Origin of the sequence: Solitalea agri (assembly GCF_023914155.1) — a bacterium.
GTDB lineage: Bacteria > Bacteroidota > Bacteroidia > Sphingobacteriales > Sphingobacteriaceae > Solitalea > Solitalea agri.
In genome coordinates, this window is record NZ_JAMWYS010000032.1 from 1 (window position 1) to 57,671 (window position 57,671).

Annotated in this window: 52 protein-coding genes (1 of these 52 running past the window's edge); 44 read left to right on the forward strand and 8 right to left on the reverse strand. The window is 36.2% G+C overall.

The genetic code is table 11. The features are described from left to right. From NF867_RS09400 to NF867_RS09415, 4 genes are all read right to left on the reverse strand, one after another. The coding region (locus NF867_RS09400; protein WP_252587572.1) for a hypothetical protein at positions 1–294 on the reverse strand (294 nt) is incomplete at its 3' end. A 1,779-nt stretch (positions 295–2,073) separates the two neighbouring features. Further along, positions 2,074–2,955 (reverse strand): ACP S-malonyltransferase, encoded by an 882-nt coding sequence (gene fabD / locus NF867_RS09405; RefSeq protein WP_252587573.1) that lies wholly within the window; start codon positions 2,953–2,955, stop codon positions 2,074–2,076. 79 nt (positions 2,956–3,034) lie between these two features. Next, positions 3,035–3,685: a GTP cyclohydrolase I FolE gene (gene folE / locus NF867_RS09410; protein ID WP_252587574.1), complete on the reverse strand. Its 651-nt coding sequence runs from the start codon at positions 3,683–3,685 to the stop codon at positions 3,035–3,037. A 15-nt stretch (positions 3,686–3,700) separates the two neighbouring features. Continuing rightward, positions 3,701–4,114 (reverse strand): 6-pyruvoyl trahydropterin synthase family protein, encoded by a 414-nt coding sequence (locus tag NF867_RS09415; protein ID WP_252587575.1) that lies wholly within the window; start codon positions 4,112–4,114, stop codon positions 3,701–3,703. Between the two features lie 203 nt (positions 4,115–4,317). On the opposite strand from NF867_RS09415, the gene mqnB reads away from it, so the two are divergent. From mqnB to NF867_RS09435, 4 genes are read left to right on the forward strand one after another with little or no spacing between them, the layout of a single operon-like run. After that, positions 4,318–4,932 carry a futalosine hydrolase gene (mqnB, locus tag NF867_RS09420; protein ID WP_252587576.1) on the forward strand — a complete coding sequence of 205 codons (615 nt, stop codon included), beginning with the start codon at positions 4,318–4,320 and terminating at the stop codon, positions 4,930–4,932. Between the two features lie 60 nt (positions 4,933–4,992). Further along, positions 4,993–5,901, forward strand: a complete 909-nt coding sequence (locus NF867_RS09425) for a menaquinone biosynthesis family protein (RefSeq protein WP_252587577.1) — start codon at positions 4,993–4,995, stop codon at positions 5,899–5,901. Next, positions 5,898–6,368, forward strand: a complete 471-nt coding sequence (locus NF867_RS09430; RefSeq protein WP_252587578.1) for a Rossmann-fold NAD(P)-binding domain-containing protein — start codon at positions 5,898–5,900, stop codon at positions 6,366–6,368. Before NF867_RS09425 ends, NF867_RS09430 begins: the two co-directional genes overlap by 4 nt. Further along, positions 6,365–7,048: a peptidoglycan DD-metalloendopeptidase family protein gene (locus NF867_RS09435; protein ID WP_252587579.1), complete on the forward strand. Its 684-nt coding sequence runs from the start codon at positions 6,365–6,367 to the stop codon at positions 7,046–7,048. Before NF867_RS09430 ends, NF867_RS09435 begins: the two co-directional genes overlap by 4 nt. A gap of 111 nt (positions 7,049–7,159) precedes the next feature. Here NF867_RS09435 and NF867_RS09440 read toward each other — a convergent pair whose 3' ends face one another. Together NF867_RS09440 and uvrB are read right to left on the reverse strand one after the other, a co-directional pair. Continuing rightward, entirely contained in the window at positions 7,160–8,242 is a 1,083-nt protein-coding gene (locus NF867_RS09440; protein ID WP_252587580.1) for a polysaccharide deacetylase family protein, read from the reverse strand. Positions 8,243–8,320: 78 nt separating this feature from the next. Next, positions 8,321–10,351: an excinuclease ABC subunit UvrB gene (gene uvrB / locus NF867_RS09445; RefSeq protein ID WP_252587582.1), complete on the reverse strand. Its 2,031-nt coding sequence runs from the start codon at positions 10,349–10,351 to the stop codon at positions 8,321–8,323. A 166-nt stretch (positions 10,352–10,517) separates the two neighbouring features. On the opposite strand from uvrB, the gene upp reads away from it, so the two are divergent. The 35 genes from upp to NF867_RS09620 all read left to right on the forward strand — a co-directional run bounded on the left by upp (position 10,518) and on the right by NF867_RS09620 (position 48,258). Beyond that, positions 10,518–11,162 carry a uracil phosphoribosyltransferase gene (upp, locus tag NF867_RS09450; protein WP_252587583.1) on the forward strand — a complete coding sequence of 215 codons (645 nt, stop codon included), beginning with the start codon at positions 10,518–10,520 and terminating at the stop codon, positions 11,160–11,162. A 50-nt stretch (positions 11,163–11,212) separates the two neighbouring features. Continuing rightward, positions 11,213–11,602 carry a four helix bundle protein gene (locus NF867_RS09455; RefSeq protein WP_252587584.1) on the forward strand — a complete coding sequence of 130 codons (390 nt, stop codon included), beginning with the start codon at positions 11,213–11,215 and terminating at the stop codon, positions 11,600–11,602. A 120-nt stretch (positions 11,603–11,722) separates the two neighbouring features. Next, on the forward strand, positions 11,723–12,418 hold the full coding sequence (locus tag NF867_RS09460) for a YjjG family noncanonical pyrimidine nucleotidase (RefSeq protein WP_252587585.1): 696 nt from the start codon (positions 11,723–11,725) through the stop codon (positions 12,416–12,418). A gap of 8 nt (positions 12,419–12,426) precedes the next feature. Further along, positions 12,427–12,954 (forward strand): DinB family protein, encoded by a 528-nt coding sequence (locus NF867_RS09465; protein ID WP_252587586.1) that lies wholly within the window; start codon positions 12,427–12,429, stop codon positions 12,952–12,954. A 273-nt stretch (positions 12,955–13,227) separates the two neighbouring features. Further along, entirely contained in the window at positions 13,228–14,073 is an 846-nt protein-coding gene (locus tag NF867_RS09470; protein ID WP_252587587.1) for a UDP-2,3-diacylglucosamine diphosphatase, read from the forward strand. A 38-nt stretch (positions 14,074–14,111) separates the two neighbouring features. After that, complete coding sequence (locus NF867_RS09475) at positions 14,112–15,116, forward strand: glycosyltransferase family protein (RefSeq protein WP_252587588.1); 1,005 nt, start codon at positions 14,112–14,114, stop codon at positions 15,114–15,116. A gap of 76 nt (positions 15,117–15,192) precedes the next feature. Then, entirely contained in the window at positions 15,193–16,176 is a 984-nt protein-coding gene (locus NF867_RS09480; RefSeq protein WP_252587590.1) for a DUF6427 family protein, read from the forward strand. Between the two features lie 151 nt (positions 16,177–16,327). Beyond that, positions 16,328–17,017 carry a phosphoribosylformylglycinamidine synthase I gene (gene purQ / locus NF867_RS09485; RefSeq protein WP_252587591.1) on the forward strand — a complete coding sequence of 230 codons (690 nt, stop codon included), beginning with the start codon at positions 16,328–16,330 and terminating at the stop codon, positions 17,015–17,017. Positions 17,018–17,109: 92 nt separating this feature from the next. After that, positions 17,110–17,850, forward strand: a complete 741-nt coding sequence (locus NF867_RS09490) for a type III pantothenate kinase (protein WP_252587592.1) — start codon at positions 17,110–17,112, stop codon at positions 17,848–17,850. Next, positions 17,843–19,144: a BamG family beta-barrel-assembly machinery protein gene (gene bamG / locus NF867_RS09495; protein WP_252587593.1), complete on the forward strand. Its 1,302-nt coding sequence runs from the start codon at positions 17,843–17,845 to the stop codon at positions 19,142–19,144. Before NF867_RS09490 ends, bamG begins: the two co-directional genes overlap by 8 nt. A 104-nt stretch (positions 19,145–19,248) precedes the next feature. Further along, positions 19,249–19,809, forward strand: coding sequence for an LPS export ABC transporter periplasmic protein LptC (gene lptC, locus NF867_RS09500; RefSeq protein WP_252587595.1), 561 nt, complete (start codon positions 19,249–19,251; stop codon positions 19,807–19,809). A gap of 182 nt (positions 19,810–19,991) precedes the next feature. Further along, positions 19,992–22,094 (forward strand): peptidylprolyl isomerase, encoded by a 2,103-nt coding sequence (locus NF867_RS09505; RefSeq protein ID WP_252587596.1) that lies wholly within the window; start codon positions 19,992–19,994, stop codon positions 22,092–22,094. A gap of 156 nt (positions 22,095–22,250) precedes the next feature. Next, complete coding sequence (locus tag NF867_RS09510) at positions 22,251–22,766, forward strand: DUF2480 family protein (RefSeq protein WP_252587598.1); 516 nt, start codon at positions 22,251–22,253, stop codon at positions 22,764–22,766. 98 nt (positions 22,767–22,864) lie between these two features. Continuing rightward, positions 22,865–23,674: a DUF3108 domain-containing protein gene (locus NF867_RS09515; RefSeq protein ID WP_252587599.1), complete on the forward strand. Its 810-nt coding sequence runs from the start codon at positions 22,865–22,867 to the stop codon at positions 23,672–23,674. A gap of 104 nt (positions 23,675–23,778) precedes the next feature. Continuing rightward, positions 23,779–24,342 (forward strand): DUF3109 family protein, encoded by a 564-nt coding sequence (locus NF867_RS09520; RefSeq protein WP_252587601.1) that lies wholly within the window; start codon positions 23,779–23,781, stop codon positions 24,340–24,342. A 98-nt stretch (positions 24,343–24,440) separates the two neighbouring features. After that, entirely contained in the window at positions 24,441–25,319 is an 879-nt protein-coding gene (gene rfbA, locus NF867_RS09525) for a glucose-1-phosphate thymidylyltransferase RfbA (RefSeq protein ID WP_252587602.1), read from the forward strand. Positions 25,320–25,383: 64 nt separating this feature from the next. After that, positions 25,384–26,361: an SIS domain-containing protein gene (locus tag NF867_RS09530; protein WP_252587603.1), complete on the forward strand. Its 978-nt coding sequence runs from the start codon at positions 25,384–25,386 to the stop codon at positions 26,359–26,361. Positions 26,362–26,426: 65 nt separating this feature from the next. Continuing rightward, the gene (gene gmd / locus NF867_RS09535) at positions 26,427–27,563 is read left to right on the forward strand and encodes a GDP-mannose 4,6-dehydratase (protein ID WP_252587605.1); all 1,137 of its coding nucleotides are present in this window, start codon (positions 26,427–26,429) and stop codon (positions 27,561–27,563) included. Between the two features lie 19 nt (positions 27,564–27,582). Then, positions 27,583–30,045 carry an SLBB domain-containing protein gene (locus NF867_RS09540; protein WP_417765070.1) on the forward strand — a complete coding sequence of 821 codons (2,463 nt, stop codon included), beginning with the start codon at positions 27,583–27,585 and terminating at the stop codon, positions 30,043–30,045. Between the two features lie 248 nt (positions 30,046–30,293). Continuing rightward, on the forward strand, positions 30,294–31,292 hold the full coding sequence (locus NF867_RS09545) for an NAD-dependent 4,6-dehydratase LegB (protein ID WP_252587608.1): 999 nt from the start codon (positions 30,294–30,296) through the stop codon (positions 31,290–31,292). Then, positions 31,285–32,427: a LegC family aminotransferase gene (locus NF867_RS09550; protein WP_252587610.1), complete on the forward strand. Its 1,143-nt coding sequence runs from the start codon at positions 31,285–31,287 to the stop codon at positions 32,425–32,427. Before NF867_RS09545 ends, NF867_RS09550 begins: the two co-directional genes overlap by 8 nt. Before the next feature lie 5 nt (positions 32,428–32,432). Continuing rightward, positions 32,433–33,059 (forward strand): acetyltransferase, encoded by a 627-nt coding sequence (locus NF867_RS09555; protein ID WP_252587611.1) that lies wholly within the window; start codon positions 32,433–32,435, stop codon positions 33,057–33,059. A gap of 9 nt (positions 33,060–33,068) precedes the next feature. Next, positions 33,069–34,109 (forward strand): N-acetylneuraminate synthase, encoded by a 1,041-nt coding sequence (gene neuB, locus NF867_RS09560; RefSeq protein WP_252587612.1) that lies wholly within the window; start codon positions 33,069–33,071, stop codon positions 34,107–34,109. After that, the gene (gene neuC, locus NF867_RS09565; RefSeq protein WP_252587613.1) at positions 34,088–35,242 is read left to right on the forward strand and encodes a UDP-N-acetylglucosamine 2-epimerase; all 1,155 of its coding nucleotides are present in this window, start codon (positions 34,088–34,090) and stop codon (positions 35,240–35,242) included. The genes neuB and neuC overlap by 22 nt, the downstream gene beginning before the upstream one ends. Positions 35,243–35,247: 5 nt before the next feature. Further along, on the forward strand, positions 35,248–35,940 hold the full coding sequence (locus tag NF867_RS09570; RefSeq protein ID WP_252587615.1) for an acylneuraminate cytidylyltransferase family protein: 693 nt from the start codon (positions 35,248–35,250) through the stop codon (positions 35,938–35,940). Positions 35,941–36,009: 69 nt separating this feature from the next. Beyond that, a complete protein-coding gene (locus tag NF867_RS09575) occupies positions 36,010–37,089 on the forward strand; it encodes a Wzz/FepE/Etk N-terminal domain-containing protein (RefSeq protein ID WP_252587616.1) in 1,080 nt (359 codons plus the stop codon). Positions 37,090–37,142: 53 nt separating this feature from the next. Beyond that, on the forward strand, positions 37,143–38,186 hold the full coding sequence (locus NF867_RS09580) for a nucleotidyltransferase family protein (RefSeq protein WP_252587617.1): 1,044 nt from the start codon (positions 37,143–37,145) through the stop codon (positions 38,184–38,186). A gap of 10 nt (positions 38,187–38,196) precedes the next feature. Continuing rightward, positions 38,197–39,180 carry a Gfo/Idh/MocA family oxidoreductase gene (locus NF867_RS09585; RefSeq protein ID WP_252587618.1) on the forward strand — a complete coding sequence of 328 codons (984 nt, stop codon included), beginning with the start codon at positions 38,197–38,199 and terminating at the stop codon, positions 39,178–39,180. A 2-nt stretch (positions 39,181–39,182) separates the two neighbouring features. Continuing rightward, positions 39,183–40,145 (forward strand): Gfo/Idh/MocA family oxidoreductase, encoded by a 963-nt coding sequence (locus NF867_RS09590; RefSeq protein ID WP_252587619.1) that lies wholly within the window; start codon positions 39,183–39,185, stop codon positions 40,143–40,145. A 21-nt stretch (positions 40,146–40,166) separates the two neighbouring features. Then, the gene (locus tag NF867_RS09595) at positions 40,167–40,856 is read left to right on the forward strand and encodes a hypothetical protein (protein ID WP_252587620.1); all 690 of its coding nucleotides are present in this window, start codon (positions 40,167–40,169) and stop codon (positions 40,854–40,856) included. Next, a complete protein-coding gene (locus NF867_RS09600; RefSeq protein ID WP_252587621.1) occupies positions 40,856–42,163 on the forward strand; it encodes an oligosaccharide flippase family protein in 1,308 nt (435 codons plus the stop codon). Before NF867_RS09595 ends, NF867_RS09600 begins: the two co-directional genes overlap by 1 nt. A gap of 3 nt (positions 42,164–42,166) precedes the next feature. Next, entirely contained in the window at positions 42,167–43,126 is a 960-nt protein-coding gene (locus tag NF867_RS09605; RefSeq protein WP_252587622.1) for a hypothetical protein, read from the forward strand. Between the two features lie 4 nt (positions 43,127–43,130). Beyond that, positions 43,131–44,516, forward strand: coding sequence for an O-antigen polymerase (locus tag NF867_RS09610; RefSeq protein ID WP_252587623.1), 1,386 nt, complete (start codon positions 43,131–43,133; stop codon positions 44,514–44,516). A gap of 11 nt (positions 44,517–44,527) precedes the next feature. Then, positions 44,528–45,700 (forward strand): sialidase family protein, encoded by a 1,173-nt coding sequence (locus tag NF867_RS09615; RefSeq protein WP_252587624.1) that lies wholly within the window; start codon positions 44,528–44,530, stop codon positions 45,698–45,700. A 491-nt stretch (positions 45,701–46,191) separates the two neighbouring features. Then, on the forward strand, positions 46,192–48,258 hold the full coding sequence (locus tag NF867_RS09620; protein ID WP_252587625.1) for a right-handed parallel beta-helix repeat-containing protein: 2,067 nt from the start codon (positions 46,192–46,194) through the stop codon (positions 48,256–48,258). 278 nt (positions 48,259–48,536) lie between these two features. Here NF867_RS09620 and NF867_RS09630 read toward each other — a convergent pair whose 3' ends face one another. Next, complete coding sequence (locus NF867_RS09630) at positions 48,537–49,778, reverse strand: sialidase family protein (RefSeq protein WP_252587626.1); 1,242 nt, start codon at positions 49,776–49,778, stop codon at positions 48,537–48,539. A 547-nt stretch (positions 49,779–50,325) separates the two neighbouring features. On the opposite strand from NF867_RS09630, the gene NF867_RS09635 reads away from it, so the two are divergent. From NF867_RS09635 to NF867_RS09655, 5 genes are all read left to right on the forward strand, one after another. Continuing rightward, positions 50,326–51,459 (forward strand): glycosyltransferase, encoded by a 1,134-nt coding sequence (locus tag NF867_RS09635; RefSeq protein WP_252587627.1) that lies wholly within the window; start codon positions 50,326–50,328, stop codon positions 51,457–51,459. An 8-nt stretch (positions 51,460–51,467) separates the two neighbouring features. Continuing rightward, on the forward strand, positions 51,468–52,019 hold the full coding sequence (locus NF867_RS09640; RefSeq protein ID WP_252587628.1) for a WcaF family extracellular polysaccharide biosynthesis acetyltransferase: 552 nt from the start codon (positions 51,468–51,470) through the stop codon (positions 52,017–52,019). Further along, positions 52,019–52,762, forward strand: a complete 744-nt coding sequence (locus NF867_RS09645; protein ID WP_252587629.1) for a glycosyltransferase family 2 protein — start codon at positions 52,019–52,021, stop codon at positions 52,760–52,762. The genes NF867_RS09640 and NF867_RS09645 overlap by 1 nt, the downstream gene beginning before the upstream one ends. Positions 52,763–52,995: 233 nt before the next feature. Then, positions 52,996–54,156, forward strand: coding sequence for an MraY family glycosyltransferase (locus NF867_RS09650; protein WP_252587630.1), 1,161 nt, complete (start codon positions 52,996–52,998; stop codon positions 54,154–54,156). 36 nt (positions 54,157–54,192) lie between these two features. Beyond that, positions 54,193–55,815 carry a hypothetical protein gene (locus NF867_RS09655; protein ID WP_252587631.1) on the forward strand — a complete coding sequence of 541 codons (1,623 nt, stop codon included), beginning with the start codon at positions 54,193–54,195 and terminating at the stop codon, positions 55,813–55,815. Between the two features lie 65 nt (positions 55,816–55,880). Here the strand turns inward: NF867_RS09655 and dxs are convergent, their stop codons facing one another. Beyond that, positions 55,881–57,671, reverse strand: partial view of a 1-deoxy-D-xylulose-5-phosphate synthase gene (dxs, locus tag NF867_RS09660; RefSeq protein WP_252587632.1) — the 3' portion only. It continues 138 nt past the right edge of the window; 1,791 of the gene's 1,929 nt are visible here — the last part of the coding sequence; its start codon lies beyond the right edge, outside the window; it ends in the stop codon at positions 55,881–55,883.

Genomic DNA, 57,671 nt, shown 5'->3' on the forward strand with positions numbered 1-57,671 from the left:
TGTCACCAGATTTTTTGCTTTAAGGTCTTCAATTCCTTTTAATTCTCTGTCAAAAGGCAACTTACTGTCAAAGTAAGTCCAAAGTCCAATTGCAATGAAGATTAAAACAGTAACGACTAACAAGATCAAAAGTCCGCGGTCGACATAAAAACTTGCAACTATCCCAACGACTAGAGAGGTAAGAGTCCAGAAGATGAGAAATTTCATCAATCGAAATTTTCTTTTCCCAATGTCCTTTACTCTTTTCTCAAGAGTTTTAATTTCTTGTCCGCTTAATTGTCTCTCTATTTTCAACGGTATTTTTTTTAGGGCAATTGCACACAACGAGTGGCGCTTGACGCAGGTGCGAAGAAAGTACCGTTCCATTGTCCAGCTTGACGAAAATAATTTAACGTATTGGGTTTTGCAAGTTGCACATCGCCCGCCCTTGCGTTCAAGCGTTTGTTATAAGCCGCTTTTACTCTATCCATCGGCACTTGTGGCCATATTTGTTGTCGTCAGATATTATTTTGTATTTGATTTTCGGCCTATTGTCAACGAGGTAATATTGGATTAAATCCGAATCCTGTTGGTTAGAATAGAATACCAATTCGTTGTCTTTAGTCCAAGTACCAAATAAAATATAGTCAGACATTAGATCTGCAATGTAAACCTAAAGTCTGATGATTTTCCTTATTAATAAAACCCAACCTAAATTTGCTACAAGTTTGATACTGCAAAATCATTCAATATTTCCGTAAGGAACCTTGGCCAGTTTCGGCTTTGTGCGGTAAGGTTTGAAGGCAAACTGGACGCAGTTCCGTCGGAAATATTCGGTTCGCTCCCGGTTCAACCGGGATGGAGGGCAACAATAGCAGAAGAACTTTGTGAGAACAACTACTCGTGAAAAGTAATCGATCGAAAGTCTTAGATTGGAACGAACCTCCCTTACCCAAAGTATTTCACACAGCATTACTTCCAGAAATAAATAAAACCATAGAATTTTCTGTTCAGTAGTTGTAATTGTTAACCCGATCTCCAACAGGATTTATTCACTAACCTGTGAGTTATTTCAGGACGAGGCCCAATTCTGATGATTTTCCTTATTAATAAAACCCAACCTAATTTGCTACAAGTTTGATACTGCAAAATCATTCAATATTTCCGTAAGGAACCTTGGCCAGTTTCGGCTTTGTGCGGTAAGGTTTGAAGGCAAACTGGACGCAGTTCCGTCGGGAATATTCGGTCCGCCCGACCGTGGAGGGCAACAATAGCAGAAGAACTTTGTGAGAACAACTACTCGTGAAAAGTAATCGATCGAAAGTCTTAGATTGGAACGAACCTCCCTTACCCAAAGTATTTTACACAGCATCACTTCCAGAAATAAATAAAGCCAAAGACTTTTCTGTTAAGTAGTTGTAATTGTTAACCCGATCTCCAACAAGATTTATTCACTAACCTGTGAGTTATTTCAGGACGAGGCCCAATTCTGATGATTTTCCTTGTTTATAAAACCCAACCTAATTCGCCACAAGTTTGATATCTAAAAACATTCAATATTCACCTAAGGAACCTTGGCCAATTCCGGCCTTGCGGTAAGGCTTGAAGGCGAATTGACCTAAAAGCGTCGAGCGTAGGGTTGACAAAACGGCGGGCCACGCGTAGGCCCTGAGCGGGGTCCCGGTTTAACCGGGATGTCTTGATCTTTTGGAAACTTTTCTGTCAAGGGAAAAGTTTCTAGGCGTTCGGCCGGCTATGAGGCCGACCATCAGAACCAATCTTTCACCTCATACTCATAAAAGGACTCCAATTCAGTGTCCATATTAGGAACCTCAGCCTATCCAGGCCCGTGCGGTATGACTGCAGACGGTTAGGGTGCAATTCCGATGTGGACCTGTAAGTTATTTCACGCCGTATCAACTCCGAGTATACGCCGAGTATACGCCGAGTATACGTCTAGTATACGTCTAGTATACGTCGAGTCAAAGCTGTATCAATGCGTATCTTATCAAACGAAGCATTCAGACGCATTACTCCTAACAAAAAAAGAGCATCAACTTATAGTCAATGCTCTTTCATAAAAGTTTTATAGGCTTAAACAGTAGCACTCTCAGTGGCTACGTCTTTGCTTACTTTTTTCACCAATCCTTGCAGTACGTTGCCTGGGCCTACTTCAGTAAATGAGGTGGCGCCATCGGCTAACATTGCTTGTACAGTTTGGGTCCATCTTACAGCTCCGGTTAACTGTGCAATTAGATTTTTCTTAATCACTTCCGGATCGCTGGTTGGTTGCGCGTTTACGTTTTGGTAAACCGGGCAAATAGGTGTATTAAAGGCAGTGCTGTTAATAGCTGCTTCCAACTCAACACGAGCAGGCTCCATCAACGGAGAGTGGAATGCTCCGCCTACATTTAACACCAATGCACGCTTAGCTCCCGCTTCTTTTAATTTCTCGCAGGCTTTGTTAACACCTTCAATACTTCCCGAAATCACCAATTGGCCAGGGCAGTTATAGTTGGCTGCAACTACTACTTCGTCAATTGATGCACAAACTTCTTCTACAACCTTGTCATCTAATCCTAAAATCGCTGCCATGGTAGATGGTTGCAATTCGCAGGCTTTTTGCATAGCGTTGGCACGGGCAATCACCAGTTTAAAAGCATCTTCAAATGCTAATGCTCCGTTAGCAACCAAGGCTGAAAACTCACCTAATGAGTGGCCTGCAACCATTTCAGGTTTAAAGCTATCGCCCAAAGTTTTAGCTAAAATTACCGAGTGAAGGAAAATTGCCGGCTGGGTAACTTTCGTTTGTTTCAAATCTTCGTCAGTTCCGCTGAACATTACATCGGTAATGCGGAAACCGATAATTTCGTTTGCTTTCTCAAATAATTCTTTGGCTAAAGTTGATGTTTCATACAACTCTTTGCCCATTCCTACAAATTGAGCTCCCTGTCCCGGGAAAACGTAAGCTTTCATATTTAATTTTTGGTTTGATTTTACTTAAAAATTTCAAGCTGACTAAAATCTAAAATCGTGAATCCACAATCTTAAATTTTTAGCTTAGGTGTGCCGCAATCAGCTGCATGAACTCGTAACGGGTTTTCTCGTTGTTAATAAACTCACCGGTAAAGGCCGAAGTGGTGGTCACCGAGTTTTGTTTTTGAATGCCGCGCATGCTCATGCACATGTGCTTACATTCAATAACCACCGCAACTCCCAGCGGACTTAAAGTGTCTTGAATACAATCACGTATCTCGTTGGTTAAACGCTCCTGTACTTGTAAACGGCGCGAGAATGCATCCACCACTCGAGGAATTTTGCTCAACCCTACTACTTTTCCATTAGGGATATAGGCCACATGTGCCTTGCCGAAAAACGGCAGCATATGGTGCTCACACATTGAGTACACCTCAATGTCTTTCACCAATACCATTTGGCTGTATTCTTCCGTAAACATGGCCGATTTTAAGATCTCGCTTGGGTTTAGGTCATATCCGTGCGTTAAAAACTGCAAGGCCTTTGCCACACGTTCAGGCGTTTTCAGCAAGCCCTCGCGGTTGGGATCTTCGCCAATATCTTTTAAAATGTCGTAGTATTTCTCAGAAATGTCCCTGATCTTTTCTTCGTTGTAACGGTCAATTTTTTGGTAACCGTCCATTTCGTTCTCTTCCATCATGCTGGAAGTTAATTTTTTCAAGTCGTCCATAAGAGTTTTGAGCGTTTATTCTCCGAAATATTCAACAAAGTTGTTTTCGGTTTCATATAATTTAATAGCGTGCAGTATAGCGCCGCGCTCTTTAATTGGTTCACAAAGTTGATTGAAAATCTCAATGGCCAGCACTTCTGTCGATGCCATTTTACCTTTCATGAAATCTACATCCAGATTTACGTTTTTGTGATCGAGTTTATTAATTACGCGACTATTAACAATATCCCTAAGTTCTTTTAAGTCAATTACAAACCCCGTTTCAGGGTTTACATTGCCTTTAACAGTTACAAAAAGCTCATAATTGTGTCCGTGCCAGTTGGGGTTCGAACATTTGCCAAAAACCTCCGAATTCTTATCCTGGCTCCATTCTTCACGAAATAATTTATGTGCGGCGTTAAAACGCTCCCTGCGTGTAATGTAGATCATTGGGCAAATATCGAAAAATTTTAATTGCCAGTTAAAGTGATAAATGGTTGAATTGTTAAAGGGCTAAATTGTAATATTGTTAAGTGATTAAATTGATAAATGGATAAATTGTTAAGGATGGATCAATAAGACCACTCAAGAATAAAACAGTTAAACAATTCATCAATTTTCATTAAACCAACAAAGCCTTATTTTTGTTTTCAATGAAAATACTTGTAGTCGCTGCTACCCAAGCCGAAATTCAGCCATTTATTGATTCAAACCCATCTTACGACATGTTGATCACTGGCGTAGGTATGGTGGCTACAGCCTATCAATTAACTCGTAAGTTGTTGACCTCATCGTATGACTTGGTGATCAACGCTGGTATTGCGGGTAGTTTCGATCTATCTATTGAACTGGGAACGGTTGTTCAGGTGACTTCCGACCAGTTTTCGGAATTGGGGGCTGAAGATGGTGAAGAGTTTATCGACTTGTTCTCAATGGGATTTGTGAACGGAAATGACCAGCCTTTTACAAACAAAGAACTATTAAATCCTTTTGTTATAGATAGACTCCCTTCCGTATCAGGTATCACCGTAAACAAGGTTCATGGTAATGATGCAAGTATTGAAAAGGTATTGAGGCAATTTCCTGTACAAACAGAGAGTATGGAAGGCGCAGCTTTTATGTATGTTTGTTTGAGCGAAGGTGTGAAATGTCTGCAAATTCGGAGCATCTCCAATTATGTGGAGCGTCGCAACCGGGCAGCCTGGAATATTCCACTTGCGGTGGAAAGATTGAATAAAGAATTGATAAAATTAGTAAATAGATCATAGTTAATGGTTCATAGTTAAAAAACAGCTATGAACCATTAGCCATTAACAATGAGCCATAAAATGAAATTAACCATAGGTTTTTCCCCATGTCCAAACGATACCTTCATCTTCGATGCCTTAGTGAACAAGAAAATTGATACAGAAGGTTTAGACTTTGAAGTTTTTTTTGATGATGTGGAGACGCTGAATCAAAAGGCTTTCAGAGGCGAACTCGATATTACCAAACTCAGCTACCATGCCTTTGCTTACGCTGCAGATAAGTATGCTTTGCTGGACGCCGGAAGTGCGCTTGGTTTTGGAGTTGGCCCGCTATTGATTTCAAAGACCGATGTTTCTGAAGAAACCATGACCGATAAAGACCGGATTGCGGCATGTTCTGGTCGTGAGCCGGTTACCAAACTGGCTGCACGTGTGGCTGCAAAAGTAAATGAGCTTAAAATTGGCATCCCCGGAAAATTCACGACTGCTAATTTTTTATTGAGCCTTGCCTTTCCACAGGCTGTTAACAAAGAAGAACTGGTGTTTTCGGCCATCGAACCTAAACTGTTGAATGATGAAATTGATCTGGGTCTCATCATTCATGAAAACCGGTTTACCTACGAACAAAAAGGCTTGAAAAAAGTAATTGACTTAGGCGAATATTGGGAGCAGTTAACGGGTGCGCCTATTCCTTTAGGCGGTATTTGTGTGAAACGCGACTTGCCTCAGGAGATTCAGCTGAAAGTGAACCGTGTAGTAAAAGCCAGCGTGGAGTTTGCAGCCAAAAATCCGAAGGAACCTTTAGCATTTGTGAAGGCGCACGCCCAGGAAATGGATGAGGAGGTGATGTATAAGCATATCACCACCTATGTAAATAAGTTTTCTATTGATTTAGGCACTGATGGGCGAAAAGCTATACAAACCATGTTTGCCATTGCCGCCGAAAAAGGTATTATTGACTCACCAAAACAAAATCTTTTTGTAGCATGATAGTTTTAGTTGGTGGCGCTGAACAGCCCGGAGCGGCAATTGTTGAGTACCTGAATAAGGCTAATTTTAACGATCTGGTTATTGTTCATGATCATAAGGATGAATCGGTTCTTAACAGTTTGTCGGGTAACCGATTCACCAAAAAGATTCGGTATAAAGAGATCAGTCGCTTTTTAGAGGCCAATCAGCTTCATGTACAGTTTATGGTGGTTGTCAGCGAAAGCGGATTAGTTGATACGAATGAAATTTGGGATGCTTGTATAAAATGGGGTATTCCTTTAATTGTAGTTTCAAAAGAACAAACCGGGTTTAATAAACTGGTTAAAATAAATGCCAAGCAACCATTTTACTGGTCGATTCTTCATTATAGGAATGAAAGTGAGGAGCAGGTGCCCAAAATGGTGCTTCATTTGATGGAGCACAGAAAAGAATCAGCTGTTCACTATTTAACGAATTTGGCGGTATGAGGAATAAAAAAAATATGTCATTGCTGGAAGTGCTAAGTAAAATTAAAAAAGCACCCATTGTAAATTTCAACCCTACTAATGAGCGGATGCTTAATGTACATTTTGATGAAATTGGGTTGGAGCTAAATGACAATGTAATTTCCAATACGAAGGTTTTTTCTGCTTGGGTAGAAGCGAAACGTGTTAATGCCGGAGCAAAATTTGGTATTGGGGGGTATGATGAATATCGGGAAATCTACAGCAGGAGTGATCACTTTAATGGTACCGAACCTCGTCGGTTGCATTTAGGGGTGGATATTTGGGGGCCTGCCGGCACACCGGTTTATGCACCTGTTGAAGGATCTGTTCACAGCTTTAAAAACAATATTGGTTTCGGTGATTATGGTCCTACTATCATTCTAAAACATACCATTGAAGGACTTGTGTTTCATTCATTATATGGACATCTTTCTGTAGCCAGTCTGGAGAACCTTAGTGTTGGACAAACAATTGAAAAGGGTCAGCAAATCGCCACTTTCGGTAATGAAGCAGAGAATGGGGGCTGGCCACCTCACCTGCATTTTCAACTGATCAAAAATATGGGTGACTATGTAGGTGATTATCCTGGGGTTTGTAAACTATCTGAAAGAGGAATATATCTTGATAACTGTCCCGACCCGGGAATGTTGATCGAATTTTAAAGGAAAAAAGCTTTATTTTATTCCTTTAAAATTCGGGTGCTTGTATAGTTGTAATTCAAATAAAACCTTATCCTTCTTAGTTCAGTTTAACAGTAAAACAATTTAATTCACTTACCTTCTCTTCCTTCTTTTTTCTCTTGCTTTAGTTATTCGGATGATCCCTCCGTCTGGAACTGCATTAAATGAAATGGTGTTTTCGCGGTCGTGAAAACTAAAGGCAAGTGCTGCACCTCCTTGGCTAACCGCAAGGTAATGTTGTCCGTTAGGTACTTTTATAGTAATAGTCAGTGGTTGGTTGTAAAGCTTATTGTTGCTAAGCGTATCTGTTAAACTCATTGTCCATTCAATGGCATTGTTATTAATGGTAGTGAGCTTGGTGCAATGTGCTTCTTTATGATATTTTACCGCATTAGCCATGGTGGTTGTCCAGGTTTCGTTTTTATAGGTATTAAGGGTGTCTAAAAACTGATTCAGGCGTTGTTCTGTAATGGCTGCATACGACTGATCATCAACTTTATTATTATAAACACTGTGGAATATAAGGGTAAGCATGCCGCCTTCATTATTCGCTTTTCTTAGGGTTGCACCAAACTTCTCTGGTGTAAATTCCTCATTCACACCAACTGTGTTTAGCTTAAAGTAATCTTGTTCGCTTTGGGCAAACTCATATGGAAAATGATTAATGTCTATTACGCCTCTGGCTGCTATATGGTGTTTCCTAACCTCTTCAATTACCTGGTCGTTATACGGGCCGTATGGATAGGCCAGCGTTGAAATCTCAGCATTTGTTTCTTTTGATAAGGATGCTTGCGTGTCAGATACTTCTTTATGAAGGTCATTAGCGTTCAGCTTGGTTAAGTCCGGATGTGATTGGGTATGATTGCCGATCTCCATTCCATTTTGAGCAGCTTTCTGCATTTGAGCATATCCTCCACCCAATCCATTGTTGTTTTGGGTGACAAAAAAAGTGGCTGGGCATCCTCTTTCTATTAAGGTGTTAACAACGATGGCCCCATGTCCTGCCGACCAGTCATCAAAGGTTAAACAAGTGGCCGATTTTTTTCCATTAAACCACTTCTCTACGGTGTATTCTGGGGCTTTGGTTTTCTTTTTTTTATGATGGGTAGCATGTTGGGCAAATGAACAACAGCAAATAAATACCAAAAGGAATGTAGTGTAAATGCGCTTTTTCATAACTAAGGGCTAAATATAAAAGAAGAGACTGTCTTTTTTTGACAGTCTCCCGGAATATTTTAAAAAAGAGAATTTTATCTAAGAATTAAAGCGGTCATTCATAACGGTTTCTAATGCAAACATTTCATCCCGAAGTTTGGCTGCTAGCAAGAAATCCATTTCTTTAGAAGCTTTCAGCATTTCTTTACGGGTGGTTTCAATAACTTTTTGTAGCTCTGGTTTGCTCATGTATTCCACAATTGGATCCGCAGCTATTGAAGGGGTCTCATTCTCTACATAGGCTTGTTGAACACCTCCTCTAAAATCAATTACCGAAGTTTGTTCTATGATGGCTGATTTTTCTTTTCGTACAGTTGTCGGAGTTATACCATGTTCTTCATTATATTTTATCTGTTTTTCACGTCGACGATTGGTTTCGTTAATGGTCCGGTCCATTGAATCGGTAATGGAATCGGCATACATAATAACACGACCATCGGAATTACGGGCAGCCCGGCCAATTGTTTGGATCAATGCCCGGTCAGAACGTAGAAAGCCTTCTTTATCAGCATCTAAAATGGCTACTAATGAAACCTCTGGCAAATCAAGCCCTTCGCGTAAAAGGTTAATGCCGATCAGTACATCGAATTCACCCAATCGCAATCCACGTAAAATCTCAACCCTATCCAGTGTCTTAACTTCTGAATGGATATATCGGCATTTGATGCCCAGTTTGGTCATGTATTTGGTTAACTCTTCGGCCATCCGTTTGGTTAAAGTGGTAACTAAAACCCGGTCACCTTTTTTAACAGTAATATCTACTTCATCCAGTAAATCGTCCACTTGGTTTTGAACCGGTCGTACTTCAATGATTGGATCCAGTAGCCCGGTTGGACGAATCACCTGTTCAATCACCACTCCTTCAGTCTTCTCCAGTTCATAATTACCCGGAGTGGCACTCACGTAAATGGTCTGCTCGGTTAAACTTTCAAATTCATTAAAATTGAGTGGGCGGTTATCCAGCGCTGCAGGTAGCCGGAACCCATATTCTACCAATGAGATTTTACGCGATCGATCGCCGCCATACATAGCCCTGATTTGAGGAATTGTAACGTGACTCTCATCAACAACCAATAAAAAGTCATCAGGAAAATAGTCAATCAAACAGAAAGGGCGCATTCCCGGTTGACGACCATCAAAGAAGCGAGAGTAATTCTCAATACCTGAACAGTAACCCAGCTCACGCATCATTTCCAAATCGTAATTCACTCGTTCTTCCAAACGTTTTGCTTCCAGGTGTCGCTTATCTTCGGTTAGCTGTGCCTTGCGGATTTCCAGTTCTTCCTGAATAGCCCAAATAGCATGCAGCATTTTTTCCTTAGGCGTAACGAATAAATTGGCCGGAAAAATGGCCAAATGCTCCATTTTTTCCAGCGTTTTTGCTGTGATTGGATCAATGATACTTAGTTCTTCGATATCATCTCCGAAAAACGAAATGCGATAGGCAAAATCAGCGTAGGCTGGGTAAACATCTACCGTATCTCCTTTCACCCTGAATGTTCCCCTGCGAAAATCAGCAGTAGTCCTTGAATAAAGTATTTCAACCAAACGATGTAGAAATGCATTTCGACTAATTCGGGTACCAACAGCAATACGGAAAATTGAACTGGCAAAGTCATCCGGATTACCCATACCGTAGATGCATGAAACCGAAGAAACCACAATTACATCCCTACGTCCCGACATAAGCGCAGAGGTCGTACGAAGTCGAAGTTTTTCTATCTCCTCATTAATTTGCAGATCTTTTTCGATATAGGTATTGGTGGTAGGCATGTAAGCCTCCGGCTGATAATAATCGTAATACGATACAAAGTAGTTGACCGCATTGTCAGGAAAAAACTGCTTGAATTCGCCATAAAGCTGTGCAGCTAATGTCTTATTATGACTTAAAATTAATGTAGGCCTTTGGGTTTGTGCAATTACATTGGCGATGGTAAATGTTTTACCAGAGCCGGTAACACCCAAAAGTGTTTGAAACTGTTCACTGGCATTTACTCCTTGTACCAGTTGGCGAATGGCTTCCGGCTGATCGCCGGTGGGTTTATATTCCGAGGTGAGTTGAAACTTCATGCAATCCAAATATAATTATTCATATCGGTTTTAAATTTTTAGAGGGGTAGTTCCATTGTCCTGCCTATGATTCTTTGTACAACTTCCGCCGGTTTTAGTTTTAAAAAAAGACGTAAATTTAAGAGCAAATCGTTTTTTCATTAACTTATGCTAAACATGCTTCAGTATGATCACAGTCTTCAGTAAAACCAATTCACTCGCCAACCATTTCCTTGCTGAATTACGTCATATCGATATTCAAAATGATCGGATGCGCTTCAGGAGGAATCTTGAGCGATTAGGAGAAGTGTTTGCTTTGGAAATAAGTAAGAAAATGAATTATGAGGAACAGGAAGTGGTTACACCTTTGGGGGTTGCCACCGTGTCACTATTGAGTGAGCAGCCTGTTTTAGTAACGATACTTAGGGCTGGTTTACCCATGCACCAGGGCCTGATGAATTACTTTGACAAAGCTGACTCCGCTTATATTTCGGCTTATCGCAAAGCCAAAAAAAATAATGAGTTCGAAATAAAAATGGAGTATTTTTCTACACCAGATTTGACTGATCGGGTGATTATTGTGTCCGATCCTATGCTCGCCACCGGACAATCAATGGTGATTGTTTGTAAAGAATTAATGGCCCGGTTTGAAATTAAGGAGCTTCATATTGCCAGCGTTATTGCAAGTGCCGAAGGAGTTGCACATGTACGCTCTCATTTACCTAAAGCGTGCTTATGGCTTGGTGCAGTTGATGAAGAACTTACCTCTAAAGCTTACATAGTTCCGGGTTTGGGAGATGCCGGAGATCTGTGCTTTGGCGAAAAACTGTAAGAGAGAGGTTTAAGGTGTGAGGTTTGAGGAACAGGATTTCGCAGTAATTAATGAAACAGTCTTTACCTATGTATAATTATAAGAATTTAAGAGCCTATCAGAAAGCTTATGATCTTTCTATGAAGATTTTCTATTTGTCAAAATCATTTCCAAAAGAAGAAAAATATAGCCTGACTGATCAAATTAGGCGTTCTTCGCGGGCTGTATGTTCTTGCATCGGTGAGTCCTATGGGAAATTTAGATATCCTGCCCACTTTGTAAGTAAATTAACCGATTCAGAAATGGAAAATCTGGAGACACAAGTTTGGTTGGATTTTGCATTCTCGTGCGAGTATATCAACTATGAGGATCATAAAATATTAAGTATAGAGAATAAGGAAGTTAACTTATTGCTCAATTATATGATTAAAAATCCAGAGAAGTTTATTTTTAAGGATTAAGGTTCAATAACTTAAGTTTAAGGTTTGGGTTCTTAGAATTTCCCTCCTTAAACCTCTAGCCTCTAGCCTAAAACCTCTAGCCTAGAACCTCTAACCTAAAACCTTATCTTTGCTTTTGCAATGAAAACCTATCACCACCTCTTTTTTGACCTCGACCATACTATTTGGGATTTTGATAAAAATGCGGAGGAAACCCTTCGGGAGCTTTTCGATACTTATAAACTTTCCGTGTTGGGTTTAAAATCGGTAGATCTGTTTATCGATGTTTATACAGAGAATAATCATGCTTTATGGGCGCAATATCATAAAGGTGTCATTAGCAAGGCACAGTTAAGGCACGAACGATTCCGTAAAACCTTTCGTGATCTGAATGTTGATGATCACCTGGTTCCCGCAAGTTTTGAGACCGATTATGTGCGAATTTGTCCAACCAAGACCAATCTTTTCCCGCATGCCCACGAAACACTTGCTTACTTGCAATCGAAATATAAATTGCACCTGATCTCTAACGGATTTTACGAAAGCACACTTATTAAAGTTGAGACAACTGGTATAGGTAAATACTTCGATCATATTAATATCTCAGAGAAAATTGGGGTAAACAAACCTGATCCTGAAATATTTCACCATGCAATGAGCCTTGCTCAAGCTTCGGTATACGAAAGTATAATGATTGGTGATAGTTTAGAAGCGGACATTGCAGGAGCTCAAGCAGTTGATATGGATTGCATATTTTTTAATCCGAGGAATATTGTCCACAACATAAAGGTGGATCATGAAATAAAATCTCTTGACGAACTGCAGCAAATTTTGTAAATAGGGGTATGAATGTCACCCAATTACTTAATGATTTGCAATTGGCCTTAGAAGAGTATCTAAGTCGCTTAGATCACTATTCCGATCAGGTTTTTATGCTTCAACCCGAAGTTGATTCATGGTCGATGGCCCAGGTGTATAGTCATGTATTGGGAACCTGTCTAATGCAACATAAAGCCCTTGAAATATGTATGCAGGGACAAGGATTAACGGATACCCCCGGCTTAAATGAAATGGGGGAGAAATTGTTTGCCCTGGGTCATTTTCCGCCAGGAAAGTATCAGGCGCCTGAAATTGTAAAGTCGCGGGTGCAAAATATTCACAAGGAAGACGCCAAGGCATTAGCAGCAAAGCTGCTTTCAAGAATCAAGGCGATTCAAAGTGCGGAGGTTCTAACAGCCGATGAAAATCAACGCCTCGAGCATCCTCGCCTAGGTTTTTTAAATGCTACACAATGGATACATTTTATGCTGATCCATTCCAATCATCACCTTCAACAACTCGATCGTATTGAGCGAAAATTTTCAATGTGTTAATTCACAATTTATTAACACAAAATCAATGTTTGCGTAATCAGACGGAATGATATTTGCATGAAATATTGAATCATCAGAATATCAAATGGAGATCAATTATTTTATAGTTATCGGGTTAGCGCTTTCAGCAATTGGTGCTTATTACTTTAGTCCCTTTGATTTAAATATTGAGGATGAGGAAGATTAAGGACGAGCGACCTGTTTTTTGTTGTTTTAGTGCCCGCTCTCGCTTTAATTATTCAGCGTCATTAATTTTTTTTGCTATTACCTCTGATGCCCAAACGCGAAGTAGAAATTGTTGTAATTTCTGATGTCCATCTCGGAACTTTCGGCTGTCATGCCAAAGACCTTTTAAAGTATCTCAAAAGTATAAAGCCCAAAACCTTAATCTTAAACGGCGATATCATCGATATCTGGCAGTTTAGTAAATCTTATTGGCCCGAAGCGCATATGAAAGTACTGCGTAAGGTAATGAAAATGGTGAGCCAGGGCGTCGATGTTTATTATTTGACAGGCAATCACGATGAAATGCTGCGCAAGTTTGCTGATTTTGAAATGGGCAGCTTTAAACTGATGAATAAGGTAGTGCTTCCGGTAGGAAATAAACGGGCATGGATATTCCATGGAGATGTTTTTGATATTACCATGCAGCATTCAAAATGGCTTGCAAAACTGGGTGCTATCGGCTATGACTCACTGATTTTGTTAAACACCTTCGTTAATTTTCTATTGAAACTTGTAGGAAAAGAGAAAATGAGTTTTTCGAAGAAGATTAAAAACTCCGTAAAAAATGCCGTTAAGTTTATGAATGATTTTGAAATGACGGTTTCGGAGATCGCCATTGAAAAAGGTTATGATTACGTTATCTGCGGACATATTCATCACCCCGAAATAAAAACCATTACGACTGAAAAAGGTAAAGTGGAGTATTTAAATTCAGGCGATTGGATCGAAAATCTGACTTCTCTCGAATATCAAAATGGGAAATGGGAATTGTTTCATTACAATACAGAAGAGTTTGATGGTGTTGATGTTGACACAATAAATGAAGATGATGAAGATTTGAATGCTAAAATTGATATAAATTTGCTGTACAATTCGTTGATTGTAAAAGACTGATTGATGGATTTAGATTCATTTATATTATCCGGCATAAATTGAAAATACTTTACGCAATACAAGGAACCGGCAACGGGCACATAAGTCGGGCAAGAGATATTATACCTCACTTGCAGAATTATGGTGAACTCGATTTGTTGATAAGTGGTACGCAGGCTGATGTTTCACTTACACAGTCGGTTGGCTATAAGTTGCATGGTTTCAGTTTTGTATTTGGTAAGAAAGGAGGAGTTGATCATTGGAAAACATTTAAAATAATGAACCTAAAGCAGCTTTATACTGATATAAAGCGCCTGCCTTTAGAACAATATGATTTGATCATCAATGATTTTGAACCAGTAACGGCTTGGGCGTGTAAGTTGCGAAAACTTCCAATCGTTGGACTTAGCCATCAGTCGGCGTTTTTATCCGAAAAATCACCTCGTCCTGAACATGTTTTACCCCAATGGGAAGAACTGGTGTTAAAGCATTATGCTCCAGTAAAAGAATCAATTGCTTTTCACTTTGAACGATACGACAGTTTTATTAATACTCCGGTAATTCGAAAAGAGATTAGGGAACTCGAGCCGACAAATAATGGTCATTATACAGTTTATCTTCCTGCTCATGATGATGTTACTTTAGTAGAGCATTTGAAACAGGTAAAAGGAGTTAAGTGGGAAGTTTTCTCGAAGCACAGCAGTCAAAATTATACGGTAGAAAATGTGGAGGTGCTCTCAATTAACAATCAGTTGTTTAATAAAAGTTTAGCCAGTTGTGAAGGCTTTTTAACCGGTGGTGGTTTTGAAGGCCCTGCCGAAGCATTATTTCTGGGTAAAAAAATATTATCGATACCAATGCTGAATCAATGGGAACAGCAATGTAATGCTGAGGCCCTTCGTCTGATGGGGGTTCCGGTGATTCGAAAAATTGATGATTTATTTGCCGCAAAGGTGAAGCATTGGGTGGAAGAAGGCCATGTAATCAAGGTTAACTATCCTGATGAAACCGAAAAGGTTATCGAGTCATTGATGAAAAAATACATGCCTGTAATTTCATGCTGAAAATAAACAACCATCATGAGTTTTATTTTTGAGGCAAAATACTGATTATTGCGCCTGCTAGTTTTCTGTACTGTACATGATCATTAATACCTTTCGTAAGGCTCAAGCCTATAACTATATTTTATTAGCGGCATTTATACTTCTGTTGCGTCTTGCTGTATTGCTGAACCCAAGTTTGTACAACACTTTAATTGTGTATCAGCCATTTGTGAAGTTGTTAGTGTTCTTTCAGTTTAACTTTTTAAGCAATCCAGTTTATAATATTCTAACGACCGGAGCCGTAGTGTTTATTCAGTCGGCAATATTCGGGCGAATTATTGTTAAACATAATTTTTTCAATAAAACTACTTTTCTTCCAGAACTGATGTACGCTGTTCTATGCAGTATGTTCACGGAGTTTCTGACATTTTCACCAATAATTTTCTGTAATTTTTTCCTGCTGTGGATTCTTGATAAGATCTTTTCATTTTATCGATCGCAGTCAACATTGAAGAGCGTTTTTGACATGGGCTTTATTATCTCATTAGGCTCATTGCTATATTTTCCCTTTATTTTCATCTTTCCAATCATCTGGCACAGTTCTCTGGTTTTTAAGTCATTTTCCATACGTGATTGGTTTACTGGGCTTATTGGACTCATTGTTCCATATATTGTTTTAGGGACCTGGTATTTTTGGAACGATGATTTTAACGATTTCTATCACCTTTGGTTGCCGTTTAAGTTTGTATTGCCTCAAGCCTTAGCCATTGAACAAGATGATTATTTTGCTTTAATTCCTATTATCATTGTACTTCTTTTATCATTGAACCAGGTAAGGGTAATGTTTTTTAAAAATGTGGTGCAGGTTCGCAAATCGTTACAGTGTTTGACATTTTTGGTGGTGCTAATTGTTGCAAGTTATTTTATAATGCCTGATCAACATATTAACCACTTAATGCTGGCCGCTGCTCCAACTGCAACCTTTATGACGTTTTATTTTAGCTCAGCAAGGGTTAGATGGTTTTACGAGAGTGTTTTTGCTTTATTGCTCGTTTCTATATTCTACTTTCAGTTATTTTAATCAGAAGTGTACGTTTGTGTTGTCGGCTGATATTAGTTTCGGTAAATTGTAGTCTTATTTCCAGCTTAATGTCTTGCAATGAGTTCTTCTGAAATTCTCTTTTCTTACTACATAAGTTTTTCTAACTTTGCACTTTGAAAATTAATACAAAATGAAATTTGGAGTTGTAGTTTTCCCTGGCTCGAATTGTGATCAGGATGCCATTAATCTTTTTGGGAATGTTTTAGGTCAAAAAGTAGTACCCCTTTGGCATAAAGATCATGATTTACAAGGTTGCGATTTTATCGTTTTACCAGGTGGCTTTTCTTATGGCGATTACTTGCGTTCTGGAGCAATTGCGCGTTTTTCGCCAATTATGAAAGAAGTGATCGAGTTTGCAAATAAAGGAGGATACCTAATGGGTATTTGCAACGGTTTTCAAGTGCTTGGCGAGGCAGGTTTAATTCCGGGAGCCCTTTTACATAATGATAACCGTAAGTTTATTTGTAAAAATGTTTACCTGAAAACACAAACGCAAAATTCATTGATTACGGCACAAGTTGACATGGATAAAGCCTTAAAAATTCCAATTGCTCACGGAGAAGGTAAATATTATGCGAATGCTGATACCTTGAAAATGCTGAATGATAACGATCAGGTATTGTTCCGTTACTGCGATGAAAATGGCAATATTACTGCCGAAGCTAATCCAAATGGTTCATTAGAGAACATTGCAGGTATCTGTAATAAAAACCGTAATGTATTTGGTATGATGCCACATCCAGAACGTGCTGCTGATCCAATTCTTTCGAATCTTGATGGTTTAGCATTATTCGAATCTGTTCTTCAGGCTGTTTTGTAATTGTACTTGTCAAAATATAGTAAAGAGGCAGAATGTAGATTAACTTCGGTTATTTACTTTCTGCTTTTTTCGTTTATAACGGTTTTTTATTCATGGATCTGATAATTGATATTGGAAATTATAAAACCAAAATAGCTGTTTTTAAAGACGACGAATTAGTTGAACTGACTGCTATTGAGGATGCTCCTATTGATCATATTCAGCAATTTATTCTTAAACATAAGCCTGAAAACGCTATCCTTTCATCAGTAGTTGTTGATGATGAAGGAATTGTTCGTTTGTTAAAGCAAAACACCAGGTTTACCTTGTTAAAAGCTGATACTGCGCTTCCTATAAAAAATAATTATAGTACGCCAAGAACTCTTGGTACCGACCGGCTAGCGGCTGTTAATGGTGCTTTTAAGTTGTTCAGAAATCGCAATGTGCTGATTATCAATGGGGGAACTTGTGTGACCTTTGATTTGCTTACAGCAGAGGGTGTTTATTTGGGTGGAGCAATATCCCCTGGACTTACCATGCGTTTTTCGGCGCTCAATACTTTTACGGATAAACTTCCGTTAATTAATTTCGAAAATGATTTCAACCACCTGATTGGAACCTCTACCCGGGAGTCAATACTTTCTGGCGTTCAAAATGGTTTGATTGCAGAGCTTGAAGGCATAATTTCGAGATACGAAAAGCAATTTGAAAATCTGGCCGTTGTGCTTTGTGGAGGCGACTCAAATTTTTTTGACAGTCGTTTGAAAAATAGCATCTTTGCGCCCGTGGTCAATTGGCAACCTAATCTGGTACTAATCGGATTGAATGCCATATTAAAATATCAGTATGCGTAAATTTACAAAGTTACTTACCCTTATTTCACTTACATTCATTAGTTTAAATGCTTTTTCACAGGCAAATACAAGTTCTCCTTATTCGGCTTATGGTGTAGGAGCTTTGGTACCACAAACTTTCGCGCAAGGAAAGGGAATGGGAAATATTGCGGCGGGTTTACGTACACCTGATAATATTAATATTTCCAATCCGGCCTCATATAGCTCCCTTGTAATGACCAATATTGATTTGGGCCTACATGGAGGAGTAGATCAATTAAGGACTTCTGCATTAAAAGAAAATAATTATAATTTCTCTTTAGACCACTTCGCCATTGGTTTTCCAATGTCACGCAAAATGGGTGGTTCATTAGGAATTATTCCTTTCTCAACTTCGGGTTATAATGTAGGAAGAGATACTACATTTAAGAAGGTCGATACTGTTGCAGGCAAGAACTCATTGTTTGGTGAAGGAGGTTACTCGCAGGTTTATTTCGGAACAGCCTACCAGTTAGCAAAAAACTTCTCCGTGGGTGTTAACATTGGCTATTTGTTTGGTAATATTAAACGTACCACATCTACAATCCTCAATGACCCATACAGCTACAACAGCCGTACAACCTTAAGCACAAGTGCAAGTGGTTTTTTGGTGAAATATGGTTTGCAATATTCGATTATTCCAAGTGCTGAAAAACGTTGGACAATTGGTTATTTCGGTTCTGTTAAAACTAAAGTAAATACAAAACAGAGTTATGTTTTCGACAGATATTTGGTGTCAACTTCTACAGGTGATATTACTCCGGTTGATACAATAGCTTATTCGAATGATGTGGAAGGGAATTTCGTATTACCTACTTCTCATACACTTGGTTTTACTTTTAATAAAGCCAATAAGTTAATTGCCGGTTTTGATATTGATTACCAGAAATGGACTCAGTACACTGAAAATGGACAAAGTCGTAACTTTAAAGATATGTATGGTGTTCGTTTGGGTGCACAATATACTCCCGATATTTATTCGGTTTCGAGCTATATGAAGCGCATTGAATATCGTGCAGGGTTTAATTACTATAAATCGTATTTAAATCTTAGAGGGCATGATATTAACGAAATGGATTTAACCTTAGGAGTAGGCTTGCCGATGTCGAGTCAGTTCTTTGGTGGGTTACTTTATACTGGTTCTAAACTTAACTTGGGAGTGCAATTTGGCACTCGTGGAACCACTTCAAATGGCTTGGTAAAGGAGCGATATGCTAATCTTTACCTTGGGTTTACCTTAAACGATCGTTGGTTTATTAAACGTAAATTCGATTAATTCAAATAATCAATAATATTCATTCAAACTCTTGTTCAGTAGGTAATGGACAAGAGTTTGTTTGTTTATATCTTTGTCTGTTTTATTTTCTAGAATATTTCGAGGTGAAAAATCGGATTCAAATCTTAATTATTGGTCTTTTACTAATTGTTACAGCTTGTGAGAATGAACTCGCAAAGGTGGATGCTATTTCGGCTAAAATAGCAGAGAAACAGGTTGAAACAAGCAAAGGGGTTGAAATAATTTATTCAGACTCGGCAAAGGTTAAGGCTCGGATGACCACGCCATTGTTATTGCAATATAAAACGCAACAACCTTATGACGAAATGCCAAAGGGGTTGAAAATTGATTTTTTTGGTCCCAAGGTAAGCAGTATTGAGAGCACTTTAACAGCAAATTATGGTGTCCGTAGACCTAGTGAGCAGAAGATTGAAGTGAGGAACAATGTGGTAGTAGTGAATAAACGTGGCGAAAGATTGGATACAGAACGCTTGGTATGGGATGAATCATCGCGTAAGATATTTTCGGATAAGTTTGTTAAAATTACCACAGTTGATAAAATTATTCAGGGTTACGGTTTAGAAGCCAATGAAGATTTGACTAATTATAAGATCAAACAAATGAGTGGAATCGTGTATTTGGATCAAACAGATTCAATCCGATAGACTGATACTTGCTTTATGATATTAATGCCCGGAAGGGCATTTTTTATTTCCGAATTTATTGAAAATCAGAAGGATTTAACTAATTCAACTAGTTTCAAAAAAAAATCCCCAAAAAAAAAAAATTTGTATCTTGCGCCGCTAAAAAACTAGAGCGTAACTATTAAAGTAAAAGAATTATGTTGATGAATTTCTTACGCGAGCGTGCAGGATTTATTATTATCGGGTTTATTGGACTCGCGATTGTTGCCTTCATTGTGAGTGATATGTTCAAAGCTTCAAGTCCGTTTTTACAGGACAGCAAGAGCAAAGTGGGGGTAATTGCAGGTGAAGACATCTCTTACCAGGATTTTAACGGTAAAGTTGAGCAAAACATGGACGCAATGCGTCAGCAGATGGGTGGAAACGTTCCTCCTCAAATGGCTGGTTATGCTCAGGAACAAGCCTGGAATCAATTGGTTCAGGAAATTGTCTTCAAAAAACAAACAGAAAAAGCCGGAATTGAAGTTGGTGGCGAGGAGTTATTTGACCTTATTCAAGGTAAAAATCCGGATCCACAAATCCGTAAAATTTTTACAAACCCTCAAACTGGAGAGTTTGATTCAAAATCAGTTGTTACTTTTCTTAAAAACATGGAAACTAATGACCCTACCGGAGCTACTAAAAAGCAATGGTTAGAATTTGAAAAGAATCTTGCCAGCAATCGTTCAATTCAAAAATATATCAATATGGTGAGTGGCGCTATGTATGCCACTTCATTAGAGCTTAACCAGCTTAACACTTCAAATACCAAGTTGGCCAATGCGAAAATTGTTATGTTGCCATATTCATCAGTAGCTGATGCAGAAATCAAGGTTGATGAAAGCGATATTGAGAAATATTATAACGATAACAAATACAAATACAAACAAAAACAAGATCAACGTACCATTGAGTATGTAGTAATGGATGTTGTTCCTTCTAAAGAGGATTCAGCAGCTGCTCAAAAAGACATTCAGAAAATTGCTGATGACTTTAAAGCATCTACTCAGGATTCGTTATTCTACATTGCAAATGCCGATACAAAAGCTCCTTTAACTTTTGCTAAAAAGGCACAATTGGATGCTAAGCTTGATACTTCATTATACAATGCTCCGGTAGGAACCGTTTATGGTCCTTACTTTGAGAATGGATCGTATAAAGTAGCTAAATTATTAGGTGTTAAAAATCTTCCTGATTCAGTTAAAGCTCGTCACATTTTGATTGGTGCTCAAAAAGGTGGTTTAACTCCTGCAGGTTTAGCGAAAGCTGATAGCTTGAAAAAGCTGGTGCAATCTGGAAAAGCTACTTTTGCTGATTTAGCAAAAGTAAATTCGGATGATCCGGGGTCAGGCGCTAAAGGAGGCGAATTAGGCTACTTTGGTCGTAACATGATGGTGCCTCAATTCGAGAATGCGGCATTTGGAGGTAAGGCAGGTGATATAGTAGTGGTACAAACTCAATTCGGGACCCACTTAATTGAAGTTCAGGATCAGAAAAATGTTTCAAAAGCTGTAAAAATTGCAGTTGTTGATCGAATTTTCTCTCCTAGTCAAAGCTCACGTCAAACAGCTTTTGCTAAAGCAAATAATTTTGTAGCTGGTATAAAAGACGCTAAAAGCTTTACTGAAGCAGCAGAGAAAGCTAAATTATCAAAACGTATTTCTGACAATTTAAACGCTACAGGTTCAGAAATCCCAGGATTAGAATCATCACGTGAGATAATCCGTTGGGCATTTAATGCAGAGAAAAATGATGTTTCAAGTGTATTTGAAACAGCTGATAAATATGTAGTGGCTCACTTAATTCAGATTCGTGAAAAGGGATATGTTCCTTTAGAGTATGTGAAAGCTGAAATCGAAGTAGCTGTTAAACAAGAGAAAAAAGCTGAAAAATTAGTTGCAAAAGCTAATAGCGCTGCTTCTGGAGCATCCTCAATTGATGCAGTTGCAGGTAAATTGGGCGCCTCTGTTCAGCCATTGCAAGGTATTAGCTTTGGAAATCCAATTATGGATGGTGCTGGCATGGAACCTAAATTATTCGGAACAATCTTCGGTGCTCAAACAGGTAAAATTAGTAAGGCTGTTGCAGGTGAAAAAGGTGTGTACGTATTTGTTGTGGATAATTTTACAGGTCCTTCGCCAATTGCAGATGTGAAATCATTCCGTCGCTCAGTTGAAATGATGCAGAAACAACAGTCTGCAGCCGGAACTTTTGAGGCTTTACAAGACAAAGCTAAAATTGTTGATAACCGCGGAAAATTTTATTAAGATCTGATTAACTCATCAACATATAAAGCGTCTCGATCATCTCGAGACGCTTTTTGTTTTTATTTCTTTTTAGAGATTATGCCAAACAAGATGAAGAGTAATTGGTTATTTTTGTAATTATTTATGTTTTAAGCAATAGTTTTAAGTATTGACAGTATGGAGATTCAGGAGAACATAGTTAATAAAGTTGCAAACAGTGGTCTTATCAGTTTTGATCTAGCCTTGTATTATCATAGCGGAGAACGTATTGTATATGATATAAAGGATAACTTATTCCATGGGTTGATACTTCGTGAAAAGGATTTCAGAGAATTTGTAAAGGAACACGATTGGGCTCAATATCAAGGGAAAAACGTTGCCATTACCTGTTCAGCTGATGCAATTGTTCCAACATGGGCCTATATGCTACTAGCAACAAAGCTTGAACCGTTTGCAAATCGTGTAGTGTTTGGCAACCTTGAAGCCTTGGAAATCGTCTTGTTCAGAGACGCACTTGCTTCCGTTGATCTTGAACAGTTTCGTGATCAGCGATTGGTTGTAAAAGGTTGTGGCGATATTCCGGTTCCAATCTCGGCCTACGTTGAAATAACTTTATTGTTGCGACCAATTGTCAAAAGTATAATGTATGGAGAACCTTGTTCAACTGTACCTCTTTATAAACGAAAGGAATAGATTGCCAGAAGCGCTGTGTGAGTAAATTATTTTCGGCAATTTTGCGAGTATCTACTTAAAGAAGTAACTTGATCGCATCTGCCGGCTAATTCAATAGTATGAAAGCAAAGCATCTGATTATTTTTTTACTTACCCTGTTTGCATCCAGCTTTTCGTTAAAAGCACAGAATGCTAACATTTTAATTGTTCCCCCGTTTCAAATCGGAGAGGAACTGACCTATAGATTTAGATACGGTATTTTCAACTGTGCAGAGGGAACAATGCGTGTTGAAGAATCACCAAAAGAGTTTAATCATATAAAGCCTTACCGTTTAATAGCAAAAGGTGAAACGGTTAGTGCTGTAGCCCTGATTACAAAAGTTAGGAACAGGTATGATTCATATGTCAGCCCTACTACATTAAAACCCTTTTTATTTACTGAAAGTGTGCGTGAGGGTACTTATAAGCGAGATGGTTATGCAAGTTTTGACCATAAGAATAAGGTCGTGAACTCAACAAAGGGATCTTTTCCAATTGGAGATAATACACTTGATGTGCTTTCAGTGTTGTATTATGCACGATCTCTTGACTTTGCAAATATTAAAAAAGGTGGCACCATAAAATTTGACTTTTTTCTTGATGATCACACTTATCCAATAGCTATAACTTATTTGGGAAATGAAACGATTAAAACTCCTTTCGGAAAGATAAGTTGTATGAAGTTCTCTCCAACGGTTGTTGAAGGTCGGGTTTTTCGTAAGAACAGCAAGATGTATTTATGGGTAACTAATGACGCAAATAGGGTTCCTGTTCGTGCAGAAGTTGAAATTTTAATAGGTTCATTAAGACTTGATTTAACAAACTACAAAAATCTTAAGTACCCGGTTGGTTCTAATGTTTCAGATGGGAATCAACGAGCCAGTAATTAGCCGCTGGTTTCTAATCATAAGTCGCGGATTTTTTATGTAATTTTGCGCTTCACTTCACTCAATCAATAGGTGAAGCGTTTTTATTTAATTAAGACTTAGGGAAGATGATTTTAGTTGAAAACTCATTGGTGCATGAAGATTTGGTAAGCGAAGAGTTTGTTTGCAATTTGAACAGATGTAAGGGTGCTTGTTGTGTAATGGGAAACTCTGGAGCGCCTTTGGAAGAGGATGAGTTAAAGATTCTCGAAGAAATCTATCCGAATGTGAAACCTTACTTAACGGAAAAGGGGATTGCCGCTATTGAAAAAGACGGTGTGTATGTAAAGGATTTTGAAGACGATTATACCACCACCTGCGTTGATGGAGATAAAGAATGTGCATACACCATATTCGAAAATGGCATTGCTTTCTGTGGGATTGAAAAAGCGCATAGAGAAGGAGTTATTGACTTCAAAAAACCTATATCTTGTCACCTTTATCCAATTAGAATAACAAAGTATCCTGAATTTGAAGTGTTGAACTATGATCGTTGGCACATCTGCTCTGCTGCTTGTGAACATGGAAAAGCTTTGAAAGTACCGGTTTATCAGTTCTTAAAAGATCCGTTAATTCGCAAATATGGAGAGCAGTGGTTTAAGGAGCTTGAGGAACAGATTTCAGCTATGTAACTGCTTTTTTAATAAATTTTTATAAATTCGCCGCAAAAATTTCTTGTTTGCTAATAAAATTTAAACAAGAAAGAATAACATCAAGAAACTAAGAATACGTGAAAGGAATTATTCTCGCCGGCGGTTCAGGTACACGACTACATCCATTAACATTGGCAATGAGCAAGCAGTTAATGCCTGTTTATGACAAGCCCATGATCTATTATCCTGTCTCTACTCTTATGCTTGCAGGGATTCGTGAGATACTGATTATTTCTACTCCGCATGACCTTCCTAATTTCGAGAAATTACTCGGTACCGGTGAAGAAATTGGGTGTAAGTTTAGTTACAAAGTGCAGGAGCAACCGAATGGTTTAGCCCAGGCATTTGTTTTAGGTGAAGACTTTATTGGTGATGACGATGTGGCATTGATTCTGGGAGATAATATATTCTTTGCGAATGGACTTGCTGAATTGTTGCAGAGTTGTATTAAACCAGAAGGTGGAATTGTATTCGCTTATCATGTTTCAGATCCTGAACGCTATGGAGTTGTAGAATTTGATAAGAATAATAATGTTATTTCGATAGAGGAAAAACCTTTACAACCTAAATCTCATTATGCAGTACCTGGCTTATATTTTTACGATAATAATGTCGTTAAAATATCCAAGGAGATCAACCCTTCGGCTCGAGGGGAATATGAAATAACAGATGTGAATAACGTTTATCTGCAACAAGGGAAACTGAAAGTTCGTACCCTTAATCGTGGAACGGCATGGTTAGACACAGGAACATTCGCTTCATTAATGCAGGCAGGGCAATTTGTTCAGGTAATTGAAGAACGACAAGGATTAAAAGTAGGATGCATTGAAGAGGTAGCATTCCGTATGGGTTATATTGATAAAGATCAATTACGTAAAATAGCCCAGCCATTAAAAAAGAGCGGATACGGTAATTATCTTTTAAGTATGCTGAATTTGCAAGAAGTCGGCTTATAGATCGGAACAAGTAGGTTTTGCTTTAAATTACAGGCAAGTGCTTTAAATAATAAAATATACACTCATGAAATATATTAGTCAGCAATTAAAACAGTTTTCTAAGCAGATAAAATTTGCAGTTGATAGCTACAAACCTCATGGAATAGATAAAAACAAGTTATCGAATATAGTGATCTGCGGAATGGGCGGTTCTGGTATTGCCGGGCGTATTGTTAAAGGATATTTTAACGATAAGCTGGATTTACCAGTAGAGGTGGTTAATGATTATGTTTTGCCGCGCTATACTGGCGCTAAAACCTTAGCTGTTTTTTGTTCATATTCAGGAAACACTGAAGAAACCATTGCGGCTTATAAAATAGCTCATGAGAAGGGCTGTCAGATTGTGGTTATTTCATGTGGTGGCGAACTTGAGAAGTTAGCAAAACAAAATGGAAATGTAATTTATAAAGTTGAAGGTGGTTTGCAACCTCGTATGGCATTAGGTTCTCCTTTAACCTATTTGTTTTTGATCTTCTTTGATCTTTTGGGTCAATATAAAAATGCCGACATTTTAAAGATTGCTGATTTCGTTGTTAATAGTGATGATTATGTTATTCAAACAAGTGAATTAGTTGGCCGCTTTAATGGTACAGTTAAAAACAAATACGTAGTGGTTACTGATGCCTTCTTTGAAGGTGTTGCAACTCGTTTTGCTCAACAAATTCAGGAGAATGCTAAGCTTGAAGCATTTGTACATGTTCTACCTGAAGCTAATCACAATGTCATCGAGAGTTATTATAATAGACTTGATACAAATTTCATTTTCTTAAATAGCCGTAATAACCATAGGACGAACCTTCGTTTCGCATTTGTAAAAGAGTTATTGGCTAAGTATGATGTGCCAATGGTGGAGTTATTGGTAAAGGATAATTCATTAAACACACTTTTCCATATCATTTATCAGCTAGATTGGCTTTCATTGCAAGTAGCAGATAAGAATAGTGCCGTATCTGATCAAATTCCTAATATTAACGCGCTTAAAGATTTTTTAAGTAAGCAATAGATATTCTTTGAGGAATAAATAGATCTATTTATTCCTCTTTTTATTACAACCAAAATTTATTTGAATTGAAAACAGCCTTAATCACAGGTGTAACTGGTCAGGACGGAGCATATCTAGCTGAATTTTTATTAAAAAAGGGCTACTTTGTTCATGGACTAAAACGAAGAAGCTCATTGTTCAACACCGATCGAATAGATCATTTATATCAAGATCCGCACGAAGAGAACCTTAATTTTAAATTGCACTATAGCGATTTAACGGATTCTACCAATCTCATTCGTATTATTCAGGAAACTCAACCAGATGAAATTTATAATCTTGCTGCAATGAGTCATGTAAAGGTTAGCTTTGATACTCCTGAATATACCGCTAATGCTGATGGTATAGGAACTTTAAGGATTCTGGAGGCTGTTCGATTATTAGGGTTAACTAACAAGACAAAAGTTTATCAAGCGTCTACTTCAGAGCTTTATGGTCTGGTTCAAGCAGTTCCACAAAGTGAGACCACTCCGTTTTATCCAAGATCTCCATATGCCGTTGCTAAGCTTTACGGCTATTGGATTACAGTAAACTATAGAGAAGCATATGGAATGTATGCTTGTAATGGGATTTTATTTAATCATGAAAGTCCGATACGAGGCGAGACTTTTGTTACCCGAAAAATAACTCGTGCTGCGGCAAAAATTGCCATGGGATTACAGGATAAATTATATCTTGGAAATTTGGATGCCCAGCGTGATTGGGGCCACGCCAAAGATTATATAGAAGCGATGTGGCTAATCCTTCAGCAAGAAAAGCCTGAAGACTATGTAATTGCAACTGGTGTTACCACTCCTGTTCGAGAATTTGTGCGTATGGCTTTTGCTGAATTAGGCATTGAACTTGAGTTTAGCGGTAAAGAAGAGAATGAAAAAGGTGTGATAATTGATCTTAACCTGGAACGATTAAAAGAGTTGGGCATCAATAGTGACAACTTGCATTTAGGAACTACCGTAGTAAAGGTTGATCCTAAGTACTATCGTCCTACAGAAGTTGATTTACTGTTAGGAGATCCAACTAAGGCTCAAGAGAAATTAGGATGGAAACCTAAATATGATTTACAAGGTTTGGTTACTGACATGGTACTGTCAGATCTGCACTTGATGAAAAAAGACAAGTACCTAGCCGATGGTGGCTTCAAAACCCTTAACTACTTTGAATAGAGAATTTTTTAAAGCCAGCATGAAACTTCACCAGATATTAAAAACACTTTCATTTCTTCTCGTTTTTTCAATTTCATTTAATGTTGCAACCTTTGCTCAAGTTCCAGATTTGAGTGATCTTTCTTCTGTGAAAGTTGATAATTTAAGTGATGATCAAATTCGTCAGTTTATCGTTCAAGCTAAGAAAAGTGGGTATTCTGACACTCAATTGGAGCAATTGGCTTTGCAGAAGGGAATGCCATCTTCTGAAATTGCTAAACTTCGTAAACGAATAGATAAATTAGGTGGATTTGAAGAAGTTCAAAATGGAGCGGCTGGTACTTCTAAAGTTTCTGATGGTCAATCCCGTGAGTTTGATAAAGATGAATTGGTAGAAAATCCGGGCGATGGTACACCGTCAGGTAGCAAAATTTTTGGAGCGGAGATTTTTAACAATAAGCGCTTAAGTTTTGAGCCGAATCTTAAGATGGCTACTCCGCAAAATTATCAATTGGGCCCAGGTGATCAGCTTATACTAGATATTTATGGGGTTTCAGAAGCTAACTATCAGTTAACTGTTAGCCCGGAAGGGTCGATAAGAATTCCATATATAGGTCCGGTAACAGTAAGTGGTTTAACCATAGAGCAAGCGAGAAAGAAAATTTCAAATCAATTGGCCTCCGTTTATCAAGGTATGAAATCAGGCCAAACCTCGGTTAATATTACTTTGGGGAATATTCGTTCAATAAAGGTTGTGATCTTAGGGGAGGTTAAACTTCCGGGTACATTTACCTTACCTTCATTGGCTACAGCATTTAATGCATTATATTCTTCAGGCGGACCTTCTGCAAATGGTTCTTTTCGAAATATTAAAATTATCAGAAATAACAAGGTGGTTTCTGTTATTGATGTGTATGATTTTTTGATTAATGGGGACCAAAGTAAAAATATCAGACTCCAAGATCAGGATGTCATCAAAGTAAGTCCTTATGACACCAGAGTGGAGATTGCAGGTGAAGTTAAGCGTCCAGGTTTGTTTGAAGTAAAGGCAAACGAATCTTTAGCTGATGTTCTTAAGTTTACCGGAGGATTTACAGATGATGCTTATCGCCAGGTAATAAAAGTTGTTCGAAATACTGCAAAGGAAAAAAGCGTAGCTGATGTTTCATCAGAACTATTCGAAATGTTTACTCCCAAAACAGGTGATGTTTATACCATTGAAAAAATTCTCGATAGATTCGAGAATAGAGTACAAATTAATGGTGCTGTTTTTCGTCCTGGGAAATACGCTCTTGAAACGGGAATGACCTTAAGTCAGCTTTTAATTAAAGCAGAGGGAGTAAGGGAAGATGCTTTTATGAACAGAGGAATCGTTTATCGTCTTAAGAATGATCTTACACCTGAAATCGTCTCTTTTAATGTTACAGACATTATTTCAGGAAAGGCAAGTGATCTTGCATTAAAGAGAGAAGATATTGTTACAATATCTTCTAAGTTTGATCTAAAAGAGAACTATACTTTTTCAATACAAGGTGAAGTAATGAACCCTGGTGTATTTCCTTATGCTGAAAATACTCGCCTAGCTGATCTGATTTTATTGGCGGGTGGATTAAGAGACAAAGCGTCATTAAGCAGGATTGAGGTTTCACGAAGACTTAAATCAGTAGATTCATTGTCTAAAGAGGCTACTACAGCCCAGTTGTTTCAGTTTTCTTTAAACAAAGATTTGACAGATCTGGGTGGAGCCGGTAACTTCATATTGGAGCCTTTCGATGAGATTAGTATTCGTCCGGCACCTGGTTATCAGGAGCAGAAAAATGTCAAATTGGAGGGAGAGATCCTTTATCCTGGACTTTATGCTCTTGTGACTAAAAATGAACGTATTTCAGATGTTATTAAACGTTCTGGAGGGCTTTCACCACTGGCTTACTCTGAAGGAGCTGTATTAATTAGACGCAAAAAACTAACAGGAACAGACAGACTACTTCAAGAGCAAAAATTAGAGGCTTTGGAGAAACAGAGCCGTGACTCTGTGAAATCTAGTAAGGTTATTAGAGAAGAGTTACATGATCAGACAACATTGCTCGGTATTAATCTTCCTAAAATTTTAGGAAATCCTGGTTCAAAATATGACTTGCTGTTGGAAGATGGTGACGTAATCAAAATTCCAACTCACCTGCAAACTGTCGATGTAAAGGGAGAAGTATTGTTTCCAGTGTTAATAAGATATGATAAAGGAAGAGGATTTAAGGATTATATTCTTGGTGCAGGTGGGTTTTCTGCTAAAGCTCTTAAGAATAAATCGTATGTAGTGTACGCCAATGGTTCAGTATCTAGTACACGTAATTTTTTATTTTTCCGAAGTTATCCTTCAATAAAACCAGGAGCAGAGATTTACGTTCCCGTACGTGAAGATAAAGAAAGATTAAGTACAGCAGGAATAATAGGGCTAACAACTAGTATTGTATCTATGGCTGCACTTATAATTTCGGTGTTGCAATAAAAGACTGTGATTCTAGTGGTCATTTTGGGAATGGGGTTTTAACTAAAATCAGAAAAAATTGATGCCAGATTAAAACATGGTAATTAATAAGTATAGGTTAAAATCCGGAGACGTTATTTATAAGGAAATATGTACATGTAAATAATTCTTCCTTTTAGTTCAATAAGTTGATAAATCTTTCGAATTTAGCATTCTCTAAAGCTCAGCTTGACTGAAGATTAAATCAGTTTAGCTCAATTCAGAATAAAATGATTTTAAAAGATAAGAAAGTTTTAATAACCGGAGCAGACGGCTTTATTGGGAGCCACCTCGTGGAACAGATGATTCAGGAAGGTGCCAGAGTAAAGGCATTTACCTATTATAATTCATTTAATAGCTGGGGATGGTTAGATTCATTTCCCAAAGAGTTATTAAGTCAAATTGAAGTTTTTTCAGGAGATATTCGTGATCCTTATGGTGTTCGGACGGCAGTAAAAGGTTGTGATGTGGTGTTCCACCTAGCAGCATTAATTGCGATCCCGTATAGCTATCATTCTCCTGATAGTTATGTTGATACTAATATTAAGGGCACATTGAATATATTGAATGCCGCCCGTGATTTCGATGTTGAAAAAACCTTGGTTACCTCCACTTCGGAAGTTTATGGTACGGCACTGCATGTTCCTATAGATGAAAGTCATCCACGTCAGGGGCAATCGCCGTATTCGGCTACAAAAATTGGTGCTGACCATATTGCTGAATCTTATTATCGCAGTTTCAATTTGCCAGTAACTATAGTTCGTCCGTTTAACACTTTCGGCCCCCGTCAATCGGCCCGAGCTGTAATTCCAACTATTATTACACAGTTGTTGTCAGGTAAGGAGGAAATTAAACTAGGTGCATTGCATCCAACACGTGATTTACTTTTTGTTAAGGATACTGCAAACGGATTTGTGGAGATTGCGAAAAGTAATTCTTTATTAGGCGAAGAAGTTAATATTGCCACTCACTCTGAAATAACCATAGGAGATCTGGCACAAAAACTTATTGATCTTATTAATCCAAATGCAAGAATTATTTCTGATGATATTAGGTTAAGACCTGAGAAAAGCGAAGTGGAAAGACTTTTTGGGTCCAACCAAAAAATACTGCAGCATACAAACTGGGAACAACAATATTCATTAGATGAAGGCTTGAAGTTATCTATAGAATGGTTTAGTAAGCCGGAAAATCTTAAACAGTATAAAACTGATATTTACAATGTATAAGAAAGTAGTAGAATTTATTCGTGAACAGTTTAAAACAGACGAATTTATTCCTCTGCATGCTCCGGTTTTCACTGGGAATGAGAAAGAATATTTGCTTGAAACTATTGATTCTACATTTGTTTCTTCAGTAGGTAAGTACGTAGATAAGTTTGAAGAGCTTATTCGAGATTATACCGGCGCTAAATATGCAATCGCTACAACAAATGGGACTAGTGCATTACATATGGCTCTTATGTTAGCTGGCGTAAAACAAGGTGATTTGGTTTTAACTCAGCCCCTATCGTTCATTGCTACATGTAATGCTATAAGTTATATTGGGGCAGAGCCATTGTTTATTGATGTTGATAAGGAAACACTGAGCCTATCAGCAGATGCACTAAATGAATTTCTAAAAGAAGCGGTTGAAGTTAAAGATGGCCAGGCTATTCATAAGAATACAGGGCGAAGAATAGCAGCTTGTATTCCAATGCATACATTTGGTCATCCTGCTAGAATTGATGAATTGGTTGATCTTTGTCAGCAGTATAATATTAACCTTATTGAGGATGCCGCTGAATCATTGGGTACAACATATAAGAACCAGCAAACAGGAACATTTGGTTTGTTAGGGACATATAGTTTTAATGGGAATAAAACCATAACCTGCGGTGGTGGAGGGATGATAGTTACCAATGATGAGCATTTAGGTAAACTAGCAAAACATTTGACTACTCAGGCCAAAGTGCCACATAGATGGGATTTTGTTCACGATCATATAGGCTATAATTATCGTCTTCCTAATTTAAACGCAGCATTGGCTTGTGCTCAAATTGAACAATTAGATGCTTTTATTGCTAATAAAAGAGAGTTAGCAGAGAACTATCACAATTTCTTTGCAAAACAGGATATTCAATTTGTATCAGAACCAAACGATTCGAAATCAAATTATTGGTTAAATGCTATTTTATTAAAAAATAGGGAAGAAAGAGATGAATTTCTTACTTATTCTAATGAGAATGGAGTGATGACAAGGCCTGTTTGGGAATTGATGAATAGACTGCCGATGTTTACTAAAGCTATTACAACTGATATCAGTAATGCAGAATGGATAGCTGATAGATTAGTTAATATTCCAAGTAGTGTGCGCGTTAAATAAACCATATGAAAGAATCCGTTTCCGACGTAATACTGGTGGGCTATTCAGGTCATGCTTATGTGGTTGCTGATATTTTGATTCAAAATGGGGTTAAAATCAAAGGATATTTAGACAAAGCAAAGAAGGATATCAATCCGTTTAAACTTGAATATCTAGGAGTTGATGATACTTGGATGGACGATTTTGCACCATGCGGATTTATTGTAGCAATAGGCGATAATAATATTCGAGGAAAAATTTACGATTCTTTTAAGAAGAAATTAATACAGTTAATAAATGTCATTCATTCTTCATCCGTTATTTCTAATACAGTGATAATAGGAAGTGGCTTGATGATCATGCCAAATGTAGTTGTTAACTCATTTGCGCGAATAGGAGATGGTGTTATTCTTAATTCTAATTGCACCGTTGAACACGAATGTTTAATAGGTAATTATGTTCATATTGCACCAGGAGCTGTTTTGGCTGGTAATGTAACAGTTGGAGATTATACATTTATTGGTGCAGGAGCCGTTGTAAAACAAGGGGTAAGGATTGGTAAAAACGTTGTCATAGGAGCCGGTTGTGTTGTGTTGAATGATGTTGAAGATAATCAGGTTGTAATCGGAAATCCAGGCAGACTCATGAAGTAATAATTAATTATGAGCATTAGTAAAACAAAAAACAAGGTCTTAATTATTGCAGAGGCTGGAGTTAACCATAATGGAGATATTAACTTAGCCAAAAAGTTAATTGATGTTGCTTCTGATGCGGGAGTTGATTACGTCAAGTTTCAGACATTTAAAGCTGAAAAGCTGGTAAGCAAATCGGCGAAGAAGGCTGAGTACCAGGAGAGAAATATAGGTGACGGGGATGATTCTCAATTCAATATGCTGAAAAGTCTGGAGTTGGATGAAGCGACACATCATGAATTGATAGATTACTGCAATCAAAAAGGTATTCGCTTCCTATCCACTGCATTTGATTTGGAAAGCGTTGATTTGCTAAACAAATTGGGCATCGATTTATATAAAGTGCCTTCCGGGGAAATTACCAATTACCCTTATCTGAAAAAGATTGGATCTATGGGTAATCCGGTGATCGTTTCAACCGGTATGGCTGATATGAAGGAAATCGCTGACGCGTTGAATGCACTAAAAGAAGCCGGAACATCTCAGGAACAGATCACTGTTTTGCATTGCAATACCGAATATCCGACTCCTATGCCAGACGTAAACCTGCTGGCAATGAAAAGTATTCAACAGGAGTTTGGGATAAAAGTTGGTTATTCAGATCATACCCTTGGCATTGAAGTGCCAATTGCAGCGGTGGCTTTAGGAGCTATTTGTATTGAAAAACACTTTACCCTCGATCGGAATATGGAGGGCCCTGATCATAAAGCCTCATTGGAGCCTAACGAGCTAAAGTCAATGGTTACGGCAATCAGAAATATTGAAGCCGCATTAGGAAATGGAGTTAAGCATGCTTCAGTTTCTGAGATGAAAAATAAAGATGTTGCCAGGAAAAGTATTCATTTAGCCAAGGATTTATCTATAGGACATATTTTGGCTGAGGTCGACCTAATTATGAAGCGTCCTGGAAATGGAATTAGTCCAATGGAATTACCCAATATCATAGGTCTTAAGATAAAGAGAAATTTGGAAGAAGATTCCATGTTAAATTGGGAAGATTTAGAAAAATAATAGATCATAGAAAATTGAGCAAGGAGCATCAATATCGAATAGCCGTACTGACAAGCTCACGTGCAGATTACGGAATCTATCTTCCATTGTTACGCAAATTGGCGCAAGACAATAGTTTTGAGTTGCGAATTATTGCATTTGGAACGCACCTTAGTCGTTTCCACGGATATACAGTTGATCAGATTGTAAAAGATGGATATAAAATTGACCATCAAGTGGAAACCGTTCTGGCTTCAGATTCCGAACAAGCAATTGCAGATTCAATGGCATTAACAATGCAAAAATTTTCAGCAATATGGAGTTATGAGAAAAGTAATTATGATCTGGTCTTTTGCTTAGGTGATCGTTACGAAATGTTTGCTGCTGTTGCTGCTGCTGTTCCGTTTAATATAAAATTTGCTCATATCCATGGGGGAGAAACAACTTTAGGAGCAATAGACAATAAATTTCGGCACTGTTTGAGCTTATTTGCTGATTACCATTTTACAGCTACAAAGGATTATTCTGAGAAAGTTTCAAGCATAATAGGTTCAAATAATAATGTATATAATGTTGGAGCACTTAGTTTAGAAAATATTAATGATATAGATATTTACTCAAAAGAGGCTTTTCAGAGTGTTTTCGGAATTGACATAAATAAAGGGAGTGTCTTGGTCACTTTTCATCCAGAAACTGTTTCAGTTGAAAAGAATAAGGAATATGTAAGGGAATTGATTGCTGCACTTGATGAACTAGACGATCAGATTATTATCACGATGCCTAATACCGATACCATGGGTAATATAATGCGTAAGGAGTATGAACATTTTATTGCTTCAAAGCCTAACGTGATTGGTATTGAAAACTTTGGAACGAAAGGATATTTCAGTTGCATGAAGTATGTAAAATATTTAGTTGGTAATTCTTCGAGTGGAATTATCGAAGCTGCTTCCTTTAATAAATACGTGATAAATATTGGTGATCGTCAAAAAGGGAGAACCACATCTCAGAATATTATCCAAGTTGATCCGATTAAATCCCAAATCCTTGAAGGGTGCACATTAGCAAATACGCGTGGTGATTATGCGGGCCAAAATGTGTATTTCTCAGAAAATCCTTCAAAAAAAATAATTAACGTTTTAAAAAAAATATGAATGATATGTCTGATACACTTTTTGTTCTACCTGCAAGAGGAGGCTCCAAAGGTATTCCGCTTAAGAATATTAAGTTATTAGGTGATAAGCCACTAATTCAATGGTCAATTGAAGTAGCTAAGAAATTGACAATTGATGAACATATTTGTATGACAACAGATAGCCCTCATATAAAAGAAGTTGTTGAACAATTTGGGCTACGTGTTCCATTTCTTCGTCCAGATGCATTGGCAACGGATTCTTCAGGAACATATGAAGTTTTACTACATGCATTGAGCTATTATGAAGGATTAGGAAGGCATTATAAAAAGATTGTATTGTTACAGCCTACTTCACCATTTAGAACAAAGGAACAAGTTGAAGCTGCAATTGAACTTTATGCTGATAATTTAGACATGGTTGTATCTGTTAAGGAGTCACGGGATAATCCTTATTACAATTTGTTTGAAGAAAACCTGTCGGGTTTTTTATCTAAATCAAAAGAAAGCCAGTATGTAAGAAGGCAAGACTGTCCATCTGTATATGCCTACAATGGAGCTATTTACGTTATTAATGTTGACTCATTAAAAGCAAAGCCTATACATCAGTTTGTGAAGATTAAAAAGTATTTAATGGATGATATTACATCAGTAGATATAGATATCCCATTGGACTGGGAATGGGCAGAGTTTTTAATTAAAAGAAACTTGTTAGATTAAAAAAATAACTCTTCGCACAGCTTCTCAATAGCCTAGTGATTTAGTTTTTAATGATAGATATTGAAATACATGAACGACAACCCGAAAGAAAAGATATCAACTGATGAGATCTCTTTAAAGGATTTAATAAAGAAAATAAAGGAATGGCGATTGTATTTAATCTCAAAATGGCAAATTATATTATTGGCTACTGTTTTGGGTGGAGGAGTTGGTTTGCTATATTCTTTTATAACAAAACCTGTATATACTGCAAATCTTACTTTTGCTCTTGAAGAAGATTCGGGAAGTGGTGTCAAAGCATATTCTGGTTTAGCTTCGCAATTTGGAATTGACTTAGGCAGTGGAACAAATGGGGCATTCACAGGTGATAATATACTGGAGTTGATGAAATCTCGTTCCATGGTAGAACGAGCTCTTCTGACTTCAGTAAATATTAATGGTAAGAAAGAAAGCTTGGCAGATTATTATATTGGTGTTAATAAATTGAGGGAAAAATGGGCTAACAATCCAGAATTAAGTAAGGTGTCATTTACCTTGAATAGTAACCCTGATAAATTCACAAGACTGCAGGATAGTTTAATCGGAAATTTTTATGAAAATTTATTTAAAAAGTCATTGACTGTTGATAAAGTTGATAAAAAACTAAGTATTATTTCTGTCAAATGTAAATCAAAAGATGAATTATTTGCTAAATCCTTTATTGAGGCATTAGTAAGTGAGGTCTCAGATTTTTATATACGAACGAAGACTGGTCGTTCAAAAAAGAATGTTGATATTTTACAGGCTAAGGCGGATTCTATTAAATCCGAATTATATAAAGCCCTATACGGAAAAGCCGTTAGTATTGATCAGGTTCCTAACCTAAATCCAATAAGACAGGTTGCAATTGTTGGCGGACAAAAAAAAGAATTTGAAGTTCAGATTCTGGCTACAGCCTACGGCGAAGTACTTAAAAATTTGGAAATTTCTAAGATTTCCTTACTTAAGGAAACTCCTTTTATTCAAGTGATTGATAAACCTGTATTTCCACTCTCCGTTGATAAAGTAAGTAAGATAAAAAGTTTCATAATTGGGGCATTTTTATTTGGATTTCTTTCAGGCTTTTTTTTATTGATAAAATATATCTATAAAGAACTTATTGCAGATTAAGTTGTATTGTATTGTTTTTAAAACGATAGCTTTGTTTTTTTAAAATATTACTTGTGAATTACAGAAAGCATTTGATTCATAAAGATAAAGAGGTTATTTCAGCACTTAGAATGTTAAATGAACTAGCCCTTGATTCTATATTATTCGTTGTAGATGATAACGATAGACTAATAGGTTCCTTAACTGATGGTGACATTCGGCGGGGATTGATTAAAGAATTAACTTTAGAAAATCAACTTATTGATTTTATTCAACCTCATCCTGTTTTTATCGAAAACGGAAATTATACTATTGAGGACTTGCATAAATTTAAAGAAAGGAGTTTAAAAATCATTCCTATACTTAATGAATCTCATCAAGTTATTGAAATTTTAAACTTTAGGCTTCAGAAATCTTTATTACCTCTTACTGCACTTATTATGGCTGGTGGCGAAGGTGTCCGATTGAGGCCTCTAACGGAAAATACACCCAAACCAATGTTGAAGGTTGGTGATAAACCCATAATTGAATATAATATTGATCGATTGAAATTATTTGGGATTAGAAATATTTTTATATCAATCAAATATTTGGGAGAACAACTGATAGATTATTTTGGAGATGGTAGTCAAAAAGGCATTAATATACAATATATTAAAGAAGATGAACCATTAGGAACAATTGGAGCTATTTCATTGTTAAAGGGAATTGCTCATGATAATCTATTGGTAATGAATTCCGATATTCTTACTAATATTGATTATGAGGATTTTTATTCATCTCATAGGAATAACTGCTCTACTATGAGTGTTTCATCCGTCCCCTATAATGTAAAAATTCCATATGCAGTTTTGGAAACGAATGATCATTCTGTGGTTTCTTTTGTTGAAAAACCTACGTATACTTTTTATTCCAATGGCGGAATTTACCTTATTAATAAAGAAATACTAAGCTGGGTGCCTAAAAATCAAATATTTCATGCTACAGATTTGATGCAAGAAGTAATAAAAAGAGGAGCAAAATTAACCAATTATCCTTTACTGGATTATTGGTTAGATATAGGAAGGCATGAAGATTATATAAAAGCACAAGAGGATATTAAGCATATTAAGTTCTAATAAAAGATTAATGTTAGGAAAGATTTATAAAGTCTGTATAGTTGGAGTGGGTCAATTGGGTAGCAGGCATTTACAATCGCTTGCGAAAGTTGATTTACCATTGAAGATTTACGCTGTTGACCCATCTTTGGAGTCTTTAAAAGTAGCAGAGTCTAGATTTTTAGAGATCGAATCAGTGAATTTTAAAGAGGCGTGTTTTTTAACAGAAACAGATTCTGTACCAATGGAGTTGGATTTAGTTATTGTAGCTACCAACTCCATGAACCGAAAAGATATTATTAATAATTTACTAGGTTCGAGGGAAGTAAATTGTTTACTTCTTGAGAAATTTCTTTTTCCAAGAATTTCAGATTATAAACATATCTCTGAGCTTCTTCAAAAAAAGCAAGTTAAGACCTTTGTTAATTGCCCAAGAAGAGCTTTCGAGTTTTATAAAAAAATTGCTACGGGAATTAATAGTATTGTTAATTTTTCAGTATCTGGATCTAATTGGATGTTGGGTTGCAATTCAATACACTTTCTTGACTTGTTTGCAAAATTATCAGGAGTAAATTCGGTTGAATTTATAAATGAGGAGTTGGATGAAGAAATTATTCCTTCCAAAAGAGCAGGTTATATTGAGTTTACAGGGACAATTCAATTAAGAAGCTCAAGAGGAGATGTTTTTTCTGCGACATCATACAAAAGTGGTACTCATCCAGTTATTGTTAAAATTGACTGTGCGGATCAATACTGGGTTATAAATGAAAGAGACAAAACATATCAATATAGCTCTGAAATAAATAATTGGGTTGTAGAAACTGGGGCTTTTGAGATACCTAATCAAAGTAAAATAGGAACAGCTATAATCGAAGATATTTTAAAAAATGGAGATTGTGATCTGACTCCGTATGATGTGTCCGCGAACCTTCATCTAATTTTGCTAAGCACTTATATGGATAAGTATAAAAGAAGTTTGGCAGTCGAAAGTATTGATTTATGTCCGATAACTTAAGTATGAATTCTAATGTATTAATTGTTGGGGCCGGGGCTATGGCCATTGAATATTTTAATATCTTGAAGTCTTTGGACATCAATGTATTTGTTATTGGTAGAAGCAAGGATTCGGCAGTTAAGTTTGAACAGGCTACTTCTTATAAACCATTTGTAGGTGGAATTAATGAATATATAAAGTTACATAACAAACCTGCTTTTTCTAAAGCAATCATTGCGACAGGCACCGAAGCTTTAAAGGATACAGTACGAATGCTTGTGGACTGGGGAATTAAAAATTTACTAGTTGAAAAACCAGGTGCTTTAAGTTTTGAGCAGTTATATGAGTTGAATGAGTACTGTCATAATAAAGATTGTGCAATTTATATAGCTTATAATAGACGTTTTTATGAGTCTGTTGATAAAGCAAATGAAATTATCAAATTAGATGGAGGGGTTTCTTCCTTTAATTTTGAATTCACAGAATGGAGCCATAAAATAGAACCATTGACAAAGGCGGAGGGTGTTAAGGAAAATTGGTTCTTTGCCAATTCAACTCATGTTGTTGATTTGGCGTTTTATCTAGGAGGAGGCCTCCCTGTAAGGATGAGTCCGTTTGTGTCAGGTCAATTGAACTGGCATTCAGTAGCAATTTTTGCAGGTGCTGGTTTGACTTCTAATAATGCATTATTTACATATCAGGCTAATTGGAAAGCTCCCGGAAGGTGGGGTATTGAGATATTAACACTAAAACATAAGCTCTATTTGCGTCCACTAGAAGAATTGAAGATACAAAAGCTTGGTTCTATTGAAATAGAGGATGTTCCTATAGATAATTGTCATTTAGAACAGAAATTCAAACCGGGCCTATTTAAACAAACGTCTGAGTTTATTAATGATCATGTATCTAATTTGGTCACCCTTAAGCAGCATACTCAGAATAGTAAAATTTATGAGAAAATACTAAAAGGAGAAACTTTGAAATAAATGAGAAACTAAAGATTTGCTATGGTAATTATTATTATTACTGATTCACTCGGCTTACCTCGAAATAATCCAGAAATTGTAAAGCTGGAAGAAACTTATATTGAACTTCTTAGGACCGACTATAAGTGCGATAAAATCGTGAATATAAGTTTTGGAGGCGCTACAATTGAGATATTAAGCAATCAATTCTTCTCTTATTTTTCTTGTATTAATCCTGACTTAATTATTGTACAATCTGGCATTGTTGATTGTGCTCCACGAGCATTAAAGCAATGGGAGAATAAAGTGTTGCAAAGTAGCTCTATTCTTAGAAGTGTTTATAATTCTGTTATAAAGAAACATACTAAAAAATTAAGAGCTAAAAGAAATATTACATATACGTCTATTCATAAGTTTGAAAATATTTGTAATAAATTTTATGAGGCATATAAAAATAAAGTTTATTGGATAGGAATTGCTCCGGCAAGCAAAGAGTATGAATTTAATTTGCCAGGAATAGCTTTAAATATTAGAAATTATAATAATGTTTTAAAGAATGTTTTTCAAAATAACTTTTTAGACATTTCAAATATAAGTATGGATTGTTTGATGAGTGATCATCATCACATTAATGTGAGTGGGCATACATATATATATCATAAGCTTAAGTCAATAATTGACATGGAGTCAAAACTGTATGTAGGACTATCAAACGAAGAAATTCTTGAATAATGAGAATATTAAATTCTTTTCTTAAATCTGATCTCATCAAAAGCGGATTTGTTTATATATTTTCAGAAGCTATTAATAAACTTGTTTTATTCATTCTTCTTCCTATTCTTTCAGTACACTTAAGCCCAGCAGAATATGGATTACTTGCAAATTTTCAGGTTTTGATTTTAATCCTTACTGTGCTTGTTGGCTTAAATATGACGGGAATTATTTCAGTTGAGTTTTACCGAAGCGCTAAAGAAAAATTAAGCAATCTAATAAACAACATCTTATCAATATTAATAATTAGTATTGGGGTGTTTTTGCTTATTGTCGCACTTCTTCAATCTTACCTATATTCAGTCACGGGGATTCCTTCTCTTTTAATATACAGTGTAGTTATAATTTGTGGCGCTCAAGCTATTGTTCAAATACGTTTAGAGTTTTGGCGATTGGAAAATAAAGCTGTAGTTTATGGGGTTTTCTATACAACCCAATCTGTAATTATTTCTTTATTAACATTGTATCTAGTAATATGGACGGATTTAGGTTGGCAGGGCGGCGCTTTGGCTATTGCAATAGGACAGGTTCTATTTATGATTATTGCATTAATAAGTTTGTGGAGAAATGGCTGGATCAATGGAAAAATTGAGTTTCAACATACCAAGTCAATTCTTTCATTTGGTATTCCACTAATTCCACATTCTTTAAGTTTTTGGATGCGTAATGGCTTGGATAGACTTTTAATGACATCATTTTTTGATGCAAAACATACGGGGCTGTATTCTGTAGGAGCACAACTAGCAGCTCCATTGCAAATGGTTGCATTTGCAATGAATAAAGCATATTCCCCCACTTTATTTAAAATGTTGGAAAATAAAGATGAAGAATCAAAGAGAAAAATTGTAAAAATGATTTGGGGGGTTTTAGGAATTACATTGGTATTAACTATTATTATTGAGTTTTTGTTGCCGATTATAGTTGGATGGTTATTAGATGCACGCTACAGAAAATCATTCGATTACTTCTACTGGATAAATATTTCATATTTTTTCTCAACGGTTTACTTCTTAATAGGCAATTTTATTTTTTATTTTAAGAAAACACATTTATTAACATATGTAACCTTCGGAACAAGTTTGTTACATGTTCTTCTAACAATAATTGCTTTAAAATATATTGGTCCTATAGGTGTAGCTATTACTACACTTTTTACATCAATTATTGTAGCAACTTTAACCATTTATGTTGTTAATAGTATTTGCAAAATGCCATGGTTTTATTTTTGGAGGAGCTCAAAAATAAAAAAAGAGGAATATTGTATTTGAATTATGGAACAAGCATTAGTAGATGTCTATGTATGCAGTAAACCCTTGCAATGGTTTAATATACATAATCTTAATCATTCTAAAGAAAGAAGAAATATTTTAATTGTTATCGATTCTTTTAGTGGTTCATCTGATTTTTGTAAAAGGCTTAGTGAATATGATAATATTTGGAGCGAAATATTGATAGCAGAATCGAGAAGTGATTCTGTTAAATTAGCCTCTAAGTTTAAAATTCATTCCTTGCATGTTGATTGTGATTATGGAATTGTTGGGTATAAATACTCATTGCTTAAGCCTCATTTTTTTTATGTTATTGAGGAAGGATTTGGTCCGTATGTAGATAAAATTGCAGAAAAATCTGTTCCTTTTATTAAAATGGTCTTGTTTAAACTTTTAGGCTGGGGGACCTATTTGGGTGGAGCACCTTTTACAAATGGAATATATTTGTATAATCCAGCTTATTACATTAATAAATGGAACTGTCCTAAAGAGAGAATATTAAACTTTAATTATAGTTTTTTTGAGTTATTAAGGAAAGAGAGCTTAATTCTAGAAAATGTTTTCCCTATCCCAGAATATATTTCAAATGTTAAGCAAGGAAAAGTACTACTTTATTTAACAGCGTATGATATAAAAGATTTAGCGGTTAACTACATTATAGACAATACTGATTTCTTTGATACTGTTATAATTAAACTGCATCCACATTTAAAAGAAGAGCCAGTTGAAATAAAAAAAATTAGAGAAATTATTGGGGATAAACTTATTGCATTTAATTCCAATATTTTAGCTGAATTAATAATCTCAAATTTGTCAGATACAAATGAGTTAACAATTATTAATGAAGGAAGCGCCTCTTGTTTATATATAACAGATCCTACTATAAAGCTTATTGATTTAAAAAGTAAATACAATGAAGAGATTGAGATGTTTAAGGTAGCACTATCAAACAATAACCACTAACATAATGATTACTAGATTTGGTTTTTTTTTGTTTGTCATTTTTACATACTTTCTTGTTTTGTTTTTTTACTGTGAGATAAATAACACTTTAGATGTGTTTAATTATGTCACATTTTTATTTATAACAGTATGGTCCACTTTTAAGATAAGTATAAATAAATACGCTTATAGTTTTAATGTTTTTTACTGGCTATTTGTATTATTGTTTTTTGCAATATTTCCTACCCTTCAGTATTCAACAAAAGCATTTCCTTGGGGGGATAATCCTACTGAAGCAACTGTTCTAAAAGCAAACTGTATTATTATATTCTCTTGTATGGTGTATGAGACGTTTTACTTTTGGGGTACACGCAATAGGGAGGGCTCGAATGGAAGTTTAAGTAAATTATGGACGGTGAAATTTTCACCACTTAATTATAAGATAGGCTTTATTATATTTCTTTTTTGTTCTGCCTTAATTGTAAACACATTGGGGTTTTCTTCCTTATTTAGCAGAGCAAATGTTAATGAAGTTTCAAGTGAAAGTGGAGCTTCAACAATTCAGATGTTACTTTTTGACAAACTTACTAGATCTCCAATATTGTTTTTTACCTTAATAACTATTAATTTTTATTTTATTGAAAAAAAGATTTCTTGGTTAACTCTTTTGATAGTACTAACAATATCAATAATAACAAATTTTCCTTTGGCATTACCTCGCTATTTTTTAGGAGCATTTTATTTAGGAGTTATTCTTAATTGTAAACGAGTTCTTAAAAGTCCATTACTTATTCCAAGCGTGCTAATTTGTTCTTTAATCATTGTTTTCCCATTGTTAACGCTCTCTCGATATTCATTTGCTACATGGAGCTATATTGTAGATAATTTTTCATCAATTATATCATTATTCTGGTCAAGTGGAGACTTTGATGCTTATTCAATGTTATGCAGATCCATCAGTTATGTTGACAGTCACTCGATGAGTTATGGTGGTCAATTAGCAGGAGCAATGTTTTTCTTTGTCCCTCGAGCTATATGGCCTAACAAACCAGTCGGAACAGGGTTTATGATAGCTGAGTCTCTTGGATGGGATTTTAAGAATGTTTCTTGCCCATTTGTCGCTGAATGTTTTGTGAATTTTGGTTATTTAGGAATATTGGTGCTAATAGGCATTGTTGCATATGTGATTGCCAGGTATGACAAGTTTTACTGGCAATATTTGAATTCAGCTAAAAGTAATAACTTTTGGATTGTTTTATATCCCAGTTTGATGGGATTATTCTTCTTTATGTTGAGAGGAGATCTAATGTCTTCTTATGCATATATCTTTGGACTTTTGACAGTTGCCTTGATGTTTCAATTCATTTTACGGTTACGGTGGGTTGAAATTGTTCGTACAAAAACCTCATAATAAATTATTATATGAAAATTAAAATAGTGCTTACTGCTCTGATTTGCTTGAGTATGTTTAATTCTTGTAGTCTGCAAAATAATGAACTAGAAATATTAGATGAGGTTTTTAACGAACGTGAATATATTGAAGATTTTAATGTTAAACTTTTAGATAATAAATCAGATACACTTCCTGTGGCAAAGAGGGTATTGTTGGCTAATTCTCCTGCATTTAAAGGTTATGCTTATGCTACAATACGTCCATTTGAGAATAAACTGATCTTAGTAGCAACAAGATTCGTTTCTCCAAGTGATTGGAAAGGAGGAGAAATTATTATGATGGAAAGTTTAGATGGAGGGATAACATGGTCGAAAGAAAAAGCAATTCAAGAAAATATAGGATTAATTCAAACTGCTGCACCTAGCCTTATTAGTGTTAATGAAACTTTAATGTTATTTTTTTTGGTAAAAAATAGTAGTAGCCAATGCCATGTTTATTTTAAAAAGTCATTTGATAAGGGATATTCGTGGACTGAACCCGTTAAAGTTAGTTCCGTCGAAGGTTATAATATTATTAATAATGATAGATGTATTGTTGTTAATGATAGAATAATTGTTCCTGTAGCCTTTACGCCTGAAATACATCACTACTATCAAAAACAAGGAATTTTTTGTTATTATTCAGATGATTATGGTAAAAGTTGGAAACGTTCCTCCTCTATTGCGACTACCATACCTCTTATGGAGCCAGGAATAGTACATCTTGGAGGAGCTGAATTATTGATGGTAATAAGATCAAATAAAGGAAAAATCCTTTTTTCAAGGAGTTTTGATAGGGGAATAAATTGGACAATTCCAGTTTCAACAAATATTAATAGTCCTGAAGCCCCCTCCACAATTGCCAAACTACCTGAGGATAGTACATTGATATTAATTTGGAACAATAATCCAGCCACTGGTTTGTCGAAAAGAAACCCATTGACCATGGCTTTTAGTAAGGATAAAGGTTACACCTGGACTAATCCGTTTATGATTGAATATTTGAAAAATTCTGATTTTGCTTATTCATCAATTTGTTTCGACTCACAGAAATGCCATGTTACTTATACACAGATTCCTTATAGTTCAGAATTCAAACAGAATGTTAAATATTTTAATATTGAAATAGAAACGATGAAAAACCTGTCAAGGAATCCTTATTAACTCATCTCATCTCTTCCTCATCGTCAAAAAATAAAATGTCATATGAATGATTTGATAGTTGGTTTAGAGAATCAGATAGAAAAGAATTCTCTTTATGGTTGTTCTTATAAGTCTCTAATTCAATATTAGGAATAACAGATATTTTCCTGATTTTTTCTGATTTTACGTTTACTTCGTTTAAATCAGCCCTGTCATACTTCATTGTTCCGGAAATTGCAGTGTCGGATTTTAATAAAAGCTGATCGAGCTTTCCACATAAGTCTTAAAGAGTTAAGCTTTTTATTTTCAAAAAACATGCAATTATGTAACAATGTACACTTTAAATTTGTAATTGCATTTAGCCTAATGTATAGGAATGCAATGGCTCATTGCCTTGAGGATTATTTTTTAAAACCATGAGACATTTTAAACTCCTCGTATTACTATTTGACATAATTTTTTTGTCTTTATATATTTCTACATGTTGCGCCCAAAATATTTACGTTTCATCAATGAATGGAAATGATAAATGGAGTGGTAGAATTAAAACACCAAATGCAAGCAAAAGTGATGGACCGTTGGCCACAATTGAACAGGCCAAGGAAAATATAAAAAAGTTGGGAAGCGTACAAGATGCTAATGATACTATATATGTGCATCTGGAGGCTGGATATTACGACCTTTTAAATACGCTTGTATTTACTCCAGAAGATGTGGGTAATAAATATATAGTTTTCCAAGCGGAATATGGAGAAGAAGCAGTAATAAGTGGTGGCAAGAAAATTAATTTTAGTCCTAAACTAAGTGAAAAGGTACAAGAAATTGTGCTTAAGGATATGCCGTTTTTTGAGCAACTCTATTTAAATGGACGAATGCTTCAACGAGCACGGGAACCAAACGAGGGCTTTTTTTACGTCCAATATTTACGTGAGGACACATTGCAGCCAGGAAGACAGAAGAGCTTTGCTCCGACGTTATCACAGTATTATTTAAAAAGTGTTAAGTTGGACAAAAGCATAATCCAAAGCCTTTCCAAGATTTCGGAGAATGACATGCAAATGGTTTTGATAACCTTCCTTTACAAATGGATGGATAAGAAGGTATATTTTAACAAAGTTGATCCCCTCAACGGCCAAGTGGTTACGCAACCAAGTAGTGGAATGAAGGATTTTGTGCAGGGGAGCAAAGGTGTCCAATTTTATATGGAAAATTCACGAGTCTTTCTTGATGCTCCTGGAGAGTGGTTCTGGGATGCCCAAGCAAATAAGCTTTATTGTCGTCTAGAAGGTCGAATTGCTAAAAAAATTATTGACCTTAGAGCTCCCATACTAGAAACACTTGTTTCGTTACAGGGGAAAGATCTTAGCCATAAGGTCAAGAATATTACATTTAGAAATATTGTATTCGAATATTCAGCCCACCAAACACCGAAGGATGGATTGATGGCCCAGCAAACATCCCCTTTTATTAACGCAGCAGTGATGGCTAATTATGCTGATAATATAATATTTGATAAATGTGAGTTCAGAAATATTAATGCTAATGCTATCTGGTTCAAAACAGCTTGCTCAAGTAGTAAAATTGTAAACAGTTATTTCCACGAGTTAGGTGCAGGCGCCATAAAGATTGGGGATTATAAAAGCCAACCGCCAGAACTTATTACAAAAAACATCGTAGTGCATAATAATATTATTTCGGGTGGTAATAAATTGATATACTCTGTGCCGGCAATTGCAATTTATCTAGCCTCTGATAACAGATTAACTAATAATCAGATATCAAATTTCAAGTATACAGGTATATCAAATGGCTTTACATGGGGAGCAACGCCTACTCCGAATAAGAACAACTATATAGGTTATAATTATATAGACCACTTAGGATGGGGAATAATGGATGACATGGGGGGAATCTATTCTGTTGGAAGCAGCGAAAACTCAATTCTGGAATACAATGTGATTCATGATATCTATTGTTACCGATATGGGGCTTATGGAATTTACCTCGATCAAGGTTCAGCTGGTTTAACGATAAGGAATAATATTGTATATAATTGTGAGAGTGCAGGATTAATATGCGGACATGCTAAGCGTTGTATTATTACGAATAACGTTTTTTCATTTAATAAAACCGTGCAACTTTTTTTTGGATATGCAAAGGATGAAGAAGCTCGGGGGCTGAAATTTGTCAATAATATTATTTGTTGGGATAAGGGAAGGTTGTATCATGGAAATATGCTTACTACAAATTTTGAGTCGGATAATAATTGCTATTGGGCGTACGGCATCATGGATGGTAAAATTTTCAATGGAACAAATATTGAATTCTGGAGAAAGAAGAGTAGGAAAGACCTTAACTCAATAGTGAAGGATCCAGTTTTCATGGATTCAAAGAATGGTGATTTTAGTTTTCGTTCTACTAGTATTACAGCTTTAATTGGCTTTGTTCCCATCAATGTAGATAATATAGGTGTAAAAGCTGCTCGGCCTGATTGGATAGATAAGATCGATTTAACAGAGGGAGTAAAGTCGAAGTTTAAAAAGAGTGTAGCCAATAAATCAATCTATAATAGCAACTAAATTCCTAATAGGCAAATTCGCCGCATCACGGATTGTCTATGCCTTAAAGCAGGTCGAGACAGGTGTTAAAGTAGAGGAAGAGTACCGAAAGATGGGTGTTTCAAAGGCGACCTTTCACAAACAGAAAGCGGGCCCAGGGAATATAACGAATATCGGCCGCATAGCTCTTAAATGCTATAGCACCGGATGAAATGTCGTGCAGAGTAGAATATATTTGCCACCGTGGGCATGTTATTCAGGTAGATTGTGAAACTTGAAATCTCATTTACGGAGTGATGCTAATTTTGGGAAAGATCACCTGCGGATGGAATTCTACTTTTAATCGGCGGCTCAATTTTGAGGAAGTTTTCAGAAGTTAACTCGTTCACAGTTTTTATGTCAATACTAAAATACTTCACATTTTGCTTAAACGTGGAACTATAAGGGATCTGGGTGTAAGTAACATGGCACTTCTTCGAATCGAAACAAACTGACGTGTAACAAAAATCTGAATTTTTCAAATACTCAATCATAAATGGCTTAGTCCAGGTAGTGCCTTTATCTTTACTAAAAGCTATCGTTAAAGGGTTTCTTTTTGATAAACCAACGGCTGGATTATTATTCCAAACTAATAATAGTGTGTTACTCTTGGGTAATCTGGCAATTGTGGCAGGTGCTTCAGGACTACTTAAGTTAGACGAAACAGGAATTGTCCAAGTTACGCCTAAATCAAAACTCCTTGAGAACATAACTTTTCCTTTATTCGATCTTATGACCATTAACAACTCCGACCCTCCAACATGCACAATCCCGGGTTCCATTAGAGGTATCGTAGTAGCTATAGAGGATGAGCGCTTCCAACTTTTGCCATTATCATCTGAATAATAACAAAAAATCCCTTGTTTTTGATAGAAACGATGTATCTCTGGAGCAAAGGCGACAGGAACGATTATTCTATTTTTAACAACAATACATCTATCATTATTAATAATGTTATACCCATCAACAGAGCTAATTTTGGTCGGCTCTGTCCATGTTTTTCCATTATCTGATGATTTTTTAAAGTAAACATGACAATCAGTGCTACTATTTTTTACCAGAAAAAATAACATTAAAGTCTTATTGGTACTAATTAGGCTGGGAGCACATGTTTGAACCAATCCAATATTTTCTTGAATTACCCTTTCTTTAGACCATGTTTTTCCCTCATCTGAACTTTCCAATAAAATAATTTCTCCACCGCTCCAATCACTCGGAGAAACAAATCTTGTTGCCACCATCATTAGTTTATTCTCAAAAAGGTGAACGGAAGCATATGCATAACCTTTAAATGCAGGAGAATTTGCTAATAATACCCTTTTAGCGACAGGAAGAGTATCCGTATTAAAACCTAAAAGTTTAATATTAGAGTCTTTAATATATTCCCTCTCGGTAAAGAGATTTTCTTCTTCTTGTATTTTTACTTCTTCATTATCCGTCTGATTGCAGGAACTGAATATAAACGAGCAAAACAGAACAGCCAGCACTCTATTGATTTTCATATAATTATTGATTATAGTTTATTCGTATTAATAATATCAATCCAACTTTATCTTAAAATGAATTGAAATATTTATTTCGTTTTTCTTATACTTCAAAAGTGCAGTGACAGTTACAGTTAGATTCAAAAATTGATTTAAATCAAGTAGCTCGTAAATATTTGATAATGAATAATTTACTTTTGTAATATCTGTAAGCTTCTTGATCACCCAAGTGTAAGTAGTAAGAGCTTTAAGAATGGGCAAATTCACCGAATCAAAGATTGCCTTTGTTTGAAGTAAAACATGAGTGGACTCAAATAAAGTACAAGAGAATTGTTGTTAGATGTTATAATAACTTGTTTGTAATATTTATTACAGTTGGGTGGCTCATTGTTTTGTAGTGGTGGTTTTATATGGTTTGAAGGTTTATCTCTCCAATATTATTGTTTTAATCTAAACATACCATACTATTAGTATATTTTCTAAATTCGCGCCTTTAAATGTATTTTTATGTCCTTTCAAAGTGGGATGTTGTCTTTATAATCTTGAGAGTTAAGGTAAATCAATAATGAAAATTATTATTAATGCATCAAATTTAAAAATGGGTGGAGCTATTCAGGTAACCCTTTCATTTTTAGAAGAGTGTAAGAAAAACTTAGGAAATCAATATCATGTTTTTTTATCTCCTGCTTTATCTAAGCAGATAGATATTAATAGCTACTCTACTTCATTTCAGTTTTATTTTTTTAATGATTTTATCACGAATCCATTAAAGAGTTATTCAATATTGTCAAGATTGAATAGGTTGGAAAGAGAAATTAATCCAGATGTTGTTTTTTCTGTTTTTGGACCCACTTTTTGGACGCCTAAAACGAAACATTTAATGGGATATGCTAATCCATGGTATATATATCCTGAATCGGTTGCATATAAAAAGTTAAAGTATCATCAAAGAGTGTTGAAATATTTTGATAGAAAAATCAAAACTTTTTTAATAAAGAAGAACGCACAATTTTTTGTTGTAGAGACTGAGGACGTAAAGAAAAGGATGATTGAACATTTTTTAGTTTCTGAGAAAAAAATTAGTGTTGTTAATAATACACACAGTTCAATTTATAATTACCCTCCTCCTGGAGTTCTTCAATTGCCTAGTAAGAAGGAGAACGAGTTTAGATTAGTCACGATTTCTGCGAACTATCTTCATAAAAATTTGGCAATAATTAAAGATGTGATTTTACAACTTCATAATGATAATATTTTTTATCGATTTGTATTAACGATTCATGAAGAAGATTATAAACGAATCTTTGGTGAAGTTAATTCTTTAATTTGCCAGAACCATATAATTAATTTAGGCCCAATAAAAGTAAAGGATTGTCCGGATGTTTATAATCAAAGTGATGCACTTTTTTTACCTACTCTCTTGGAATGCTTTTCTGCCTCATACCCTGAGGCAATGAGATTAAGTAAACCAATTTTAACCTCCAATTTACCCTTTGCAAAAGGGATTTGTGATGATGCAGCTCTTTATTTTAATCCTTTAGATCCTGTAGAGATAGCGAGTCAGATCAGAAAATTGGCCGAAAATACATCGGTTTATAAAGACCTTATCGATAAAGGAAACACTAGATTGCATTCTTTCAATAGTGCTGAACAACGAGCAAAAAAATATCTTGAAATTTGTGATTCAATACTAAAATAAATGAGGGAATGATAAATTCTAGTTTGTTAAGTACATATAATAATAAGCATTATAAACCAGGTTCTAGATTGAGAATACTTATTTGGTATTTTTTTAATAGACTCTTTTTTAAGACCGCGATACCATTTCCAAGTTCTTTTAAAGTGAATATTTTAAAGATATTTGGAGCTGAAATTGGAGAACAGGTGTTAATTAAACCAAGAGTTAATATTAAATATCCTTGGTTTTTGGTGATTGGTAATTATGCTTGGATCGGAGAAGAGGTTTGGATTGATAATCTTGGACTCGTTAAAATAGGTGCCAATGTTTGTATCTCGCAGGGCGCAATGTTGTTAACAGGGAATCACAACTATAAATTAAGTACGTTTGACTTGATTGTGGGAGAAATAGTTCTGGAAGATGGAGTATGGATTGGGGCGAGATCAGTAGTCTGTCCGGGTGTAATCTGTAGAAGTCATTCAATTCTAACTGTAAATTCTGTAGCAACTAAAGAACTTAAATCAAATAAAATTTATCAAGGCAATCCAGCTATTGAAATTAGAAATAGAGTTATTCAATAATGAAAGTATCAATTATTACAGTAGTATACAACAATAAGGAAACTATCGATGATACAATAAAATCAATATTGAATCAGTCGTATAAAAATATAGAATACATTATCATTGATGGAAATTCAAATGACGGTACTTGTGAGATAATTAAATCTTATGGAGATAAGATCACTAAGTTTATTTCAGAACCCGATAAAGGTATTTATGATGCTATGAATAAAGGGTTATCTTTGGCAATAGGGGATGTAATTGGTATTCTGAATGCGGACGATTTTTATGTGAATAACAATGTAATTTCAAAGATAGTTGCTGCATTCGACCAGACTCATTGTGATGCTGTATATAGTGATTTAATATATGTTGATCAATTTAATATTTCCAAGCAGATTCGAAAATGGAAAACAGGGAAATATAAACCAGGCTCCTTTTTGAATGGATGGATGCCTCCTCATCCAACTTTTTTTGTAAGAAGAGAAGTTTATGAAGAGCATGGATTGTTTAATACCTTATTAAGAAGCGCTGCTGATTATGAGATAATGTTACGATTTATTCATAAACATAAAATCAAACTCGGATATATACCTGAGGTGCTTGTTAAAATGCGTGCAGGGGGAGTGAGTAATGTCAGTTTAAAGAATCGACTCAGGGCAAATAAGGAAGATAGGATGGCTTGGCAAATAAATGGTTTAAAACCTTATTTTTTTACAACATGGTTGAAGCCGTTAAGAAAGATAAGTCAATTTATTTAAAGGAGTTTTACTCTGCAGTTGTTTTTCTGACCAGCTAGATATTTTAATTATTTTTAATGAGATAGTTGTTTTGTAATGTAAGTTAAGGCGTAGATTATAGTAAGTGACATCAAAATTCTAAACAAAGACAAATTTCCTCTGGCAAGCTTCTTGCTAACACAAGTCTTTCCCAAGTTAAATTCACTCATTTAGTGTAATTTATTAACTTTGCGAAGTTTTTCAACCTATTGCTTATGCTTCTACACTTACTTATTTTTCTTTCTGCACTTTTGGTGGTAAGTTTCTCAATTCCATCAATTATATATGTGGCATTCAAGAAAAGGTTGTTTGATGTTCCTACAGAAGAACGTAAAATTCATAAAAAGATTATCCCTAACCTAGGAGGGGTAGCTATATTTACTGGATTTCTGTTTTCTACCTCATTATTTATTAAGAGTTCTTTATTGCCAGAAGCGGGAGTTATTTTGGCTTCAGGGATTATTCTTTTTGTTATTGGACTTAAAGACGATCTAGTAGGAATGAGCCCGGTAAAAAAACTTATGGCGCAGATTATTGCTGCTATGTTAGTTGCTGTATTAGCTGATATCCGTGTAAGGAGCATGTATGGGATGTTAGGTTTAACGGATCTTTCCTATCCAATAAGTGTAGGGTTAACGGTGTTCATAATGGTCGCTGTGGTGAATGCATTTAATCTGGTTGATGGTATTGATGGTTTGGCCGGAGGCTTGGGGGTAGTGGTTTCCTTGACTTATTCTGTGCTTTTTTATTTAATGGGTGATTATGGCTGGTCCTATATGGCTATAGCCATGGCAGGATCGCTTATCGGTTTCCTAATCTATAATGTGTCGCCTGCTAAAATATTTATGGGGGATACTGGTTCTCTTTTGGTGGGTATGATCTCAGCCATTTTGAGTATACAATTTATAGATTTCAGTGGTACTCATACAATTAATGCTTTTGGATTTGGAGTTCATGCATCTCCAGCGTTAGTAATGGCAATTCTAATAATTCCATTGTTTGATACTACTCGAGTATTTACACTCCGTATCCTTAATAGCGAATCACCTTTTAAGGCAGATAGAAATCACCTTCATCATCGCTTAATTGATTTGAAATTATCACATACTGTTTGTGCGTTAATATTGGTTGGAGTTAATCTGCTATTTATTTCATTAGCTCTTGCTTTTCAACAAATAGGAACGATGGAATTGCTCGTAATTCTTTCCTTGTTTGCCATTTTTTGCAACTCGGCATTAACCATTCTGTTGAATCAACGGAAGAAAAAATACATCTTACCTCAAGCTCCTCAGCATTTGGAGTCTCCAATGACTGATCCAAAAGTAGAGAAAGAGAAATTTGTAGAGTCTATCTTAGAGCGCATTGCCAAAAACTAAAGTAATTTCTTTGGTTTCAACATATTGTATCATACCATGAATTTTTCTTTTCGGAAACTATTAGTTTTCTTGTCATTTATTGCTACTGGTTTTCCTTCCCTAGCTCAAACTGTTACCAATCTAGGTACATATTTAACCCCGCAAGAGGCAAAAAGATTATATACAGATTCTGTAGTCCGTCACACTTCATTCAGACCGTATGTTTTGAACGATAATGATTCCTTATTTCTTAATAAAGATTCTTCTAGCCATATAACCTGGGGTGGCAGAAAATTGTTTGATGAGCATCTTTTGCAAGTAGTTAAACCTGAGTATAAGTTATACCTTGATTTCTTGCCAGATTTTCAGGTTGGAAGTGATTTGAAGAATGACCGAACTACATGGGTGAATACCCGTGGTTTTCTGATAGGTGGAAATATTGGAAAAAGTTTCTCATTCTACACCTCGTTTTATGAGAATCAGGGAGTGTTTCCTCTGTATGTTGATAATTACACCCGTAGCGTTGGAGTTTTGCCTGGACAAGGAGAAGTGAGGAACTACGGAGATCATGGATTCGATTACTCATCTTCTCAAGGTCATATTTCATATACCCCATCAAAATACCTCAATTTCGATTTAGGATATGATAAGAATTTTATAGGCGACGGTTATCGTTCATTATTATTGTCAGACGTTGCCGCGCCTTATCCATATGTTAAATTAACAGCTTCAGTTTGGAAACTTCGTTACATGATGATGTGGTCCCAGATGATTGATAGAGAATCTCCAAGATTGGATTATCAGAATGGATACCGAAAAAAATGGGGAGCCTTTCATTATTTAGACTGGAATATTTCTAAAAAGGTGTCAGTTGGTTTATTTGAGAATATTATTTGGATGGATGCTGATTCACTTGGCAAGCGAGGTTTTGACTGGAGCTATTTGAATCCATTATTGTTCTTTAGGCCAGTTGAGTTCGCAAATGGATCTCCAGACAAAGCTCTAGTGGGTTTAACCGCTAAGTATAAAATGCTTAATAAGTTTACTTGGTATGGGCAGTTTGCATTGAATGAATTCACTGCAAAAGAGTTTTTTAGTGGTGACGGATATTGGGCTAATAAATGGGGTACTCAAATAGGATTTAGGTCATTCGATATCTTTGGTATTCCTAATCTGCATTTTCAAGGGGAGGCTAATATCGTGCGACCATACACATATACCGCGCGTATCCCAGTTGTTGAAGGGGTTGCGGTTTCTAACAACGGAAAGCCCACCAATAATTATACTCACTTCTCGCAGCCATTGGCGCACCTTTGGGGAGCTAACTTCGAAGAGTTTTTAGGAATCGTTAATTATACCTATAAGCGCTTGGATATAAGAGGTCAGTTCTCATATGGATATTACGGGCTTGATCCAGAAGGATTGAATTATGGTAAAAATATCCTTAAACCTTATGATACAAGGGTTAGTGATTATGGCAATTATATCGGCCAGGGAATAACTACTAGTTTATATTATGGAGATATTAAGATAGCGTATGTTTTAAATCCAAAGTATAACCTTCGTTTCGAAACTGGATTAACTTATCGAAATGAAAAGAATGATGTTTCACCTTCAAAAACCACCATTTTAAGTATAGGATTAAGAAGTTCATTTCGAAATCTTTATTACGATTTTTAATATAAAAGAAGAAGCCAAAATCAATTTGATTTCGGCTTCTATATTGACTTTCGGTTATTCAACTTTTAAATGGCAATCATTTTTGCAGTACTCGATTCAATCATTGATTTCACAGTTTTTGTTATGGCTTGCCAGTCGTACTCACACTCTGCATAAAGTTCAGCCTGTTCGCCATGCTCCACCACTTTATCAGGAATGCCTAAGCGTTTTATTTGTGCGCTATATCCATGGTCAGCCATGAACTCTAAAACTGCAGAACCCATACCTCCCATAATGCACCCGTCTTCAACTGTAATTATTTTATTAAACTTCTTGAAAACTTCATGTAATAGCTCTTCATCTAAAGGCTTTATAAAACGTAAGTCATAATGAGCAGGGTTAACGCCTTCTGCACTTAATTCAGTACAGGCTTTTACAGCCTGGTTTCCAATTGCTCCAATGCTTAAGATCGCAACATCTTCACCGTCGCATATTTTTCTGCCCTTGCCGATTTCAATTGCTTGCATTGGTCGCTTCCAATCAGGCATTACTCCATTTCCACGAGGATAACGAATGACAAATGGTCCCATGTCTTCTTGTTGAGCTGTAAACATCAGGTTTCGTAACTCTTCTTCATTCATGGGTGCTGAAACAGTCATGTTTGGAATGCAGCGCATATAAGCTAAGTCATATGCACCATGGTGAGTTGGTCCATCTGCACCTGCAATGCCTGCCCTATCTAAACAAAAAACAACGTTTAATTTTTGTAGCGCTACATCATGAATGACTTGGTCATAGGCTCTTTGCATAAACGATGAGTAGATATTACAAAATGGAACCATCCCTTGCGTGGCTAAGCCTGCTGAAAAGGTTACCGCATGTTGTTCCGCTATACCAACATCAAATGCCCTATCAGGCATGGCTTTCATCATAATGTTTAGTGAACAGCCTGATGGCATAGCTGGGGTAACTCCCATGATTTTTGGGTTTTGTTCAGCTAGTTCAACTATGGTATTTCCGAAGACATCCTGAAATTTAGGTGGCTGCGGAGTATTAGGGATTGATTTTTTGATCTCTCCAGTGATCTTGTCAAATAAGCCTGGTGCATGCCACTTGGTCTGGTCTTGTTCTGCCAAAGCGTATCCCTTGCCTTTAACCGTTAAGCAATGCAATAGTTTCGGTCCAGGAATATGTTTAAGGTCTTCTAAAACCTTTGCCACGTGTTCTACATTGTGGCCGTCTATAGGTCCGAAATACCTGAATTTTAAAGCCTCGAAGAAATTACTTTGTTTAAGTATGCTTCCTTTTATCGATTTTTCGATTTTCTTAACAATCTCGCGGGCATTAGGTCCGAATTTGCTGATCGGTCCTAATATCTTCCAAACATCATTTTTAAACTGATTGTATGATTGAGAAGTAGTAATGTCAGTCAAGTACTCTTTTAGTGCACCTACATTTGGGTCAATTGACATGCAATTGTCATTTAGTATTACTAAAAGATTAGAGTTCTCCACACCAGCATGATTCAAGGCTTCAAACGCCATTCCTGCGGTCATAGCTCCATCGCCAATGATTGCAATATGCTGACGGTCCTTTTCGCCTTTATACTGTGAAGCCACGGCCATGCCTAAAGCTGCAGAAATAGAGGTTGAAGAGTGTCCTACACCAAAGGTGTCATATTCGCTTTCCGAACGCTTAGGGAAACCACTTATTCCGCCATAAATTCTATTGGTGTGAAAGTTGTCGCGCCTGCCGGTTAAAATTTTGTGTCCGTAGGCTTGATGGCCAACATCAAACAATACTTGATCGTACGGGGTGTTGAATACATAATGCAACGCAACGGTTAGTTCCACCACACCCAGACTGGCGGCGAAATG

Bases quoted from the DNA above. Each gene is read 5' to 3' on its own strand.
- NF867_RS09620 (WP_252587625.1), top strand. From the start codon at position 46,192: ATGAATGGAAATGATAAATGGAGTGGTAGAATTAAAACACCAAATGCA.
- NF867_RS09640 (WP_252587628.1), top strand. From the start codon at position 51,468: ATGATAAATTCTAGTTTGTTAAGTACATATAATAATAAGCATTATAAA.
- NF867_RS09455 (WP_252587584.1), top strand. From the start codon at position 11,213: ATGAAACAGTCTTTACCTATGTATAATTATAAGAATTTAAGAGCCTAT.
- uvrB (WP_252587582.1), bottom strand. From the start codon at position 10,351: ATGAAGTTTCAACTCACCTCGGAATATAAACCCACCGGCGATCAGCCG.
- NF867_RS09490 (WP_252587592.1), top strand. From the start codon at position 17,110: ATGGATCTGATAATTGATATTGGAAATTATAAAACCAAAATAGCTGTT.
- NF867_RS09465 (WP_252587586.1), top strand. From the start codon at position 12,427: ATGAATGTCACCCAATTACTTAATGATTTGCAATTGGCCTTAGAAGAG.
- neuB (WP_252587612.1), top strand. From the start codon at position 33,069: ATGAGCATTAGTAAAACAAAAAACAAGGTCTTAATTATTGCAGAGGCT.
- NF867_RS09550 (WP_252587610.1), top strand. From the start codon at position 31,285: ATGTATAAGAAAGTAGTAGAATTTATTCGTGAACAGTTTAAAACAGAC.
- NF867_RS09515 (WP_252587599.1), top strand. From the start codon at position 22,865: ATGAAAGCAAAGCATCTGATTATTTTTTTACTTACCCTGTTTGCATCC.
- NF867_RS09575 (WP_252587616.1), top strand. From the start codon at position 36,010: ATGAACGACAACCCGAAAGAAAAGATATCAACTGATGAGATCTCTTTA.
- NF867_RS09505 (WP_252587596.1), top strand. From the start codon at position 19,992: ATGAATTTCTTACGCGAGCGTGCAGGATTTATTATTATCGGGTTTATT.
- NF867_RS09460 (WP_252587585.1), top strand. From the start codon at position 11,723: ATGAAAACCTATCACCACCTCTTTTTTGACCTCGACCATACTATTTGG.
- NF867_RS09425 (WP_252587577.1), top strand. From the start codon at position 4,993: ATGAAATTAACCATAGGTTTTTCCCCATGTCCAAACGATACCTTCATC.
- NF867_RS09480 (WP_252587590.1), top strand. From the start codon at position 15,193: ATGATCATTAATACCTTTCGTAAGGCTCAAGCCTATAACTATATTTTA.
- fabD (WP_252587573.1), bottom strand. From the start codon at position 2,955: ATGAAAGCTTACGTTTTCCCGGGACAGGGAGCTCAATTTGTAGGAATG.
- NF867_RS09440 (WP_252587580.1), bottom strand. From the start codon at position 8,242: ATGAAAAAGCGCATTTACACTACATTCCTTTTGGTATTTATTTGCTGT.
- NF867_RS09510 (WP_252587598.1), top strand. From the start codon at position 22,251: ATGGAGATTCAGGAGAACATAGTTAATAAAGTTGCAAACAGTGGTCTT.
- NF867_RS09600 (WP_252587621.1), top strand. From the start codon at position 40,856: ATGAGAATATTAAATTCTTTTCTTAAATCTGATCTCATCAAAAGCGGA.
- NF867_RS09545 (WP_252587608.1), top strand. From the start codon at position 30,294: ATGATTTTAAAAGATAAGAAAGTTTTAATAACCGGAGCAGACGGCTTT.
- NF867_RS09540 (WP_417765070.1), top strand. From the start codon at position 27,583: ATGAAACTTCACCAGATATTAAAAACACTTTCATTTCTTCTCGTTTTT.
- bamG (WP_252587593.1), top strand. From the start codon at position 17,843: ATGCGTAAATTTACAAAGTTACTTACCCTTATTTCACTTACATTCATT.
- NF867_RS09650 (WP_252587630.1), top strand. From the start codon at position 52,996: ATGCTTCTACACTTACTTATTTTTCTTTCTGCACTTTTGGTGGTAAGT.
- NF867_RS09610 (WP_252587623.1), top strand. From the start codon at position 43,131: ATGATTACTAGATTTGGTTTTTTTTTGTTTGTCATTTTTACATACTTT.
- NF867_RS09570 (WP_252587615.1), top strand. From the start codon at position 35,248: ATGTCTGATACACTTTTTGTTCTACCTGCAAGAGGAGGCTCCAAAGGT.
- NF867_RS09605 (WP_252587622.1), top strand. From the start codon at position 42,167: ATGGAACAAGCATTAGTAGATGTCTATGTATGCAGTAAACCCTTGCAA.
- NF867_RS09645 (WP_252587629.1), top strand. From the start codon at position 52,019: ATGAAAGTATCAATTATTACAGTAGTATACAACAATAAGGAAACTATC.
- NF867_RS09430 (WP_252587578.1), top strand. From the start codon at position 5,898: ATGATAGTTTTAGTTGGTGGCGCTGAACAGCCCGGAGCGGCAATTGTT.
- NF867_RS09590 (WP_252587619.1), top strand. From the start codon at position 39,183: ATGAATTCTAATGTATTAATTGTTGGGGCCGGGGCTATGGCCATTGAA.
- mqnB (WP_252587576.1), top strand. From the start codon at position 4,318: ATGAAAATACTTGTAGTCGCTGCTACCCAAGCCGAAATTCAGCCATTT.
- folE (WP_252587574.1), bottom strand. From the start codon at position 3,685: ATGGACGACTTGAAAAAATTAACTTCCAGCATGATGGAAGAGAACGAA.
- NF867_RS09595 (WP_252587620.1), top strand. From the start codon at position 40,167: ATGGTAATTATTATTATTACTGATTCACTCGGCTTACCTCGAAATAAT.
- NF867_RS09655 (WP_252587631.1), top strand. From the start codon at position 54,193: ATGAATTTTTCTTTTCGGAAACTATTAGTTTTCTTGTCATTTATTGCT.
- upp (WP_252587583.1), top strand. From the start codon at position 10,518: ATGATCACAGTCTTCAGTAAAACCAATTCACTCGCCAACCATTTCCTT.
- NF867_RS09470 (WP_252587587.1), top strand. From the start codon at position 13,228: ATGCCCAAACGCGAAGTAGAAATTGTTGTAATTTCTGATGTCCATCTC.
- NF867_RS09555 (WP_252587611.1), top strand. From the start codon at position 32,433: ATGAAAGAATCCGTTTCCGACGTAATACTGGTGGGCTATTCAGGTCAT.
- purQ (WP_252587591.1), top strand. From the start codon at position 16,328: ATGAAATTTGGAGTTGTAGTTTTCCCTGGCTCGAATTGTGATCAGGAT.
- NF867_RS09530 (WP_252587603.1), top strand. From the start codon at position 25,384: ATGAAATATATTAGTCAGCAATTAAAACAGTTTTCTAAGCAGATAAAA.
- NF867_RS09615 (WP_252587624.1), top strand. From the start codon at position 44,528: ATGAAAATTAAAATAGTGCTTACTGCTCTGATTTGCTTGAGTATGTTT.
- NF867_RS09415 (WP_252587575.1), bottom strand. From the start codon at position 4,114: ATGATCTACATTACACGCAGGGAGCGTTTTAACGCCGCACATAAATTA.
- NF867_RS09435 (WP_252587579.1), top strand. From the start codon at position 6,365: ATGAGGAATAAAAAAAATATGTCATTGCTGGAAGTGCTAAGTAAAATT.
- NF867_RS09585 (WP_252587618.1), top strand. From the start codon at position 38,197: ATGTTAGGAAAGATTTATAAAGTCTGTATAGTTGGAGTGGGTCAATTG.
- NF867_RS09635 (WP_252587627.1), top strand. From the start codon at position 50,326: ATGAAAATTATTATTAATGCATCAAATTTAAAAATGGGTGGAGCTATT.
- NF867_RS09630 (WP_252587626.1), bottom strand. From the start codon at position 49,778: ATGAAAATCAATAGAGTGCTGGCTGTTCTGTTTTGCTCGTTTATATTC.
- NF867_RS09520 (WP_252587601.1), top strand. From the start codon at position 23,779: ATGATTTTAGTTGAAAACTCATTGGTGCATGAAGATTTGGTAAGCGAA.